The sequence below is a fragment of the Methylibium rhizosphaerae genome (genome assembly GCF_006386545.1).
Taxonomy (GTDB): Bacteria; Pseudomonadota; Gammaproteobacteria; order Burkholderiales; family Burkholderiaceae_C; genus Pseudorivibacter; species Pseudorivibacter rhizosphaerae.
Window position 1 is genome coordinate 1 of the sequence record NZ_SWAR01000042.1, and the last position, 47,206, is coordinate 47,206.

The 47,206-nt window shown below is 70.0% G+C and carries 45 protein-coding genes, 1 pseudogene and 2 riboswitches; of the genes and pseudogenes, 20 read left to right on the forward strand and 26 right to left on the reverse strand.

The features are described 5' to 3' along the window. Positions 1–168: 168 nt before the first annotated feature. The 7 genes from E8D38_RS22865 to E8D38_RS22895 all read right to left on the reverse strand — a co-directional run bounded on the left by E8D38_RS22865 (position 169) and on the right by E8D38_RS22895 (position 10,272). The gene (locus E8D38_RS22865) at positions 169–1,560 is read right to left on the reverse strand and encodes an L-serine ammonia-lyase (protein ID WP_140635989.1); all 1,392 of its coding nucleotides are present in this window, start codon (positions 1,558–1,560) and stop codon (positions 169–171) included. Between the two features lie 30 nt (positions 1,561–1,590). Beyond that, entirely contained in the window at positions 1,591–2,379 is a 789-nt protein-coding gene (locus tag E8D38_RS22870) for an alpha/beta hydrolase (protein ID WP_140635991.1), read from the reverse strand. A gap of 79 nt (positions 2,380–2,458) precedes the next feature. Then, a complete protein-coding gene (locus tag E8D38_RS22875; RefSeq protein ID WP_140635993.1) occupies positions 2,459–3,508 on the reverse strand; it encodes a threonine aldolase family protein in 1,050 nt (349 codons plus the stop codon). Between the two features lie 190 nt (positions 3,509–3,698). Continuing rightward, positions 3,699–6,593 (reverse strand): aminomethyl-transferring glycine dehydrogenase, encoded by a 2,895-nt coding sequence (gcvP, locus tag E8D38_RS22880; RefSeq protein ID WP_140635995.1) that lies wholly within the window; start codon positions 6,591–6,593, stop codon positions 3,699–3,701. A gap of 136 nt (positions 6,594–6,729) precedes the next feature. Then, complete coding sequence (gcvH, locus tag E8D38_RS22885) at positions 6,730–7,104, reverse strand: glycine cleavage system protein GcvH (protein WP_140635997.1); 375 nt, start codon at positions 7,102–7,104, stop codon at positions 6,730–6,732. Positions 7,105–7,158: 54 nt separating this feature from the next. Then, positions 7,159–8,274: a glycine cleavage system aminomethyltransferase GcvT gene (gcvT, locus tag E8D38_RS22890; protein WP_140635999.1), complete on the reverse strand. Its 1,116-nt coding sequence runs from the start codon at positions 8,272–8,274 to the stop codon at positions 7,159–7,161. A 48-nt stretch (positions 8,275–8,322) separates the two neighbouring features. Continuing rightward, positions 8,323–8,435: riboswitch (glycine riboswitch) on the reverse strand. A 17-nt stretch (positions 8,436–8,452) separates the two neighbouring features. After that, positions 8,453–8,528, reverse strand: a riboswitch (glycine riboswitch). Between the two features lie 70 nt (positions 8,529–8,598). Next, complete coding sequence (locus tag E8D38_RS22895; protein ID WP_140636001.1) at positions 8,599–10,272, reverse strand: electron transfer flavoprotein-ubiquinone oxidoreductase; 1,674 nt, start codon at positions 10,270–10,272, stop codon at positions 8,599–8,601. A gap of 194 nt (positions 10,273–10,466) precedes the next feature. Between E8D38_RS22895 and E8D38_RS22900 the strand changes: the two genes are divergently transcribed. After that, positions 10,467–11,249, forward strand: coding sequence for an SDR family oxidoreductase (locus E8D38_RS22900; RefSeq protein ID WP_140636002.1), 783 nt, complete (start codon positions 10,467–10,469; stop codon positions 11,247–11,249). A gap of 7 nt (positions 11,250–11,256) precedes the next feature. Here E8D38_RS22900 and E8D38_RS22905 read toward each other — a convergent pair whose 3' ends face one another. Both E8D38_RS22905 and E8D38_RS22910 read right to left on the reverse strand, forming a co-directional pair. Then, positions 11,257–12,348, reverse strand: a complete 1,092-nt coding sequence (locus tag E8D38_RS22905) for a S1 family peptidase (RefSeq protein WP_140636004.1) — start codon at positions 12,346–12,348, stop codon at positions 11,257–11,259. Beyond that, the gene (locus tag E8D38_RS22910) at positions 12,345–14,351 is read right to left on the reverse strand and encodes a bifunctional metallophosphatase/5'-nucleotidase (RefSeq protein ID WP_140636006.1); all 2,007 of its coding nucleotides are present in this window, start codon (positions 14,349–14,351) and stop codon (positions 12,345–12,347) included. The genes E8D38_RS22905 and E8D38_RS22910 overlap by 4 nt, the downstream gene beginning before the upstream one ends. Before the next feature lie 105 nt (positions 14,352–14,456). Between E8D38_RS22910 and E8D38_RS29385 the strand changes: the two genes are divergently transcribed. Genes E8D38_RS29385 through E8D38_RS22920 form a run of 3 tightly spaced genes read left to right on the forward strand, consistent with a single transcriptional unit; the run spans position 14,457 to position 16,407 of the window. After that, entirely contained in the window at positions 14,457–14,588 is a 132-nt protein-coding gene (locus E8D38_RS29385; protein WP_281286148.1) for a hypothetical protein, read from the forward strand. Continuing rightward, complete coding sequence (locus E8D38_RS22915) at positions 14,585–15,280, forward strand: YceH family protein (RefSeq protein WP_425462812.1); 696 nt, start codon at positions 14,585–14,587, stop codon at positions 15,278–15,280. Before E8D38_RS29385 ends, E8D38_RS22915 begins: the two co-directional genes overlap by 4 nt. Beyond that, complete coding sequence (locus E8D38_RS22920) at positions 15,277–16,407, forward strand: PLP-dependent cysteine synthase family protein (protein ID WP_140636010.1); 1,131 nt, start codon at positions 15,277–15,279, stop codon at positions 16,405–16,407. Before E8D38_RS22915 ends, E8D38_RS22920 begins: the two co-directional genes overlap by 4 nt. A gap of 52 nt (positions 16,408–16,459) precedes the next feature. On the opposite strand, the gene E8D38_RS22925 is transcribed toward E8D38_RS22920, so the two are convergent. The 3 genes from E8D38_RS22925 to E8D38_RS22935 all read right to left on the reverse strand — a co-directional run bounded on the left by E8D38_RS22925 (position 16,460) and on the right by E8D38_RS22935 (position 19,357). Continuing rightward, positions 16,460–17,467, reverse strand: coding sequence for a glycosyltransferase family 4 protein (locus tag E8D38_RS22925; protein WP_140636012.1), 1,008 nt, complete (start codon positions 17,465–17,467; stop codon positions 16,460–16,462). Further along, a complete protein-coding gene (gene lplT, locus E8D38_RS22930; protein WP_140636014.1) occupies positions 17,464–18,687 on the reverse strand; it encodes a lysophospholipid transporter LplT in 1,224 nt (407 codons plus the stop codon). The genes E8D38_RS22925 and lplT overlap by 4 nt, the downstream gene beginning before the upstream one ends. Before the next feature lie 103 nt (positions 18,688–18,790). Further along, entirely contained in the window at positions 18,791–19,357 is a 567-nt protein-coding gene (locus E8D38_RS22935) for a PAS and helix-turn-helix domain-containing protein (protein WP_140636016.1), read from the reverse strand. 90 nt (positions 19,358–19,447) lie between these two features. Between E8D38_RS22935 and E8D38_RS22940 the strand changes: the two genes are divergently transcribed. Further along, on the forward strand, positions 19,448–20,146 hold the full coding sequence (locus E8D38_RS22940; RefSeq protein ID WP_140636018.1) for a CoA transferase subunit A: 699 nt from the start codon (positions 19,448–19,450) through the stop codon (positions 20,144–20,146). Between the two features lie 10 nt (positions 20,147–20,156). After that, entirely contained in the window at positions 20,157–20,795 is a 639-nt protein-coding gene (locus E8D38_RS22945; protein ID WP_140636021.1) for a 3-oxoacid CoA-transferase subunit B, read from the forward strand. A 45-nt stretch (positions 20,796–20,840) separates the two neighbouring features. Here E8D38_RS22945 and E8D38_RS22950 read toward each other — a convergent pair whose 3' ends face one another. The 3 genes from E8D38_RS22950 to phaP form a co-directional block, all read right to left on the reverse strand. Further along, entirely contained in the window at positions 20,841–21,599 is a 759-nt protein-coding gene (locus E8D38_RS22950; protein ID WP_140636023.1) for an arginyltransferase, read from the reverse strand. Next, a complete protein-coding gene (gene aat, locus E8D38_RS22955) occupies positions 21,596–22,375 on the reverse strand; it encodes a leucyl/phenylalanyl-tRNA--protein transferase (protein WP_140636025.1) in 780 nt (259 codons plus the stop codon). Before aat ends, E8D38_RS22950 begins: the two co-directional genes overlap by 4 nt. Before the next feature lie 242 nt (positions 22,376–22,617). Beyond that, positions 22,618–23,175: a TIGR01841 family phasin gene (gene phaP, locus E8D38_RS22960; RefSeq protein WP_140636027.1), complete on the reverse strand. Its 558-nt coding sequence runs from the start codon at positions 23,173–23,175 to the stop codon at positions 22,618–22,620. A 234-nt stretch (positions 23,176–23,409) separates the two neighbouring features. On the opposite strand from phaP, the gene E8D38_RS22965 reads away from it, so the two are divergent. Genes E8D38_RS22965 through E8D38_RS22995 form a run of 7 tightly spaced genes read left to right on the forward strand, consistent with a single transcriptional unit; the run spans position 23,410 to position 30,548 of the window. Beyond that, the gene (locus tag E8D38_RS22965) at positions 23,410–24,354 is read left to right on the forward strand and encodes a histone deacetylase family protein (protein WP_140636029.1); all 945 of its coding nucleotides are present in this window, start codon (positions 23,410–23,412) and stop codon (positions 24,352–24,354) included. Then, positions 24,351–24,788, forward strand: coding sequence for an acyl-CoA thioesterase (locus E8D38_RS22970; RefSeq protein WP_140636031.1), 438 nt, complete (start codon positions 24,351–24,353; stop codon positions 24,786–24,788). Before E8D38_RS22965 ends, E8D38_RS22970 begins: the two co-directional genes overlap by 4 nt. Continuing rightward, the gene (locus E8D38_RS22975) at positions 24,785–25,489 is read left to right on the forward strand and encodes a nitroreductase (RefSeq protein ID WP_140636033.1); all 705 of its coding nucleotides are present in this window, start codon (positions 24,785–24,787) and stop codon (positions 25,487–25,489) included. The genes E8D38_RS22970 and E8D38_RS22975 overlap by 4 nt, the downstream gene beginning before the upstream one ends. A 12-nt stretch (positions 25,490–25,501) precedes the next feature. Further along, positions 25,502–26,854, forward strand: coding sequence for a sodium:proton antiporter (locus E8D38_RS22980; protein ID WP_140636035.1), 1,353 nt, complete (start codon positions 25,502–25,504; stop codon positions 26,852–26,854). Positions 26,855–26,865: 11 nt separating this feature from the next. Further along, positions 26,866–27,858 (forward strand): 2-hydroxyacid dehydrogenase, encoded by a 993-nt coding sequence (locus E8D38_RS22985; protein WP_140636037.1) that lies wholly within the window; start codon positions 26,866–26,868, stop codon positions 27,856–27,858. Between the two features lie 25 nt (positions 27,859–27,883). Beyond that, positions 27,884–29,341, forward strand: a complete 1,458-nt coding sequence (locus tag E8D38_RS22990) for a DNA recombination protein RmuC (protein ID WP_140636039.1) — start codon at positions 27,884–27,886, stop codon at positions 29,339–29,341. 16 nt (positions 29,342–29,357) lie between these two features. Then, positions 29,358–30,548 (forward strand): MFS transporter, encoded by a 1,191-nt coding sequence (locus tag E8D38_RS22995; protein ID WP_140636073.1) that lies wholly within the window; start codon positions 29,358–29,360, stop codon positions 30,546–30,548. On the opposite strand, the gene mnmC is transcribed toward E8D38_RS22995, so the two are convergent. The 3 genes from mnmC to E8D38_RS23010 all read right to left on the reverse strand — a co-directional run bounded on the left by mnmC (position 30,533) and on the right by E8D38_RS23010 (position 34,900). Beyond that, positions 30,533–32,524: a bifunctional tRNA (5-methylaminomethyl-2-thiouridine)(34)-methyltransferase MnmC2/FAD-dependent 5-carboxymethylaminomethyl-2-thiouridine(34) oxidoreductase MnmC1 gene (mnmC, locus tag E8D38_RS23000; RefSeq protein WP_140636041.1), complete on the reverse strand. Its 1,992-nt coding sequence runs from the start codon at positions 32,522–32,524 to the stop codon at positions 30,533–30,535. The genes E8D38_RS22995 and mnmC overlap by 16 nt on opposite strands. Then, positions 32,521–33,453 carry a heme-dependent oxidative N-demethylase subunit alpha family protein gene (locus tag E8D38_RS23005; protein WP_140636043.1) on the reverse strand — a complete coding sequence of 311 codons (933 nt, stop codon included), beginning with the start codon at positions 33,451–33,453 and terminating at the stop codon, positions 32,521–32,523. The genes mnmC and E8D38_RS23005 overlap by 4 nt, the downstream gene beginning before the upstream one ends. Before the next feature lie 223 nt (positions 33,454–33,676). Beyond that, a complete protein-coding gene (locus tag E8D38_RS23010; RefSeq protein ID WP_219851842.1) occupies positions 33,677–34,900 on the reverse strand; it encodes a lanthionine synthetase C family protein in 1,224 nt (407 codons plus the stop codon). 82 nt (positions 34,901–34,982) lie between these two features. Here E8D38_RS23010 and E8D38_RS23015 point away from each other — a divergent pair, with 82 nt between their 5' ends. The 3 genes from E8D38_RS23015 to E8D38_RS23025 are packed head-to-tail and all read left to right on the forward strand — an operon-like array spanning position 34,983 to position 36,189. Next, on the forward strand, positions 34,983–35,405 hold the full coding sequence (locus E8D38_RS23015; RefSeq protein WP_140636047.1) for a YciI family protein: 423 nt from the start codon (positions 34,983–34,985) through the stop codon (positions 35,403–35,405). Positions 35,406–35,414: 9 nt separating this feature from the next. Then, entirely contained in the window at positions 35,415–35,633 is a 219-nt protein-coding gene (locus E8D38_RS23020) for a helix-turn-helix domain-containing protein (RefSeq protein ID WP_140636049.1), read from the forward strand. A gap of 25 nt (positions 35,634–35,658) precedes the next feature. Further along, entirely contained in the window at positions 35,659–36,189 is a 531-nt protein-coding gene (locus tag E8D38_RS23025; protein WP_140636051.1) for a Clp protease N-terminal domain-containing protein, read from the forward strand. Here the strand turns inward: E8D38_RS23025 and E8D38_RS23030 are convergent. Continuing rightward, positions 36,170–36,997: a methyltransferase domain-containing protein gene (locus tag E8D38_RS23030; protein ID WP_140636053.1), complete on the reverse strand. Its 828-nt coding sequence runs from the start codon at positions 36,995–36,997 to the stop codon at positions 36,170–36,172. The genes E8D38_RS23025 and E8D38_RS23030 overlap by 20 nt on opposite strands. A gap of 41 nt (positions 36,998–37,038) precedes the next feature. Continuing rightward, positions 37,039–37,866 (reverse strand): AraC family transcriptional regulator, encoded by an 828-nt coding sequence (locus E8D38_RS23035; RefSeq protein ID WP_140636055.1) that lies wholly within the window; start codon positions 37,864–37,866, stop codon positions 37,039–37,041. A gap of 236 nt (positions 37,867–38,102) precedes the next feature. Between E8D38_RS23035 and E8D38_RS23040 the strand changes: the two genes are divergently transcribed. Continuing rightward, positions 38,103–38,909: a Crp/Fnr family transcriptional regulator gene (locus E8D38_RS23040; protein WP_140636057.1), complete on the forward strand. Its 807-nt coding sequence runs from the start codon at positions 38,103–38,105 to the stop codon at positions 38,907–38,909. A gap of 19 nt (positions 38,910–38,928) precedes the next feature. On the opposite strand, the gene E8D38_RS23045 is transcribed toward E8D38_RS23040, so the two are convergent. The 4 genes from E8D38_RS23045 to E8D38_RS23060 all read right to left on the reverse strand — a co-directional run bounded on the left by E8D38_RS23045 (position 38,929) and on the right by E8D38_RS23060 (position 42,452). After that, positions 38,929–40,977 (reverse strand): PAS domain S-box protein, encoded by a 2,049-nt coding sequence (locus E8D38_RS23045; protein ID WP_140636059.1) that lies wholly within the window; start codon positions 40,975–40,977, stop codon positions 38,929–38,931. Between the two features lie 3 nt (positions 40,978–40,980). Beyond that, positions 40,981–41,742 carry a response regulator gene (locus E8D38_RS23050; protein WP_140636061.1) on the reverse strand — a complete coding sequence of 254 codons (762 nt, stop codon included), beginning with the start codon at positions 41,740–41,742 and terminating at the stop codon, positions 40,981–40,983. Positions 41,743–41,855: 113 nt separating this feature from the next. Continuing rightward, the gene (locus tag E8D38_RS23055; RefSeq protein WP_140636063.1) at positions 41,856–42,203 is read right to left on the reverse strand and encodes a hypothetical protein; all 348 of its coding nucleotides are present in this window, start codon (positions 42,201–42,203) and stop codon (positions 41,856–41,858) included. A gap of 24 nt (positions 42,204–42,227) precedes the next feature. After that, entirely contained in the window at positions 42,228–42,452 is a 225-nt protein-coding gene (locus tag E8D38_RS23060) for a hypothetical protein (RefSeq protein WP_140636065.1), read from the reverse strand. A gap of 365 nt (positions 42,453–42,817) precedes the next feature. On the opposite strand from E8D38_RS23060, the gene E8D38_RS29390 reads away from it, so the two are divergent. Then, positions 42,818–43,585, forward strand: coding sequence for a Rossmann-fold NAD(P)-binding domain-containing protein (locus E8D38_RS29390; protein ID WP_140636067.1), 768 nt, complete (start codon positions 42,818–42,820; stop codon positions 43,583–43,585). A gap of 18 nt (positions 43,586–43,603) precedes the next feature. Here E8D38_RS29390 and cynS read toward each other — a convergent pair. Continuing rightward, a pseudogene (cynS, locus tag E8D38_RS23070) lies at positions 43,604–44,051 on the reverse strand (cyanase). Between the two features lie 137 nt (positions 44,052–44,188). Further along, complete coding sequence (locus E8D38_RS23075; protein ID WP_140636069.1) at positions 44,189–44,695, reverse strand: hypothetical protein; 507 nt, start codon at positions 44,693–44,695, stop codon at positions 44,189–44,191. A gap of 215 nt (positions 44,696–44,910) precedes the next feature. Between E8D38_RS23075 and E8D38_RS23080 the strand changes: the two genes are divergently transcribed. Together E8D38_RS23080 and E8D38_RS23085 are read left to right on the forward strand one after the other, a co-directional pair. Then, positions 44,911–46,074, forward strand: coding sequence for an AI-2E family transporter (locus E8D38_RS23080; RefSeq protein WP_246099619.1), 1,164 nt, complete (start codon positions 44,911–44,913; stop codon positions 46,072–46,074). A 151-nt stretch (positions 46,075–46,225) separates the two neighbouring features. Continuing rightward, positions 46,226–47,206, forward strand: a 981-nt coding sequence (locus tag E8D38_RS23085) for a HAMP domain-containing protein (RefSeq protein ID WP_181179373.1), incomplete at its 3' end; no start/stop codon positions are given.

Below are 47,206 nucleotides of genomic sequence, written 5' to 3' on the forward strand. Positions count from 1 at the left end.
GCCGCGCCGGGCCGCCCCAAGCAAGGCCCGACCCTCTCGGAGGGTCGATCGCCGTACTCGGCGAGCGGGGTGCGGACATCCCCCGGGCCGCCGCGCCGGGCCGCCCCAAGCAAGGCCCGACCCCTCCTGGAGGGGTGGCCGGCGTACCCGCCGGCCGGGGTGCCGACATCAGCATTCGATGATGTTGACGGCGAGACCGCCGCGGGCGGTTTCCTTGTACTTCGTCTTCATGTCGGCGCCGGTCTCCCACATGGTCTTGATGACCTTGTCGAGGCTCACATGGTGGGTGCCGTCGCCGCGCAGAGCCATGCGGGCGGCGTTGATGGCCTTCACCGACGCAATGGCGTTGCGCTCGATGCACGGGATCTGCACCAGCCCCCCGACCGGGTCGCAGGTGAGCCCCAGGTGGTGCTCCATGCCGATCTCTGCGGCGTTCTCGGCCTGGGCGGGGGAGCCGCCCATCACCGCGGCCAGCGCGCCGGCGGCCATGGAGCAGGCCACGCCGACCTCGCCCTGGCAGCCCACCTCCGCGCCGGAGATGGATGCGTTTTCCTTGTAGAGGATGCCGATCGCGCCGGCGGTGAGCAGGTAGTCGATGACACCCTGGTCGGTGGCGCCCGGCACGAAGCGGGCGTAGTAGTGCAGCACCGCCGGGATGATGCCGGCCGCGCCGTTGGTGGGCGCGGTGACCACCCGGCCGCCGGCGGCGTTTTCCTCGTTGACCGCCAGCGCGTAGAGATTCACCCAGTCCATCACCTGCAGCGGATCGCGCAGTGCCGCCTCGGGGTTGGCGGTGAGGTCCCGGTAGAGATTCGCCGCCCGACGCTTGACCTTGAAACCGCCGGGCAGCACACCTTCGGTGCGGCAGCCGCGAGCCACGCAGTCCTGCATCACACGCCAGATCTTCAGCAGGCCGGCGTCGATCTCGGCATCGCTGCGCCAGTGCCGCTCGTTGCGCCGCATGATCTCGGCGATGGAGCACTGCTCGCGCGCGGTGAGCGCCAGCAGCTCGGCACCGGTCTTGAAGGGAAAGGGCAGCACGGTGGCGTCGGGCGCGATCACCTTCTGCTTCTCGCCGTCGGCCGCCACCTCGTCGCTCACCACGAAGCCGCCGCCCACCGAGTAGTACACCCGCGACTGCAGCTCGTTGCCCTGCGCATCGAAGGCGGCGAAGCGCATGCCGTTGGCATGGAAGGGCAGGGTCTGGCGGCGCAGGAACAGCAGGTCGGCGGCTTCGTCGAAGGCCAGCTCATGGCGGCCGAGCAATGAGAGCCGATGCTGCTGCCGGATGGCATCGAGCGCCCCGGGAATGGCTTCGACATCCACCGTGTCGGGCTCATGGCCGGCCAACCCCAGCAGCACGGCCTTGTCGCTGCCGTGACCCTTGCCGGTGGCGCCGAGCGAGCCATACAGCTCGCACAGCACCCGCGCGGTACGGGGCAGCAGGCCTTCATGCTCGAGCCGCAGCGCGAAGAGGCGCGCGGCGCGCATCGGGCCCACGGTGTGCGAGCTGCTCGGCCCGATGCCGATCTTGAACAGGTCGAAGACGGAAACAGCCATGACGGGAAGACCTCGGTTCGGGGTGGGGGTTCAGCGCACGGCGGCGATCAGCGCCTCGCGCACCTGGTGCTGCACCTCCGGCCGCACCAGCGCATCGACGTGCTCGCCTTCGTCGACGCCGATCCAGCGCTTGGGCTCGGGGGCCGCCGCGAAGATGCGCTCCCCGTGGTGCTGCGGCACGACGATGTCGCGGCTGCCGTGCACCACCAGCAGCGGCACCTTGAGCCGCGCAGCCGCGGCGATGGGGTCGTCCTTGTCGCCCGGCAGCGTGGGAATGAGCAAGGGCCCCAGCACACCGATCGGGCCGATGTGCTCGAGCGCCTCGCGGGCGATGCCGCGATAGCTGCTGAAGGCCGAATCGATGACGAGCAGGCGGATGCCGGCGGCGTCCTGCGCCACGGCGCGCAGCGCGGTGGCCCCGCCCAGGCTCTGGCCGATGACGACCAGCCGCTGCGGGTCCACGCCCGGCAGCGTGCGCAGGTGCTTCAGTGCAGCCAGCGTGTCCGCCACCACGCCGGCCAGGCTGTGCGCGCCGTTCGACTGCCCATAGCCGCGGTAGTCGAAGGTCAGCAGGTTGAAGCCGGCATCCGGCAGCCAGGCCACCAGCGGCAGGTGGTTGCTGATGTTGGCCGCATTGCCGTGCACGTGCAGCACGGTGCCGACCGCGGGGCCGCGCGCCGGCATCCACCAGGCATGCAGCGTGGAGCCGTCCGGCCCCGGTATGTGCAGGTCCTGCGACTGCAGGCCATGGGCCTGCGGCGTGGTGTAGACCACCTTGTCGGGGTAGAAGAAATAGCGCTCGGTGAAGCTTGCGAACATGTCGCCTCCACAGGCCGTCAGAGCGCCCGCGGCGAGCGCGGCGGCAAGGAGCAGGAGGACCCGCCGCGGCGCATGCACCTCACGCCCCGCAAGCCTTCCGGATGTCGGCTGCGAACGCGTCCACCGCCTCTGGCGTGGTGTCCCAGGCGCACATCAGCCGGCAGCCGCCGCCTGCGATGAAGTCGTAGAACTTCCAGCCCTGCGCATGCAGCGTGTCGATGGCCGGCCGCGGCAGGAAGGCGAACACCGCATTGGCCTGCGGAGGGTGCATCACCCGCACGCCGGGCACGCCGGCGATGCGCTCGTGCAGGCGCTGCGCCATCGCGTTGGCATGGCGCGCGTTGCGCAGCCACACGTCGTTCTCGAGCATGCCGATCCAGGGCGCCGAGATGAAGCGCATCTTCGAAGCCAGCTGCCCGGCCTGCTTGACGCGGTAGGCGAAGTCTTCGCTGAGCGCGCGGTCGAAGAACACCACCGCCTCGCCCACCGGCAGGCCGTTCTTGGTGCCGCCGAAGCACAGCACGTCCACGCCGGCACGCCAGGTGATGTCGCTCGGGTGGCAGCCGAGCGCCGCCACTGCGTTCGCGAAGCGGGCGCCGTCCATGTGCACTCTGAGCTGGCGGCGCTTGGCGATGGCCGAGATGGCCCGCACCTCTTCGACGGTGTAGAGCGTGCCCAGCTCGGTGGCCTGGGTGAGGCTCACCACCTTGGGCTTGGGGTAGTGGATGTCGTCGCGCTTGGTGACCAGCTGCTCCACCGCGTCGGGCGTGAGCTTGCCGAGCCTGGCGGCGTCGCTGGCGCCTTCGGCCACCAGCAGCTTGGAGCCGTTGGAGAAGAACTCCGGGCCGCCGCACTCGTCGGTCTCGATGTGGGCGACGGTCGTGCAGATCACAGAGTGGTAGCTCTGGCACAGCGAGGCCAGCGCCAGCGAGTTCGCGGCCGTGCCGTTGAAGACGAAGTAGACGTCGCAGTCGGTCTGGAACAGCTCGCGCAGCCGGTCCGAGACGCGCTGGGTCCATTCGTCTTCACCGTAGCCCGGCTGGTGGCCGCTGGCGTTGGCCTCGAGGAACCAGTGCAGGGCCTCGGGGCAGATGCCCGCATAGTTGTCACTCGCGAAGTGCTCAGTCATGACGACCCCTCGACGGGTGGAATACACCCGCCGCTCCCCCGAGGGGAGGCGGGCCTTACTTGGGGCGGCCCGGCGCGGCGGCCCGCATGACGACCCCTCGGCGGGTGGAATACACCCGCCGCTCCCCCGAGGGGAGGCGGGCCTTGCTTGGGGCGGCCCGGCGCGGCGGCCCGCTTGGCTTCGAGCGACTTCACTGGTAGTCGGCCACGGGTACGCAGGCGCAGAACAGGTTGCGGTCCCCATACACGTTGTCCACCCGGCCCACCGGCGACCAGTACTTCTGCCGGCGCAGCGAGGCCACCGGGTAGGCCGCCGCCTCTCGCGAATACGCATGCGGCCATTCGGCCTTGAGCAGCGCCTCGGCGGTGTGCGGTGCGTTCTTCAGCGGGTTGTCGTCCTTCGGCCACGAGCCTTGCTCCACCAGCCGGATCTCCTCGCGGATGGCGATCATCGCGTCGCAGAAGCGGTCGAGCTCGAAGCGCGATTCGCTTTCGGTGGGCTCCACCATCAAGGTGCCGGGCACCGGGAAGCTCAGCGTGGGCGCATGGAAGCCGTAGTCGATCAGGCGCTTGGCCACGTCTTCGGCGGTGACGCCGCAGCTGTCCTTCAGCGGGCGCAGGTCGAGGATGCATTCGTGTGCCACGCCGCCGCCCTTGATGCCGGCCACGTTGCCGCTGAAGTGGATGTCGTAGTGGTCCGACAGCCGCGCGGCGACGTAGTTGGCCGACAGGATGGCGGTCTCGGTGGCAGCCTGCAGGCCGTCGGCGCCCATCATGCGCACGTACATCCAGCTGATCGGCAGCACCGCGGCATTGCCCAGCGGCGCCGCGCTCACCGCACCGATCTGCCGTTCGGCGCCGATGCCGGCCGCGCGGTGCGCCGGCAGGTAGGGCACCAGGTCGGCCACCACGCACACCGGGCCCACGCCCGGGCCGCCGCCGCCGTGCGGGATGCAGAAGGTCTTGTGCAGGTTGAGGTGGCTCACGTCGCCGCCGAACTCGCCCGGCGCCGCCACGCCCACCAGCGCGTTCATGTTGGCGCCGTCCACGTAGACGCGGCCGCCATGGCTGTGCACCAGCGCGCAGAGCTCCTTCACGTGCGTGTCGAACACGCCGTAGGTGGAGGGGTAGGTGATCATCACGCAGCTCAGCTTGTCGCCGTGCAGCTCGCACTTGGCCTTGAGGTCGGCCAGGTCGACGTTGCCTTCCTCGTCGCACTTGGTCACCACCACCTGCATGCCGGCCATTTGCGCACTGGCGGGGTTGGTGCCGTGCGCCGACTCGGGAATGAGGCAGATGTTGCGCTGGCCCTGGCCGCGGGCCTCGTGGTAGGCCTTGATGATCAGGAGGCCGGCGTATTCGCCCTGCGAGCCGGCGTTGGGCTGCAGGCTGATGCCGGCATAGCCGGTCGCCTGGCACAGCCAGGCCTGCAGCTGGCGGTCGAGCGCCTCGTAGCCGGCCAGCTGCTCGCGCGGCGCGAACGGGTGCACATGCGCGAACTCGGGCCAGGTGATCGGGATCATCTCGCTGGTCGCGTTGAGCTTCATCGTGCACGAGCCCAGCGGGATCATGCTGCGGTCGAGCGCGAGGTCCTTGTCCGACAGGCTGCGGATGTAGCGCAGCATCTCGGTCTCGGAATGGTGTGTGTTGAACACCGGGTGGGAGAGGTAGGCGCTGGTGCGCTTGAGCTCGGTGGGCAGCAGCGGCGTCACGCCCTTTTCGTAGGCCGCCCAGGCCGGCAGCGGCTTGCCGTCGGCGAACAGCGTCCACAGCGCTTCGAGGTCGGCGCGGGTGGTGGTCTCGTCGAGCGAGATGCCCACGCGGCCGTTGCCGGCGTCGCGCAGGTTGCGGCCGGTGTCGCGGGCGGCCTGCAGGCGCATGGCGGCCTGCGCGCCGCAATCGACCAGCACCGTGTCGAAGGCGGTTTCATTGGCGACCTTCGCGCCCAGCCGGGTGAGGCCGTCGGCCAGCACGGCCGCATAGCTCGCCACCCGCTGCGCAATGCGCTTGAGCCCCTGCGGGCCGTGGTAGACGGCATACATGCTGGCCACCACCGCCGGCAGCACCTGCGCCGTGCAGATGTTGGACGTGGCCTTCTCGCGGCGGATGTGCTGCTCGCGGGTCTGCAGCGCCAGGCGGTAGGCCGGGTTGCCATGCACGTCGACGCTCACGCCGACCAGGCGGCCGGGCAGCTGGCGCTTGAACTCGTCGCGGCAGGCCATGTAGGCGGCGTGCGGGCCGCCGTTGCCCATGGGCATGCCGAAGCGCTGGGTGGTGCCCACCGCGATGTCGGCGCCCAGTTCGCCGGGCGAGGTGAGCAGCGTGAGCGCGAGCAGGTCGGCTGCCACGATGGCCGCGCCGCCCCGGGCATGCACCGCCTCGATGACGGGCTTCAGGTTGCGCACCACGCCATCGACGCCCGGGTACTGCAGCAGCGCGCCGAAGTGGTCGCCGGAGCCGGCCTGTTCGGCGGGGCCGGTGACCACGCTGATGCCCAGCGGCAGGGCCCGGGTGCGCACCACCTCCAGGGTCTGCGGCAGCACGTCGTCGGCCACGAAGAAGCTCGTGCTCCTGCTCTTGCCCGCACGGGCGGCCAGCGTCATGGCTTCGGCGGCCGAGGTGGCCTCGTCGAGCATGGATGCGTTGGCGATGGCCAGGCCGGTGAGGTCGGCCACCATGGTCTGGAAGTTGACCAGCGCTTCCATGCGGCCCTGCGAGATCTCGGCCTGGTAGGGCGTGTACGCGGTGTACCAGGCGGGGTTCTCGAGGATGTTGCGCAGGATGACGCCCGGCGTCAGGGTGCCGAAGTAGCCCTGGCCGATGTGGCTCTTGAACACCTTGTTCTTCGACGCGATGGCGCGCAGCTCGGCCAGCGCCTCGGCTTCGCCGACGGCCGGCGGCAGCTGCATCGCCTGGCCGCGCGCGATGCTGCGCGGCACGATGGCTTCGATCATGGCGCGGCGGGAGGCCGCGCCGATCACGCTGAGCATGTGCTGCTCGTCGGCGGCATCGACGCCGATGTGGCGTGCCACGAATTCGGAAGGGTTCTCGAGCGCGCCCAGCGGCGCAGCGGAAGACATGAGCATGGCGTGTGTACTGCGAGGTGTTGAACGGGGGAGACTTCCTTCAGCAGCTGCGGGCCGCCGCGCCGGGTCGCCCCAAGCAAGGCCCGCCTCCCCTCGGGGGAGCGGCCGGCGTACCCGCCGGCCGAGGGGCTGTCATCTACCCCTTGGCGAGCAGCGCGTCGTAGGCCGGCGCGTCCATGAGCTCGTCGAATTCGGCCATGTTGCTGATCTTGATCTTGAAGAACCAGCCTTCGCCCAGCGGGTCGCTGTTGGCCAGGGCCGGATCGGAGCGCAGGGCCTCGTTCACCTCGACCACTTCGCCGCTCACCGGGCTGTAGATGTCGGCGGCGGCCTTCACCGATTCGACGACGCCGGCCACTTCGCCCTTCCTGTAGCTCTTGCCGACCTCGGGCAGGTCCACGAACACCACGTCACCGAGCGCGTCCTGCGCATGGTGGGTGATGCCGACGACAGCGGCGTCGTGGTCTTCGATGTTGATCCATTCGTGGTCGGCGGTGAATTTCGTGGTCATCGGTAGGCTCCTTGGTGATCGGTCGGTTCGGCGAGCGGAAAGCGGGCGGGGCGGTCAGCCGCGGTGGTAGCGGTGCGGCGCGAAGGGCAGGGGGGTCACGCGCATCGGCTGGCGCTTGTTGCGCACCTCGGCATAGACCTCATGGCTGGGCAGCGCGTGGTTGGCGGCCAGGTAGGCCATCGCGATCGGCTGGTTGACGGTGGGCGCCAGCGTGCCGCTGGTCACGTGGCCGAGCTTGCGGCCCTGCGCGTCGACCAGCGGGGCGCCTTCGCGCACCGGCACGCGCTCGAGGCCCAGCAAGCCCACCCGCTTCATGGTGGGGCCGGTGGCGAGCTGGCCTTCGATGGCCGCGGCGCCTGGGTAGTGGCCGGCCCGTGCGCCGCCGGGGCGACGCACCTTCTGGATGGCCCAGGTGAGGCCGGCCTCGACCGGCGTGGTGGTCTCGTTGATGTCGTGGCCGTACAGGCACAGGCCGGCTTCCAGGCGCAGCGTGTCGCGTGCGCCCAGCCCGGCGGGCTTGACCTCCGGCTGCGAGAGCAGCGCCTTGGCCAGCGCCACCGAAGCTTCGGCGGGCACCGAGATCTCGAAGCCGTCCTCGCCGGTGTAGCCCGAGCGGGTGACGAAACACTCGACGCCGTTGATGATGAAGCTGCCGCCGGTCATGAAGGTGAGCGCGGTCACTTCGGGGCTCAGCCGTGCCAGCGCGGTGACGGCCTTGGGGCCCTGCAGCGCCAGCAGGGCGCGGTCGGGCAGCGGCACGATGTTGCAGCGGTGGCCGATGTGCGTGACCAGGTGCCGGGTGTCGGCTTCCTTGCAGGCGGCGTTGACCACCACGAACAGGTCGTTCGAGCGGCGGGTGATCATCAGGTCGTCGAGGATGCCGCCGTTGGCATTGGTGAAGAAGGCATAGCGCTGCTTGCCCACGGCGAGGTCGATCACGTCCACCGGCACCAGCGTTTCGAGCGCCTTCGCGGCGTCGTCGCCCACCAGGCGCAGCTGGCCCATGTGCGACACGTCGAACAGGGCGGCCGACTCGCGGCAGTGCCGGTGCTCGGCGATGATCCCGCCGGGGTAGTTGACCGGCATGTCGTAGCCGCCGAACTCGACCATCTTGGCGCCGAGTTCGAGGTGCAATGCGTGCAGCGGTGTCTTGAGCAGTTCGGCGGACATGTGGGGCTCCGAGGGCAGGTTTCACAACACCAGTGGCTGGTGATCGATCTTGCCCTCTCTGTCCGCTTTACCTGAGAGATTGGCGGGCCTGGCTATGCCGGTGTCCGCTTGCCCCTTCGGTGGGTGGGCTCCAGGGCCGACCTCTCTCCAGCGAGGAACGCCCCTTCGAGGGGCGTGTGCCAGTCCTTTTGCCTGAGCGTTCGGGGCGGGGCCCCTGCGCCTTCGGCGGCTTCACGGGGAAGCTCTCTCCTGGCCTGGCGAGTGTACTTCAGGCTCCAGCGACAAAGGCAGCCGAAGCTGCCTTTGTGAGCGTCGCGGCCGCGGTCACATGCCGGAATAGTTCGGCCCGCCGCCGCCCTCGGGCGTGACCCAGACGATGTTCTGCATCGGGTCCTTGATGTCGCAGGTCTTGCAGTGCACGCAGTTCTGCGCGTTGATCTGCAGGCGCTCGGTGTTGTCGTCGTTCTTGACGAACTCGTACACGCCGGCCGGGCAGTAGCGGCTCTCGGGCCCGGCGAACTTGCCCAGGTTCACCTGCACCGGGATCGCCGCGTTCTTGAGCGTCAGGTGCGCGGGCTGGTTCTCTTCATGGTTGGTGTTGCTGATGAACACCGAAGACAGGCGGTCGAAGGTGATCTTGCCGTCCGGCTTGGGGTAGCTGATCGGCTGGCATTCGGCCGCCGGCCTGAGGCTTTCGTTGTCGCGCCTGGTGGTGTGCAGCGTCCACGGCGGGCTGGCGACGCCCAGCTTGGGCAGCAGCCATTGCTCGATGCCGGTCATCAGCTGGCCGGCGAGCTTGCCCTTCTTGAACCACAGCTTGAAGTTGCGCGACTGCTGCAGCTCCTCGTTGAGCCAGCTCTTCCCGAAGGCCTCGGGATAGGCTGAAAGCTCGTCGTGCGCGCGGCCTGCGGCCAGTGCGGGCGCCAGCGCCTCGGCACACAGCATGCCGCTCTTGATGGCCGCGTGGCTGCCCTTGATGCGCGCCGCGTTCAGGTAGCCGGCATCGCAGCCGATCAGCGCGCCGCCGGGGAACACCGTCCTGGGCAGTGCCTGGGGCGTGCCGTTGTTGATGGCCCGCGCGCCGTAGCCGATTCGCTTGCCGCCTTCGATGTGCGCCCGGATGGCGGGGTGCGCCTTCCAGCGCTGCATCTCCTCGAACGGGCTCATGTAGGGGTTCTGGTAGTCGAGCCCGACCACGAAGCCCAGCGTGACCTTGTTGCCCTCGAGGTGGTAGAGGAAGCCGCCGCCGAAGGTGTCGTCGGTCATCGGCCAGCCGGCGGTGTGCACCACGAGGCCGGGCCTGGCCTTGTCGGCCGGGATCTCCCACAGCTCCTTCACGCCGATGGCGAAGCTCTGCGGGTCCCTGCCTTCGGCGAGGTTGAACTTCGCGAGCAGCTGCTTGCCCAGGTGGCCGCGCGCGCCCTCGGCAAAGATCGTGTACTTGCCCAGCAGCTCCATGCCGAGCTGGAAGCTGTCGGTGGGCTCACCGTCCTTGCCGATGCCCATGTTGCCGGTGGCCACGCCCTTCACGCGGCCCTGCTCGTCGTACAGCACCTCGGCCGCGGCAAAGCCGGGGAAGATCTCGACGCCCAGTCCTTCGGCCTGCTGGGCCATCCACTTGACCACGTTGGACAGCGAGATGACGTAGCAGCCGTCGTTGTGGAAGTTGCGCGGCACCAGCCAGTCGGGCGTGCGCCGGCTGCCGGTCTCAGAGAGGAACAGCACGTCGTCGCCGGTGACCGGCTGGTTCAGCGGCGCGCCAAGTTCCTTCCAGTTCGGGAAGAGCTCGTTGATCGCGCGGGGGTCCATCACCGCACCCGACAGGATGTGCGCGCCCGGCTCCGAACCCTTCTCGAGCACCACCACGGAGATGTCGGCGTTGAGCTGCTTGAGGCGGATCGCGGTGGCGAGGCCGGCGGGTCCGGCGCCGACGATCACCACGTCGTATTCCATGGCCTCTCGCGGGCCGTACTGCTCCAGGATCTCCTGTGGCGTCATGTGTCTTCCTCGGGGGTTTTGGATTCAGGGCTGCGCGCGATTCTAAGCGTCGCCCGCGCAGAAAAGAACGGTCGTTCTATTTTGTCGCTAGTGTCGTATCACTAGCGCATCCGCGCTGTCCGAGCCGTGACATGGGAGGCGCAAACTCGCGTGCTATCGTCGCCGCGAACCAGAAGTGCCGCGAGGAGCATTCCATGAGTTACAGCATCGACCTTTCCGGCCGCGTGGCCCTGATCACCGGCGCATCGAGCGGCCTGGGCGCGCAGTTTGCCCGCACGCTGGCCAGGTCCGGCGCGGCTGTCGTGCTGGCCGGCCGCCGCGTGGAGCGCCTGAAGACGCTGCGTTCCGAGATCGAAGGCAACGGCGGCGATGCGCACGTCGTCGGCCTCGACGTGACCGACGTGACCAGCATCCGCTCGGCCGTGGCGCATGCAGAAACCGAAGTCGGCCCGCTCGACATCCTCATCAACAACTCGGGCGTGAGCACCACGCAGAAGCTGGTGGACGTGAGCGAGGAAGACTACGACTACGTGATGGACACCAACACCAAGGGTGCCTTCTTCGTGGCGCAGGAGGTGGGCAAGCGCATGCTGGCGCGTGCCAAGGGCGCTGCGCCCGGCACCTTCACCGGCGGGCGCATCGTCAACATCGCGTCGATGGCTGGCCTGCGCGTGCTCGGCCAGATCGGCGTGTACGCGATGAGCAAGGCCGCGGTGGTGCACATGACGCGCGCAATGGCGCTCGAGTGGGGCCGCTACGGCATCAACGTGAACGCCGTCTGCCCGGGCTACATCGACACCGAGATCAACCACCACCACTGGGAAACCGAACAGGGCCGCAAGCTGGTCGAGATGCTGCCGCGCCGCCGGCTCGGCCAGCCGAAGGACCTCGATGCGCTGATCGTGATGCTGTGCGCCAACGAGAGCCACTTCGTCAACGGCGCGGTGATCCAGGCCGACGACGGTTTCGGCGTGTGAGCGCAGCTCAGCGCAGCACGATGACCTGCAGCGTCGCCTTCATGGCGCGCTCGTAGAGTTCGTCGGTCGGCACACGGGCGGCCGGGCCTTCGGCGGGCGCCGCCGCGAAGAGGCCAGGCAGTTCGGCCTGAAGCGCCGACACCGGCAGCAGCCCGCCGCCGGCGGAACTCAGCCCGACCAGCCGGCCGGCGGTGTCGAACACCGGCCCGCCCGGCAGAGCATTCGACGGGAGCTCGATGCCCAGGCGCCGCTGTCCGCTGGCCGCGTCGAGGTTGCCCAGGAAGCCTGGGCGCAGCCAGGGCCAGGCCGGGGAGGCTTCGTCATGCCCGGTGTAGGCGACGGCATAGCCCGGTGAGCCGGGAAAGGCGTCACGAGCGACGGCCTTGAGCGCGGGTGCGTCTTCTGCAGCGCCTTGCAGCGTCACCAGCACCAGCGGCAGGCTTCCGAGGCGCTGCTGCAAGCGGGCCGGCCACGTGCGGCCCGAGCCGTTGCGCAGCCACACCTGCTGCACGCCTTCCATGGCCCAGGCCGGCACCACGGCGCGGCGGCCGTCGTCCACCAGCACGCCGCTGGCCACCAGCCGGGCCGCTCCGGGCACGGACTCGCCGGCGGGGTACGGCGCGAGCCGGGCCGGTGCGGCCAGCATCGTGCGGGTCACCTGAGGCGCCGACGAGCCGAGCTGGCTTTCCACTTCGGCGAGCAGGGCGTCCTGGGGCAGGCGTTCGCGGGCCTGCTGCAGCAGGCGCTGGCCGAACTCGCGCTGGCCGCTCATGTGCAGCAGCCACGCATACAGCGCGGTGCCGACCGACTTGTCGCGATGCGCGCCGGCGGTGTGCGAGGCGAAGGCCAGTGCGCGGCGGAACTCGCCGTTCTGCAGGTAGCTGCGCACCAGGCCGGCCTCGATGTCGGCCGCGTGTTCGGAATTCGCCGCACGGTCGAAGCCCTGCGCGGCCTCGACGGCGCGGCCCTGCGAGAGCTGCGTCTCGGCGGTGGCGATCCAGTCGCGCAGTGCCGCCGAGCGTTCGCCGAGCGGCAGGCCCTGGGAGGCCGCCGTGGCGGTCGCCGCGGCGGCGAGCAGTGTGGCGGCGGTTCGCTTCACGGCAGGCGCGTGATGCGCGGCTTGCCCAGCGCCGGCGCGTTGGGGTCGTAGGCCGGGAAGCCGGGCCGCTTGAAGCCGGCCAGGTAGGCGGTGAGCGCATCGATGTCCTGCGCGCCGCCCAGCGGGTTGGTGCCGCCTTGGAGCACCTTGAAGCCGTCGCCGCCGGTGGCAAGGAAGTTGTTCACCGTGACCCGGTAGGTCCTGGCCGGCTGCAGCACCGTGCCCAGCGTGTCGACGATCTGGTCGACCACCGCGCCGTTGGTGTTGACCAGGCGTACGTCGGTGATGCGCGCATCGCAGCCCTTGGTGGCGTCCCAGGTGTACTTGAATCCGGCCGAAGGGATCAGGATCCGCGTGTTGCCCTGTTCGCGGCAGCCGGCGAACTGCTGCTCGAGCAGGTGCTTGAGGTCCTGCGCGGTGAGGGTGAGCGTCACCAGGCTGTTGCCGAAGGGCTGGGCGGTGAAGGCCTCGCCGTAGGTGATGTTGCCGTCGCCTTCACCGGCCGGGCTGGACGGGAAGGTGAAGCCGGGGTTGCGGACACCGCCCGGGTTCATGAAGGCGATCACCGCCCCGCCGAAGCTCGAAGGCGCGGTGGCTGCCAGCTGCGCATCGGCGATCAGCTCGCCGGCAGGCATGTTGCCGGCGGCGTCGGCCGAGTTGGGCAGCGCCGTGGTGATGGAGCCGATCACCTGGTTGGCGATCGGCGACACCAGGGTGTTGTAGTTGTCGACCAGGTTGCGCACCGACGGGTCGGCGGCGATGGCGGTGTTGATCTCGGGGTCGGTGCGGTCGACCAGGCGGTTGGTGGCATTCACCGCCACGATGTCGCGGCGCTTCGGATCGATGGTCACGTCGATGTCGGTGAGCACGCGGCCGAAGGCGCTGGCGCTGGTCACCGGAATGAGACGGCCGCGGGCGTTGGGCAGGCCGGTGGGCCGCGGCGTGCTGGTCACCACGCCGTTCACCGACTTCACGTCCAGCGTGCCGGCCGAGCAGTTGTAGGCGGCATGGGTATGGCCGCTGACGACCAGGTCCACCTCGTCGTGCAGCCGCGAAACCATCTTGGCGATGTCGGAGTTGGCGAGGTTGCCGTCGCAGCCGTTGATGTCCGACAGCCCGGCGGACTGGAAGCCGCCCTGGTGCACCAGCACCACGATGGCTTCGACGCCCTGGCGCTTCAGCCGGGGCACCAGCGCATTCACCGTGTCGGCCTCGTCGCGGAACTCGAGGCCGGCCACGCCGGTGGGCGTGACGATGTTGGGCGTGGCCTTGAGCGTCATGCCGATGAAGGCGATCTTGACGCCCTTGAACGACTTGATGCCATAGGGCTTGAGCAGCGGCCGGCCGGTGGCGGTGGAAACGACGTTGGCCGACAGCCACTTGAACTTCGCGCCTTCGAACGGCACCGGGGTGCCGACCAATGCCCCCTTGCAGCTGTTGGGGTCCACCGCGCCGCTGGTGATCTTGCAGCCGCCGTTCTGCAGCCGCAGCAGCTCGGCCGAGCCTTTGTCGAACTCGTGGTTGCCCACCGCGTTGAAGTCGAGGCCGATGCGGTTGAGCGTCTCGACCGAGGGCTCGTCGAAGAACAGCGCCGAGACGAGCGGCGAGGCGCCGATGAAGTCGCCCGCGCCGACCACCACGTTGTGGCGGTTCTGGCGCTTGAGCCGCGCCACGTAGGCGGCCAGGTAGTCGGCGCCGCCGACTGCCGGGCGCTGGGCGGCCGCGATGGAAGTGTTCTGGCCGAAGGTGCCGGGAGACTGCAGGTTCCCGTGGTAGTCGTTGAAGCCGATGATCTTCACGGTGAAGGGCTTCTTGTGGGGATCCCACCAGCCCCAGCCATGGCCGTGGCGAGCATCGGCCGCGGCTTCGGCATCGGGCAGTTCCCATCCTTCAGGGTCGGCTTGCTGCCAGCGGCCGTTGTCGGCCGAGGGCGGCGTGGCGCAGGCCAGCGTGGTGAGCGACAGCGCCAGCACACCGGCCAGCAGCGAACGTTGTTGCTTCATCGTGTGTCTCCCGTGGGCGCTCGAACGAGCGCGAACGGCCGCGACGTTGGCACGCGGCCGCGACAGCCGTGTGACGGCCGGGGGCTGTGCTAGGGTGCGCCCCCGATGACAACGCCGCGCACGGACGTCCTCCATCAGCAATTCGCGGGCCAGAGCCTGCGCCGGGCGGCGCTCGGCGCCCTGGCCGCCGCCTGCTTCGTCGGTGGCATCCTCCTGTCCATGCGCGCCCATCGGTGACGCCCACACCCACCCCGACAACGACACACACCATGAGAAGCCTGACTCCGCTCGAAGCCCGCGTGGTTTCGGTGCTGTTCGAGAAGCAGCACACCGTGCCCGACTCCTATCCGCTGTCGCTCAATACGCTGGTGCTGGGCGTGAACCAGAAGACCGCCCGCGACCCGGTGATGAACGTGAGCGAGCCCGAAGTGCTGGGCGCGCTCGACGAGCTGCGGGCCTTGAGCCTGGTGGTCGAGGTGAGCGGCAGCCGGGTGGCGCGCTATGAGCACAACATGCAGCGGGTGGTGGGCGTGCCCAGCCAGTCGGCGGCGCTGCTGTCGGTGCTGATGCTGCGCGGCCCGCAGACGGCGGCCGAGCTGCGGCAGAACAGCGAGCGGCTGCACCGCTTTGCCGACATCTCGTCGGTGGAGGCCTTCCTGAACGAGCTGGCCGAGGACTCGCCGCCCAAGGTGGTGAAGCTGCCGCGTGCGCCGGGTGTGCGCGAGGCGCGCTGGGCGCACCTGCTGTGCGGTGAGGTGGACGTGCCTGCCGAGTCGGCAGCCGGTGCCGATGCGCCCGTGGCGCCGTCGGAGCTGGCGGCGCTGCGCCGCGAGCAGCAGCGACTGGGCGACGAGGTGGCGCGCCTGGCCGCGCTGGTGGATCGGCTGTATGCCGAACTCGGCGTGGCCAGGCCCGAGGGCGAAGCATGAAGCCGGACAAGCCGGCTCCCGCCAGCCACCGCGCCTGGGTGCGCGAGGCGGTGCGCCGCATCGACGCCGACTTCCAGCGCTCCAGCGACACGCACCTGATCCCGGTCGCGCTGCCCGGCTTTGCCGGCATCTCGCTGTACCTGAAGGACGAGTCCAGCCACCCCACTGGCAGCCTGAAGCACCGCCTGGCGCGGTCGCTCTTCCTGCATGCGCTGTGCAACGGCTGGCTGCACGAGCACAGCACGGTGGTCGAGGCGTCGAGCGGCTCCACCGCCATTTCGGAAGCGTATTTCTCGCGGCTGCTGGGGCTGGCCTTCGTGGCGGTGATGCCGCGTTCCACCTCGGCCGAGAAGATCGCCGCCATCGAATTCCAGGGCGGGCGCTGCCACCTGGTGGACGACCCGACGACGATCTATGCCGAATCGCAGCGGCTGGCCGACGAACTGGGCGGCCACTACATGGACCAGTTCACCTACGCCGAGCGGGCGACCGACTGGCGCGCCAACAACAACATCGCCGAATCCATCTTTGCGCAGATGCGGCTGGAGCCGTTTCCGGTGCCGGCCTGGCTGGTGTCGAGCGCGGGCACCGGGGGCACGCTCGCCACGCTCGGCCGCTACGTGCGCTACTGCCGGCACGAAACCCTGGTGTGCGGCGCCGACGCCGAGCGCTCGGTGTTCTTCGACCACTACCTGGCCCGCGACGCCGGGCTGCGCATCGAGCAGGGCTCGCGCATCGAAGGCATCGGTCGCCCGCGGGTCGAGGCGTCCTTCATTCCCGACGTGCTCGATGCGATGGTGAAGGTGCCCGACCTGTGGTCGCTGGGCGCCATGCATGCCCTGAGCCGGCGCCTCGGCCGCCCGGTCGGCGGCTCCACCGGCACCAACCTGGTGGCGGCGCTCGCCTGTGCACGGCAGATGCGCGAGCGCGCCGAGTCCGGCGCCATCGTGGCCCTGCTGTGCGACGGCGGGCAGCGATACAGCCGTACCTATCACGATGCCGCATGGCTGCAGGCGCAGGGCCTGGCCTGCGAGCATGAAGCTGCCGCGGTCGATGCGTGGCTCTCCCACGGCCAGGTGCCGGCAGCCCTGCTGGCCGCCTGGCGGCTGGCGGGCGACCTTTCCTAGGGCCTGTTAACGCTATTTGGAGCCTCACGCTTGGATCCCTGGGGGCGCAGGCCTAGTCCGCCTGCACCGGCCGCAGGGCCTCGAAGAACTGCCGCGTCGCGGCACTCCAGGAAAACTGCTCGGCATGCCGCCGCACCGCGTCGCGCGGCAGCTGCAGCGCCCGCATGCAGGCTGCGCCCAGGTCGCGGTCCAGCACGCCACCGCCCGACCGGCCCACCACGTCGATCGGCCCCGGCACCGGAAAGGCCGCCACCGGCGTGCCGCAGGCCATGGACTCGACCATCACCAGGCCGAAGGTGTCGGTGACGCTGGGGAAGACCATCACGTCGGCCGAGCGGTACAGGCGCGCGAGCTCGGCGCCGTCGAGCACGCCGAACCAGCGCACCCCGGGGTAGCGGGCTTCGAGCCGCACGCGCTCGGGGCCTTCGCCGGCCACCCACTTCTCGCCGGGCAGGTCGAGCTTCAGGAAGGCGTCGACCTGCTTTTCGACCGCCAGCCGGCCGACGTACAGGAACACCGGTTCGCCGTTCCGGCGCGGCAGGCGTTCGCCATCGGCGCGGAACATCGCCAGGTCGACGCCGCGCGACCACAGCCGAGCGCGTTCGAAGCCGCGGGCCTTCAGGTCGTCGACGATGGCCGGCGTGGGTGCCAGCGTCGCGGCGGCCGCATTGTGAAAGCGGCGCAGCAGTGCATAGCTCCAGCTCACCGGCAGGCGGAAACGGGCATGCACGTACTCGGGAAAGCGGCTGTGGTAGGCGGTGGTGAATTGCCAGCCGCGGCGCATCGCGATGCGCCGCACGCCCCAGCCGAGCGGGCCTTCGGTGGCGATGTGCAGGCGGTCCGGTGCAATGGCATCGATGCGGCGCTCCAGCTCGCGGCGGGTGGTGAGCGCGAGGTGGATCTCCGGGTAGGTGGGGCAGGGCATCGAGCGAAAGCCCTGCGGCGAGAGCACCTCCACCGCATGGCCGGCGGCTTCGAGCTCGCGGCGCGTCATCTTCAGTGTTCGCACGACACCGTTGACCTGCGGCTCCCAGGCGTCGGTCACGATGAGGATCTTCATGCATTCTCCTGCTGCGCCTTGGCGGCTTCGAAACGATGGGGGCGCCGGGTCCGGTGGTGGGCCGACGCGATGACGGCCATGGCCGCGGCCACGGCGAGGCCGAAGCTCCACACCAGCAGCACCAACGGCACATCGGCCGCCAGCAGCGCTGCATACAGGCCGAGCATCAGCAGCACGCTCAGGTTCTCGTTGAAGTTCTGCACCGCGATCGAGCGGCCGGCGCTCAGCAGCGCATGGCCGCGGTGCTGCAGCAGCGCGTTCATCGGCACCACGAAGAAGCCGGCGCAGCCGCCCACCAGGACCAGCAGCGGCCAGGTGCTGTGCACGCTGCTGAGCGCGGTGATGCCGGGCACCAGCAGCCCCATCGCCACGCCCAGCGGCAGCACGGCGGGCGCCTGGCGCAGCGGCACCGTGCGGCCGGCCAGCCAGGCGCCCGCGGTGATGCCTACCGCGGTGACGCCCTGCAGGTAGGCCGCCTCCTCGAGCGGCAGCGCCAGCTCTTCGGTGGCCCAGCGCAGCACCACGAACTGCAGGGTCGCCCCCACGCCCCAGAAGAGCGTGGTGACGGCCAGCGAGGTGCGGCCGGGCGCATCGCGCCACAGCGCGAGGTTGTCGCGCCAGAAGTGGCGCAGCAGCGGCCCGACGGCATAGCTTGCGCGGGCGTAACGCGCGCCGCTATCGGGAATGCGGGTGTTGAGTCCGGCGGCCAGTGCATACAGCGCGAGCACGCCCAGCAGGGCCGGCAGCAGGCCGGCGGTGCTGCCGGCCACCGGACCGACGAGCACACCGCCCAGCACGATGCCCAGCACGATGGAGCACACCGTGCTCACCTCGATCCAGCCGTTGGCGGCCACCAGCTGGCGCGGTGTCACCAGCTCGGTGACCAGCCCGTACTTGGCAGGCGAGTAGATGGCCGCGCCGGTGCCGACGATCGCGAACGCCGCCAGCGGCTGCAGTCCTGCGATCAGCAGCAGCGCCCCGCCGGCCTTGATGCCGTTGGCCACCAGCATGACGCGTCCCTTGCGCCAGCCGTCGGCCAGCGGTCCGGCCAGCGGTGCCAGCACCACGTAGGCGATGGTGAAGAAGAGCTTGAGCAGCGGCACCCACCACGCGGGGGCGGCCAGTTCATGCAGGCGGGCGATGGTGACGATGAGCAGCGCGTTGTCGGCGAGGCCCGAGACGAACTGCGCAGCGATGAGGAAGTAGAAGCCGCGGGTCAAGTGGCATGCCTCGCATGCGGCCGGGGAGTCGGCGCCCGCGATTCAATGACACGCAGGTTGAAGGCTTGTGACAGGACGTGGCGGTCGTCGCGAAAATCGCGCTTCAGCCGGCCACGAGCTTCTGTACCAGCTCCGGCGTGGTGGCCGCGCCGTACTTGCGCAGCAGCCGGGCCCGGTAGATGTCCACCGTGCGGTGGCTCACGCCCAGCACCTGGCCGATCTGCTTGCTGGTGCGCCCCTCGATGAGCAGGGCGGCCACCTCGCGCTCGCGGCCGGTGAGCCCGGCGCGGGCAGGCGTGGTGAGCGGCCTGCGGGAGGAGAGGTCCTCGAAGCTCCAGATGCCGGCGTCGTGTGGCGACTCCGGGTTGAGCGCGCGGCCGGTCACATGGCACCAGAACAGCTCGCCGGTGGGGTCGAAGGGCGAGCGCTTCATGATGCGGTCGTCGGCATACCGGCCGTCGCGGTTGAGCTGCAGCACGATACGCTTGCCGGTGCGCTCGAACTCGTCGGCGCTCGGGTAGAGCACCTGGAACGACTGGCCCACGAGCAGCTCGCGGTGGGTGCGGAACATGTCGGCCACGGCCAGGTTGCAGTCCACGATGGCACGCTGCCGCGAGATCACCAGGCCCACTGGGGCGAGCTCGAAGGCGATCCGGTAGTCGGTTTCCATGCAGGGGTTTCCTTAGGCGATTCTACGTATCGGCATACGTAGTACGCTGCGGCCCCAGGTTCCACCATCGACATCGAAGGAGACGTCGCCATGAACAAGGTCTACCCGAGCGCCGCAGAGGCGCTGGCGGGCATCGTGAAGGACGGGCAGCTGATGGCCGTGGGCGGCTTCGGGCTGTGCGGCATTCCCGAGGCTCTGATCGACGCGCTCAAGGACTCGGGCGTCAAGAACCTCACCGTGATCTCCAACAACGCCGGCGTCGACGGCTTCGGCCTCGGCAAGCTGCTGGAGACGCGTCAGATCAAGAAGATGATCTCCAGCTACGTGGGCGAGAACAAGGAGTTCGAGCGCCAGTACCTCGCCGGTGAGCTGGAACTCGAATTCACGCCGCAGGGCACGCTGGCCGAGAAGCTGCGCGCCGGCGGCGCCGGCATCCCGGCCTTCTTCACCCGCACCGGCGTGGGCACCATCGTGGCCGAAGGCAAGGAAACCCGCGAGTTCGACGGCCACGCCTACGTGATGGAGCGCTCGCTGGTGCCCGAGGTGTCGCTGGTCAAGGCGCACACGGCCGACAAGAGCGGCAACCTCGTGTTCCGCCGCACCGCGCGCAACTTCAACCCGGCGGTGGCCATGGCCGGCAAGATCACCGTCGTCGAGGTGGAGCACCTGGTTGAAACCGGCGAACTCGACCCCGACGCGGTCCACCTGCCCGGGATCTACGTGCACCGCATCGTGGTGAATGCCCATCCCGAGAAGCGCATCGAGAAGCGCACGACCCGCCCGGCCTAAGGAGACACACATGCCCTGGACCCAAGATCAGATGGCCGCCAAGGCGGCTTCCGAGCTGAAAGACGGCTACTACGTCAACCTCGGCATCGGCATTCCCACCCTGGTGGCCAACTTCGTGCCGCCCGACGTCGAGGTGTGGCTGCAAAGCGAAAACGGCATGCTGGGCATCGGCCCGTTCCCGACCGAGGACGAAGTCGACGCCGACCTCATCAACGCCGGCAAGCAGACCGTCACCACCATCGCCGGCACCAGCATCTTCGGCTCGCACGACAGCTTCGCCATGATCCGCGGCGGCAAGATCAACCTGGCCATCCTGGGCGCCATGCAGGTGAGCGAGAAGGGCGACCTCGCCAACTGGATGATCCCCGGCAAGATGGTCAAGGGCATGGGCGGCGCCATGGACCTGGTGGGCGGCGTGCCCCGCGTGCTGGTCGTGATGGAACACGTGGCCAGGAAGAAGGACGGCACCACCGACCTGAAGATCCTGCCCAAGTGCACGCTGCCGCTCACCGGCGTGGGGGTGGTGAACCGCATCATCACCGACCTCGCAGTGATGGACGTCACGCCGCAGGGCCTGAAACTGGCGGAGCTGGCGCCCGAGGTGACCCGCGAGGAAGTGCAGTCCAAGACCGGGGTGACGCTGATCTGAGCGCCTGACCTCCTGAACGAAGCGGCCCGCGGATCGCGGGCCGTTTCATTTGCGGTGGGCGTCGGCAGGCGCCGTCTGCCAGCGGCCGTCGAGCAGCAGCTCGTGCGGCTGGAACTGGGCCTTGTAGGCCATCTTGTGGCTCTGCTCGATCCAGTAGCCGAGGTACACGTGCGGCAGCTTCAGCGCCCGCGTCTGCTCGATCTGCCAGAGGATGTTGTAGGTGCCGTAGCTGCAGCCCGGATCCGGCTCGTAGAAGGTGTACACCGCCGACAGCCCGTCGTTCAGGATGTCGAGGATGGACACCATCTTCAGCGTGCCGAGCCCGCCGCCGGGCGGCGCCGGCTCGCGGAATTCGATGAGGCGCGAGTTGACGCGGCTTTGCAGCAGGAACTGGGTGTACTGGTCGATCGAGTCGTGGTCCATGCCGCCGCCCGCATGGCGGCCGGCCTGGTAGCGCAGGTAGAGCTGGTAGTGCTCGGGCACGAAACACAGCCGCAGCACCCGGGCCTGCAGCTGGCGATGCGCCTTCCAGGCGCGCCGCTGGCTGCGGCTGGGCTGGAAGCGGTCGACCGGCACGCGCAGCGGCACGCAGGCGCCGCAGCCGTCGCAATACGGCCGGTAGGTGAACATGCCGCTGCGGCGAAAGCCGTTGGACACGAGGCCCGAATAGGCGTCGGCGTGGATGAGGTGGCTGGGCGTGGCGACCTGCGAGCGCGCCATCCGGCCCGGCAGGTAGCTGCACGGGTAGGGCGCCGTTGCATAGAACTGCAGCGACGCGAGCGGAAGCTCCTTCGGATGAGTCACGTGTGCCGGCCCTTCACCGGGCTGGGGGCAGCGGCGAGGCGCGCGTCCAGCCCGGTCCATAGCGACGGATGATAGGTCCAATCATGCACCGGCTCGGCGGGCACGGCAGTCCCCAGGTGTTGTTCGAACGCCGCGCGTGAGATTTCCCGCGCGCCCAGCGACGCGAGGTGGCCGGTGTTCTGCTGGCAGTCGACGAGGGAAATGCCATGGGCCCGGCAGAAAGCCACCAGCGCGGCCAGCGCGATCTTGGAGGCGTCGGTGCGCAGCGAGAACATCGACTCGCCGAAGAACATGCGCCCCAGCGCCACCCCGTACAGCCCGCCGACCAGTTCGCCGCCGATCCAGGTCTCGAAGGAATGCGGGATGCCGCTGGTGGCATGCCAGGCCGAGTAGGCGTCGATCATCGCCGGCACGATCCAGGTGCCGTCCTGGCCGGCCCGGGGCACCCGGGCGCAGTGCTCCATCACCCGGCGGAAGTTGCCGTCGATGCGGACCTCGCTGCCCGGCGTGGCGATGAACCGCTGCAGCGTCTTGCGCAGCGAATGGCTGAGCTTGAAGTCGGCCACCGGCAGCACCATGCGCGGGTCGGGGCTCCACCACAGCACCGGCTGGCCCTCGCTGAACCACGGGAAGATGCCGCGCGAATACGCCATTTGCAGGCGCCGGGGCGTGAGCTCGCCCCCCGCAGCCAGCAGGCCGGGTGCCTCGCTGCGTGCGGGCAGGGCCCGGCGCGTGTCGGGGAAGGGGGTGTTGGCGTCGTGCAGCCAGGTGATCACGGAAGGCGGTGCGTCCGAAACGGTCCTGGCTGCATTTTGAGGGCGGCGCCCAAGAAAAAAGCCCGGTGCGAACACCGGGCTTGAAGGTACCTTGAAAGGGGGTTTCGAGAGGTACCGAGGAGACAACCTTTCAGGGAGGCCGCCGGACGAACCGGCGACGCTACTCAGATGTGGTGCAGGGCCAAAAGTTCAACCCTTCCTGTTTTCACACCGCCGGCAAGGTCTGGTACCTCGCTCGGCCGTCAGGCAGTGGCGCGGCGGGTCTTGGCGGCGGCTTGCGTCGCGGCCTTGGTCGCCGAGGTGGTGATGGCCTGGAAGTTGGCTTCGGCCACGTCGGCAGCCTGCTTGGCAGCCTTGTGCACGCTTTCGAAGGCGTTGTTGGCGGCCGACACGGCCGACTTCACCAGGGCCACGGCGTTCTCGGTGCCGGCAGGAGCGTTCTTGACGGCGGTGTCCACCACGGCCAGGAATTTCTTCTGGGCTTCGGCGATCTGGGTCTCGGCGACCTTGTTCACTTCGGCGTTGGTGGCGGCCGCGATGTCATAGACATGGCGGCTGTAGGCGGCGGCCTTCTCGGCGGCGGGCTGCAGCAGCGAAGCCTGCAGGGCCAGCAGTTCCTGGGCGTCCTTCACAGACAGCACGGCCTTGGTGTGGTCTGAAGCCTCGCCCAGCGAGGCCTTGGCGACCTGGAGGTTCAGCTCGACCAGCTTCTCGACGCCTTCGAAGGCCTTGTTGGTGAGGCCGAAAAGGGTTTCGACGTTGGCTTTGTGGGCGGCGATCAGTTGTTCAGCAGTCAGCATGTGCAGGGCTCCAGAGGTTTGGTTGGGATCTACTACCTAGGTGCTGCATTTTGTGCGCTGCAGCATGACCGGAAGTATAGGGACCGTTCGACGGCTTGCAAGTGGTTTTTGCTGCGTTGCAGCAAATTTAGACGGCTGTTTCTAGCAGGCGGCGCGCAGCTTGGCCGGCGGCCGTGACCAGGCGATGAAAGCCGGCAGCGGTCCAGAATCGCAGGCCCCGTCTCATCCCCTCCGATGCAAGCCTTCTACAGCGATCACTTCGTGCTGCCTCTCCCGCCGGGTCACCGCTTCCCGATGGGCAAGTACGCCTTGCTGCGGGCGCGGGTGGAGGCGGAATTGCCCGGCCTGCGGCTGCACGAGGCCCAGCCGGCCACCGACGGCGAACTGGCGCTGGCCCACGAGCCGGCCTATGTGAACGCGGTGGCCGAAGGCTGGCTCACGCCGGCGCAGCAGCGCGAGATCGGCTTTCCCTGGTCGCCGGCCATGGCGGAGCGGGCCCGCCGTTCGGTGGGAGCCACCATCGGCGCAGCACGTGCCGCGCTGGCCGAGGGCGTGGCGGCCAACCTGGCCGGCGGCACCCACCACGCGTATGCCGGCAAGGGCAGCGGCTACTGCGTCTTCAACGACGTGGCGGTGGCTGCCCGCCTGATGCAGGCCGAATGGCACCGGCATCGCCGTGAGCTGCTGCGGGTGGCGGTGATCGACCTCGACGTGCACCAGGGCAACGGCACGGCAGCGATCTTCCGCGACGATCCGACGGTGTTCACCTTCTCGATGCACTGCGAGAAGAACTTCCCGTTCCGCAAGGAGCCGAGCGACCTGGACGTGGACCTGCCGGAAGGCTGTCGCGACGAGGCCTACCTCGCAGCGCTCGATGACGGGCTGCACCAGTTCTGGCGGCGCCAGGCGCAGCGCCCACCCGGGCTGGTGTTCTACGTGGCCGGCGCCGACCCGCATGAAGGCGACCGGCTCGGGCGCCTGAAGCTCACCACCGAAGGGCTGGCCGAACGCGACCGGCGCGTGCTGGCGGCCCTGCGTGCACGGCGCGTCCCGGCGGCGCTTTCCATGGCCGGCGGCTACGGGCGTCGCATCGAAGACACGGTCGGGGTGCAACTGGGCACGCTGTCGCAGGCGTGGCAGAGCTGGCAGGCGTGGGCCTCCGATAATCGCCGCCCATGACCAGCGCCCGCCCCGAGCCCCAGGACCGCAGCCGCTACCGCCATTTCTCCAGCCTGCCCACCCGCTGGATGGACAACGACGTCTACGGCCACGTCAACAACGTCGTCTACTACAGCTTCTTCGACACGGCGGTGAACCGCTACCTGATCGAAGCCGGCGCGCTGGACATCCACCGCGGCGAGGTCATCGGGCTGGTGGTCGAGACGCGCTGCAACTACTTCGCCCCGATCGAATTCCCGCAGGCCGTCGATGCCGGCCTGCGCGTGGCCGAGCTGGGGCGCTCCAGCGTGCGCTACGAGGTGGGGCTGTTTGCCGAAGGCGCCCCCGCCACCGCCGCCCACGGTCACTTCATCCATGTGTACGTGGACCGTGCCACGCGGCGGCCGGTGCCGCTGCCCGAACCGTTGAAACAAGCCTTGCAGGTGCTGCTGTGAAGACCAACGACCTCCCGCTCGACCCGGCCGCCGTCGACGCCGCCATCACCTCGCGCCGTTCCGTGCGCGCCTTCCTGCCCACGCCGGTGGCGCGATCGGTCATCGAGGACATCCTGAAGGTCGCAGCCCGCGCGCCCTCGGGCACCAACGTGCAGCCCTGGAAGGTCCACGTGCTCACCGGCACGGCACGGGAGTCGCTGTCCGAGAGGATCATGGCGGCCTATTCCGACCCCGAGGTGGCCAAGGACCACGTGCAGGAATACGACTACTACCCGACCAGGTGGGTGTCGCCCTACATCGACCGGCGCCGCAAGATCGGCTGGGACCTCTACGGCCTGCTCGGCATCGGCAAGACCGACAAGGCGCGCATGCATGCGCAGCACGGGCGCAACTACACCTTCTTCGACGCGCCGGTCGGGATGATCTTCACCATCGATCGCATCCTGGGGCAGGGCAGCTGGCTCGACTACGGCATGTTCCTGCAGAACATCATGATCGCGGCTCGCGGCCGGGGGCTCGACACCTGCCCGCAGGCGGCCTTCACGCAGTTCCACCGGGTCATCGCCGAAGCGCTCCAGCTGCCGGGGTCCGAGATGGTGGTGTGCGGCATGGCGCTCGGCTTCGAAGACCGCAGCGCGGTCGAGAACCAGCTCGTCACCGAACGAGAGCCGCTCGAGAACTTCGTGCGTTTCCACGACTGAGGCCCGGCGCAGATGGCTGCTTCCGAACTGAGTGGCGCCGGCCTGTCGGCGCTGTGGGGCGTGCCGTTCGCCGGCATGCTGCTGTCCATCGCGGTGATGCCGCTGCTGGCGCCGGCCGTGTGGCACCACCACTACGGCAAGATCACCGCCGGCTGGGCGCTGGCCTTCCTGCTGCCGTTCGCCGCGCAGTTCGGCGCGGGCGTCGCGCTGCACGGCTTCGCGCATGCGCTGCTGGCCGAATACCTGCCGTTCATCATCCTGCTCACGGCGCTGTTCACCGTGGCCGGCGGCATCTACATCCGCGGCAACTTTCACGGCAGCCCGGGTTTCAACTGCGGCCTCATGGCGCTGGGTGCCGTGCTGGCGAGCTTCATGGGCACCACCGGCGCGTCGATGCTGCTCATCCGGCCGCTGATCCGTGCCAACGACAACCGGCGCCACAGCGCGCACGTGGTCGTGTTCTTCATCTTCATCGTGTCCAACGCGGGCGGCTCGCTCACGCCGCTGGGCGATCCGCCGCTGTTCCTCGGCTTCCTGAAGGGCGTGGACTTCTTCTGGACGGCCGCGCACATCTTTCCGCAGACGCTGGCGCTGGTGGGTGCGCTGCTGGCGATCTTCTACCTGATCGACAGGCGCTACTACGCCAGGGAAGGCGTCACGCGCACCGACCCGACGCCCGACACGCCGAGCTTCGGCATCGAGGGTGGGGCCAATGCGTTGCTGCTGCTGGCCATCATGGGCCTGGTGCTGCTGAGCGGCACCTGGAAGCCGGCACTCTCGTTCCACCTGCTCGGCACCGAGGTCGGCCTGGCGCAGCTGGTGCGCGATGCGGCCCTGGTGGCCATCACCTTCATATCGCTCGCCATCACGCCCGGGTCGGTGCGCGCCTCCAATCAGTTCTCGTGGGCGCCGATGGCCGAAGTGGCCAAGCTGTTCGCGGGCATCTTCCTCACCATCATCCCGGTGCTCGCCATGCTGAAGGCCGGCATGGACGGCGCCTTCGCGCCCATCGTGGCGCTGGTCACCTCGGCCGACGGGCAGCCGATCCCGTCGATGTACTTCTGGGCCTCAGGGGCGCTGTCGTCCTTCCTGGACAACGCGCCGACCTACCTGGTGTTCTTCAACCTCGCCGGCGGCGATCCGCAGGTGCTCATGACGTCGCTGGCCACGGTGCTGGCCGCGGTCTCGGCCGGCTCGGTGTTCATGGGGGCCAACACCTACATCGGCAATGCGCCCAACCTCATGGTCAAGGCCATTGCCGAGGAACGCGGCTTGCGCATGCCGAGCTTCTTCGGCTACATGGCCTGGTCGGGCGCCGTGCTGGTGCCCTTGTTCATACTCATGACCTTCATCTGGTTCCGCTGAGGGAGCGTCGAATGCCTGACCGAGTGCTGGTGGCCCGCGCGGCCTTTCCCGACATCGTCGATCGCCTGCGCGCTCACTTCGAGGTCGAGGACAACCCCGGCGACACGGTGTGGACGCCGGCGCAGCTCATCGAGCGCCTGCAGGGCAAGCGCGGCGCGGTGACGACCGGCAGCGAACGCATCGACGCTGCCGTGCTGGCTGCCTGCCCCGAGCTCGAAGCGGTGTGCAACATGGCGGTGGGCTACAACAACATCGACGTGGAGGCCTGCACCGCGCGCGGCGTGATCGTCACCAACACGCCCGACGTGCTGACCGAAACCACTGCCGACTTCGGCTTCGCGCTGATGATGGCCGCGTCCCGCCGCATCGCCGAATCCGAGCACTACCTGCGCCGCGGCGAGTGGACCCAATGGCGCTACGACATGTTCACCGGCACCGACGTGCACGGCGCCACGCTCGGCATCCTGGGCATGGGCCGCATCGGCCAGGCCATCGCCCGGCGCGGCGCGCTGGGCTTCGGCATGCGGGTGATCTATCACAACCGGTCGAAGCTCGGCAGCGACGTCGAGGCCGCCTGCCGCGCCAGCTGGGTCGACAAGCACACGCTGCTGCGCGAGGCCGACCACCTGGTGATCGTGGTGCCGTACTCGGCCGCGTCGCACCATGCGGTCGGTGCGGCCGAGCTGGCGCTGATGAAGCCGACCGCCACGCTCACCAACATCGCGCGCGGCGGCGTGGTGGACGACGCGGCGCTCGCCCGGGCGCTGCGCGAGCGGCGCATCGCGGCCGCGGGGCTCGACGTCTTCGAAGGCGAGCCCCGTGTGCACCCGGACCTGCTCACGGTGCCCAACGTCGTGCTCACGCCGCACATCGCGAGCGCCTCGGTGACCACGCGGCGCGCCATGGCTTCGCTGGCGGTGGACAACCTGATCGCGGCGCTGGGCCAGGGGCCGTCTGCCGGCAAGCCGCCCACGCCGGTGAATCCCGAAGTCCTGCGGACGTAAGCGCGCCCCTGACACAATCGCCGGCATGACTGAATGGATCGTGCTGGCCCTTGCGGCCCTGAACCTGGTGCTGCTCGTCTGGATCGCGGCGCAATTCAAGAAATCTTCCGCCGACGCTGCGGACGCCCAGCGCGACGAGCAGCTCAAGAACGAGTTCCGCGGCGGCACGCAGACGCTCGAGCGCAACCTGCGCGACGAGCTCACCCGCAGCGGCGCCACCACGCGCCAGGAGCTCAACGCGCAGCTCGCCAACTTCCAGCAGACCCTGCTCACCCAGCAGGGCGACGTGGCCCGCACGCAGAACGAGCAGATCGACAGCTTCCGCACCCAGCTGGCCACCACCCAGCAGATGCTGACCGACACGCTGCGCGCCACCACCGGCAGCCTCACCCAGCAATCGCAGGCCGCCCGCGAAGCGCAGGACGCCGCCCTGAAGCGCTTTGCCGACACGCTCAACGATCAGCTGCGCATCCTGGGCGAAGGCAATGAGCGCCGCCTGGCCGAGGTGCGCGCCACCGTCGAGCAGAAGCTCACCGCGCTCGCGGCCGACAACGAGAAGAAGCTCGAGCAGATGCGCCAGACGGTGGACGAGAAGCTGCATGCGACGCTGGAGCAGCGCCTGGGCGAAAGTTTCAAGCAGGTGGCCGAGCGGCTGGAGCAGGTGCACCGCGGCCTGGGCGAGATGCAGTCGCTGGCGCAGGGCGTGGGCGACCTCAAGCGCGTGCTGACCAACGTGAAGACGCGCGGCGTGTTCGGCGAAGTGCAGCTCGCCGCGCTGCTGGAACAGGTGTTCACCCCCGAGCAGTACGCCACCAACGTGGCCACCGTGCCGGGCAGCAACGAGCGGGTGGAGTTCGCCATCCGCCTGCCGGGCCGCAACGACGACGGCGCGCCGGTGTGGCTGCCGCTGGATGCCAAGTTCCCCCGCGAGGACTACGAGCGCCTGATCGACGCGCAGGAGCGCGCCGACCGCGACGAGGCCGAGGCCGCGGCTTCGGCCCTGGAGCTGCGCATCCGCAACGAAGCGAAGAGCATCGCCGCCAAGTACCTGTCGCCGCCGCACACCACCGACTTCGCGGTGCTGTTCGTGCCGACAGAAGGCCTGTATGCCGAGCTGCTGCGCCGCCCGGGGCTGGTGGACGTGCTGCAGCGCCACCGCGTCACGCTGGCAGGCCCGACCACGCTGCTGGCCATGCTCAACAGCCTGCAGATGGGCTTTCGCACGCTGGCGCTGGAGCGCCGGTCTTCCGAAGTGTGGAAGGTGCTGGGCGCGGTCAAGACCGAGTTCGGCAAGTTCGGCGACGTGCTGGCCAAGACGAAGAAGAAGCTCGACGAGGCGGCGCGCACCATCGACGACGCCGAGGTGCGCACTCGCGTGATGTCGCGCCAGCTGCGCAGCGTGGAGGCCCTGCCCGAGGCCGAGGCGCAGAAGGTGCTGCCGCTCGATCCGCAGGCCGAGATCTTCGACACCCCGCAGGCCTGACGCCCGGCCGATGTCGCTGCGCCGCGCCCTGGTCCCGCTGATCGCCGCCCAGGTCTGCCTGCATGCCTGCATGTCCGGCACGCGCCTGGCGGCGCCCCTCACCGCGCTGAAGGAAGGCAGGGGCGCTGCCGCGGTCGGCCTGCTGCTGGCGCTGTTCGCGGTGGCGCCCATCGTGCTGTCGCTGCGCGCCGGGCGGTATGCAGACCGGCATGGCTACCACCTGCCGGTGCGGGTGGGCGTGGCGATGAGCCTCGCCGGCGCACTCACTGCAGTGGTCTCGCAGCACTACCTCGCGTTGTGCGCGGCCGCCGTGCTGACCGGCGGCGGCACCTGTTTCGCGCTGGTGGCCATCCAGCGCTATGCGGGGCGGCTGACCCATGACGCCACCGAGCTCAAGCAGGTGTTCTCGTGGCTCGCCATCGGCCCCGCGGCGAGCAACTTCATCGGCCCGTTCGTGGCCGGCCTGCTGATCGACACTGCAGGCGTGCGCTGGGCCTTCGCCTTCATGGCCGGCCTGCCGCTGCTCACCGCATGGTGCGCGCGCTACGTGCCGCCGCAGCCGCTCGACCCCGGCGCCTCCACGCTGCTGGGGCCGGGTGCCTCGAAGCGGCGCAGCGTGTGGGACCTGATGCACATCGTGCCGCTGCGCCGCCTGCTGGTGGTCAACTGGGTGCTGTCGGCCTGCTGGGACCTGCACACCTTCGTCGTGCCGGTGCTGGGGCATGAGCGCGGCCTGAGCGCCACCGCCATCGGCTCCATCCTGGGCGCGTTTTCCATTGCCGCGGTGGTGGTGCGGGTGCTCATCCCGGTGCTCGCGCATCGGCTGAAGGAGTGGCAGGTGCTCATGGGCGCCATGCTCGGCACTGCCTCCATGTTCGCGCTGTATCCGCTGGCGCCCAGCGCGCTGCTGATGGGCGTGTGTTCGGTGGGCCTGGGCCTTGCACTCGGCTCGGTGCAGCCGATGGTGATGTCGGCGCTGCACCAGGTCACCCCGCCCGAGCGGCAGGGCGAGGCGCTGGGTCTGCGCATGATGGTGATCAATGCCTCCAGCAGCGTGATGCCGCTCCTGTTCGGCGGCGTCGGCGCGCTGGCCGGGGCGGCTTCGTTGTTCTGGGCTGCGTCGGCCTTCGCCGGCGGCGGCAGTGCCCTGGCGCGGCGGCTGGAGCGCGACCTCGGCGAGCCGCCGCAGCGTCAGTCGTCGGCCTGACCGCCGGGCCTGGCGCCGCGCCGGCGCTCCCGCACCACGAAGCGGGCCGCGTCGAGCGCATCGCGCAGGTCGGCACCCACCGGGCACGGCGCGCCGGTGACCCAGGAGGCGAGCACCTCGGCCGCCAGCGCGGCGGTGGTGATGCCGCGAGAGCCGAGCGCGGCCAGCACGAACAGGCCGCCGTGTTCGTCGGCCAGGCGCGGCACGAAACGAGGCTGGTCGAGCCGGCTCATGCTGGCGGCGGCAGCCAGGTCGGGCACGGCCCCCACCAGCGGCAGGCGGTCGGGCGCCACCATCCGCCAGCCCACGCGGCCGCGAAGCGATGTGGCGTCGACCTCCGGTGCGCTGCCGCAAAGGGCCGCGAGACGCTGCAGGTTGTGACTGTGGTCGCTCTCGCGCAGGTGGGCGTCCGGGTCGTGGTGCTGGGAGGTCGCGCCGCACAGCACCCAGCCGTCCCGCGGCGGCAGCACGTAGCCCGCCCCGGACACCGGCAGCCGTGCGGACCTCAGGCCGGGCGCGTGTTCAGGCAGCAGCGTGGTTTGGCCCCGCACCGCCGACACCGGCCACACCGGCGCAGCAGGCTCGCCGGCTTGTGCGCCGAGTGCCAGGTCGGCCGCGTTCAGTGCGTTGGCCAGCACGACCACCGGTGCCTCGGCCAGCACGCTGCCTGCCGCATCGAGCAGCTGCCAGAGCCGGCCCTGCCGGAGAACCGCCGACACGTCGCGGCCGCCATCGAATGACGCACCGGCCTGCGCGAGCCATGTCGCGGCCAGCGTGCGTGGCGCCAGCCAGCCGCCGCCCGGGTAGAACCACCCGCCGTGCGGCAGCGCCAGGCCGCTGGCTTCTCTTGCGGCGGCCGCGTCCAGCCACTGCAGGTAGCCGGCCGGCAGGCCGGAGGCGGCCAGCTGTTCGAGCGCCTCGGTGTCGGCAAGCCGCCCCTCCAGGCGGATGAAGCCGTCGATGCTGCCGGCGACCCGCCCCTCGGCGATCCAGGGCCGCACCAGCGCTTCGGTGCGCAGGGCGGCGGCGCGGTGCCATCGGGCATGCAGCCCGTCGTCGCCCTGGAAGGTGCCATGGAACAGGCCGCCTTCGTTGCCGGAGGTGGCCATGGCAGGCGCGGGCTCGCGGTCGAATACGCGGCAGGACCAGCCCTGTCGCGCCAGCGCCCAGGCGGCGGCACAACCGGCGAGGCCGGCCCCCACGACGAGGGCTTCGCGCGGCCCCTTGGGCGTGCGCAGGGCGGCGGGTGCGCGCTGCGGCGTGAAGCGGGGTGCGAAGCGCGCGACGGTCATGTCGCGCTTGCCGGCAAAGCCGGGCGCCTTGCTCACCTCGAAGCCGGCGCCGGACAAGGCATCTCGCACGCCGCGGGCCACGCTCCAGGTGGCGGCGGTGGCCCCGGGCGCCGCCAGGCGGCCCAGCCGCTGCAGCTCGTGCGGCTGCCACATGTCCGGGTTGCGCGCCGGAGAAAAGCCGTCGAGGAAGAAGGCGTCCGCCTCGAGCACGAGCTCCGGCAGCCAGCCGGCGATATCGCCGAAGGCCAGCAGCAGCTGCACCCGGCCGGCGTCGAATTCCAGCCGGTGCAGGTCGGGCGTGAGCAGCGGCCAGGCCTGCACCAGCGCCTCCGCGAGGGCCGGCTGCGGCGAACCGGCCAGGGCGCGGGCCAGGTCTTCGCGCTCCGGCGGGTGCTTCTCGATCGACACGAAGACCAGCCGGTCGCAGCGCGCGTGCGAGGGCGCGCCGCGCCAGGCCTGCCAGGTGGCGAGGAAGTTGTTGCCCAGGCCGAAGCCGGTCTCGAGGATCACGAACCGCTCGCGGCCGGCCCAGCGTTGCGGCAGGCCGTTGCGGGCCAGGAACACGTGCCGCGCCTGGTCCCAGGCGCCGGCTTGCGAGTGGTACACGTCGCCGAACTGCGGCGAGTACGGCGTGCCTTCGGCGGTGAAGGCGACCTCGGCGGGGCGGATCGGCGCGGTTCTCATGAGCGCTGCGCCAGCCATGCCAGCAGGCGAGTCCGGGCGGCCGTGAGGTGCCGGTAGGCGAGCACCGCCTCGCTCATGCTGGCCAGCGCGTCATGCAGGCGCTGCGCCTGCTCCGGTGTGGTCACCGCCTGGGCCAGCGGCTGCACGTCCACCCGGATGGTGAAGACGGCCTGCTCATGCGCGGGCAGCGGCACGAAGGTCTGCCGTTCGCTGCGCAGCCAGGCCAGCGCGGCCAGCTCGTCGGCGCTCCCATCGGCCGGCCATTCCTGCGACGGATGGCGCGCCGGGTGCTGGTCGTGTTGCCCATGCGGCGTCACGGTCCAGACATGGCGTTCCCAGCGCTGCGGCGCACACACCAGCTTCATCAGGTGCGGGCCGGCCGCCAGCAGGGTGGCGTTTTCGGCCACCGGCGCATGCACGGCTTCGAAGCGGCGGCCTGCCTTGTCGGCCGGGGCCCAATGCGATGGCAGGCACACGGCAAGCCACGGGATGGTGGCGCTGCGTCCGTCGACGATGGCGAAGTCCTCGTGCAGGGCGAGGCACAGCAGCGCCGCAAGGCGCAGGCGCGCGGGCAGGGCGAGAAGGCAGTCGCCGACACCCGCATGAGCACCGGCGAGCGGCGTGACGGCACCGCGTGCCTCGACCCGCCAGCCCAGCCGGAGCGCGGCCAGGCCGGTGCCGTCTTGGACGAAGACCTGCGGGTGCTCGGCGGCCGCCTGTTCGCACAACGCGTGCAGCGCATGAGACGCGTCGAAGGGCTCGACCGACACGAGTGCCTGCCCGGGGTGCCGGCTCAGCACGCCGAGCTTTTCGGCGAACACCGGTGAATCGGGCGACAGCGGCGTCAGTTGCGCCTGCCCGGCTTCGAGCCGGCGCAGGCCGGGCTGCATGCGAAACGGGGCGGTGACGGCGGAAAAGTCCAGGCTCATGTGCGGCCGTAGTGTCGCCGCTTCGGCCGGGCACGCCTGCCGTCATCGAACTGCCACAAATGGCGGCAATGCAACCGGAGACGAGCATTGGCGCAGGCTGCGTGGCGCTGTGCACTGCTGATTCACATCGTTGTCCACAGGAAGTGTTGATAGTGCTTCTCAGTTTGGCTGCCTCGGCCAGCCGCAACGTGAACCGGAAGGTCGCGCCGCGCGGAAGCCGCGTTCAGAAGAAGCGGTCCAGCGTCGGGAAGTCGGCCGTCGCCTGCACGCAGTGCCAGAGGTAGATCGCGAAGCCCGGGTCGCCGGTCCACAGCGAATAGCGCATGCGCCCGTGCAGCTGCGCCTCCCGTTCGGTCTGCTCGATGCCATGCATCGCGAAGGCCCGGGCGCGGGCCAGCCATGAAGCGTCCTGCGTGCGGCGATACAGCTTCAGGAAGGCGTAGCCGTTGCCGCCGGTGCCGTGGCAGAGGTTGGAGCCCTTGGCCAGCGGGCCGGCGCGCCAAGTGGCTTCGCCGGCGGCCAGCAGCAGCTCATCGAGCGCGGTGCCGGGCATGTCGGCCAGGCAGATCACGAAGCCGGGCGCGCCGTGGCAGAACTGCATGAGCATGCGCGGTGCGCTGCCGGGCGGCGTGTCCAGGCAGACGCGCCAGCTGGCCAGGCCGCCTTCGCGGGTGGCGGTGCGCTGCACCGTGGTTTCAATGATGGATTGCCAGGCAGGCCACTCGTCGTCGCCCAGCAGGTCGCGACCCTGGATCAGCACCGCCGCGGTGGCCGCGAAACCATGCACCGCATCGAGATACGTGCTCAGGCGGCCGTACAGGTCCTGCGTCCAGTAGTGGCAGCCGTGCTCCTCGGACCACAGCAGCTGCGACCGCAGCCTGTGTGCCGACTGCCGGTACAGGGCCGCCCAGCGGGCATCGCCGCTGCCGAAGCGCCGGTGCATGAACAAGGCCGCCAGCATGGTGCCGGGCGATCCCCACATCAGCTCGCGCGCCGGGTGGTCGAGGTTGCCGCCGATCAGGGTGGCCAGCCGGTCGGCCGTGGCCGCCGACGGCTCGAGCGCCTGGTCGAGCAGCAGGATGCCGGTGTCGCCCATGAGGTAGGAGCCTTGCTGCTGCAGAGCCTCTTCACCCAGCCAGGCGCGATTGAGCGGCAGCAGCGGCCGCACCCGTGGCGCATATGAACGCGCCAGGCGCACCGCACCCAGGCTCTGCAGGTGGTGCAGCGCCCAGATCACGCCGCAGGTGCCGAAGTACAGCGGGTGATAGGGCGGCAGGGCATCGGGCTCGCCGTCGCCGTCTGCATCGCGCGGGTGCACGGGCCAGTGCCGCTCGGGCGAGAAATTCGCCTCGGTGTCGCGCACGATGCGTTCGATCATGGCCAGCGCGCGCGCTTCGTTCCAGGGCGTCGTGCCGAGCGGCTCGTGGCGTGCGGGGTCGTGGAGCATGGCGCGGGAGTTTGCTCCACCTGGGCGGCGCCTGCAGCAGAATCGCCGGGCCTTGATCGACCTACACCACAGGAGCCAGCCCATGAGCGATGACACCCCCGTTTCCGACTACCTCGTGCTGTCGCGCGGCCGCTGGGACGACGACAAGACGCCCGAGCAGATCCAGGCGGCCATCGACCAGTTCTATGCCTGGCACGACCGCCTCGTGGCCGAGGGCCGGATGCGATCGGGGCGGCGCCTGGCGCGCGAGGGCAAGCTCGTCGGCCGCAGCGGCGTCATCGATGGCCCGTTTGCCGAGGCCAAGGAGGTGGTGGGTGGCTACTGGTTCTTCGTTGCGGCCAGCCTCGACGAGGCGGTGGCGCTGGCGGCCCAGAACCCCTGCATCGCCTGCGGGCTGAGCTTCGAAGTGCGGCCGATCGAGCCCGAACGGGCAAGTGCCTACAGGCTTGCGAACGAGACGCCGCTCTCGTCAACCTTGATTGACGGCAGCCGCGCCGTCAACTAGAGTTGACGAATGTCTGCAACAAACCCGGGCGGCATGCCCAGCGACCCGGCCGAAGCGCTGGCCGCCGTCGTCGCGCTGCGCCGCACGGCCGACCGGATGGAGCGTGCCGCGGTGGCGAAGGCGCTCGCACAAGGCTGGTCCTGGTCGCAGATCGCCGAGGCGCTGGGCGTCACGAAGCAGGCGGCGCACAAGCGGCTGGCCGGCCTCGTGGCACCTGCGCGCAAATGAACCGGCATCGCAGGGAAAGGACAGCATGTTCGAGCGACTCAAGCAACGCGTACGCGACATGGGCACGATCAAGGCCTTGTGCGAGGCGGCCGAGCGGCATGCGCTCGCCGCAGGTGAGCGGGAGGCCGGGGCGGAGCATTTCCTGCTTGCGGCCCTGGAGTTGCCCGACGGCTCGGCGCACCGGGCCTTCGAGCGGGTCGGGGCGGATGCGGCCCGGCTCGGCGCGGCCGTCGAACAGCAGTACCGCGACGCGCTGCATGGCGTTGGCGTGGACCCCGAACCCCTGGAGGCTGCGGCGGGTGCGCCCGAGCCGCTGGCCCCGGCCGCCGGGCTGTACCGCGCGGCGCCGTCCGGGCAGGCGGTGATGCAGCGGCTGGCCGCCTTGCGCGCCGAGGACAAGGGCGCTGCGTTGCTGGGCTGCCATGTGGTGGCGGTGGTGGCTGGCATGCCGCAGGGCGTGGCGGCGCGGGCACTTCGCGCCATGGGGGTCGAGCCGCAAGCGCTGGCCCGGGCGGCCGGCGACGAAGCGGCCGCGCTCAGCCGGCGCGCGGCCTGAGCCCCACGCCCTTGAAGAAGGTGTAGCAGAACACGCCGCCGGGCTCGGCGGTGCGGTGCAGGTCGCGCAGCCCGGCGTCGAAGCGCTCCGCGCTGGCGAGTCCTGCGGCCACTGCGTCGCGTCGCACGCCTTCGATCATCGCGGTGAAGGTCCTGCGAGTGAAGCCGTCGGCCAGCGCCGGCCGGGTGGTGTCGGCATACACGAAGCGCGGCGACACATGCACCGCCTCGAAGCCCGCCGAGGCGAGCAGGGGCTGCAGCTGCCGCCCGATCAGCGCATTGCCGCCTGCGCGGCGCTGCAGCTCGACCTGGCATGCGATGGCCGCGCGGGCCTCGGCGCTGTCCGGGTGGAAGCACGCCGTGCCGTGGTCGCCTTCGATCACCGTCAGGCTGCCGCCGGGCTTGAGCTGCGCGGCCAGCGCCGCGAGTGCGCGGGCCGGTTGCGCCAGGTGCTCGAGCACGAAGCACACGAACACATGGTCGAACGACGGGCAGGCGAAGGGCAGGGCGAGCAGGTCGGCCTGCAGCAGTTCTACGCGGTCTTGCACGCCGGCTGCCTCGACGCGGCGCCGTGCGGCGGCCAGCGAGGCCGGCGAGATGTCGATCGACGTGAAATGCGCCTGCGGGCTGCGGCGCGCCAGCGTCACCGTCTGCGCGCCGACGCCGCAGCCCGCTTCGAGCACGCGACTGCCGGGCGGATAGCGGGTGTCGGCATGCAGCAGGTCCTCGAGCGTGCCGGCCTGGTCGAGCAGGCGGTCGGTTTCGCGAGGCTGGTAGCCGTGAACGTAGGAGGTGTGGTCGCTGTGCATGCGGCGCAGTCTGGCCTGCGCGGCACCTGCGGTCTTGAACGTTATTGCGGCGAGGCTGCCGCACGGCGCCAGGCCCCCGGCGTGAAGCCGAAGTGGCGCACGAACAGCCGCGTCATGTGGCTCTGGTCGGCAAACCCGGCGTCGGCGGCGGCCTGGACCAGCGGTACGCCGCGGCGGATCAGGGACCGTGCGCGTTCCGCCCGCTGCTGCAGCAGCCATGCATGCGGCGGCAGGCCATGGACCTGCGTGAAGCGCCGCAGCAGCTGGTACTTGCCGAGGCCCTCGAGCGCGGCCAGCTCCTCGAGGCCGGGGGGCTGCAGCAGGTCGGCGGCCAGGCGGTCGCGGACGCGCCGCATGTCGGCAGGCGCTTCGGGCGCCACGGTTGCCGTCGTGGCGAGGCGGCCCGGCAGCGCCGCGCCCAGCAGCGCCAGCGCCTCGTCGCAGGCCAGCCTGCCGAGGTCGGTGCGGCTGGCCTGCCAGACGTCGAGGCGGCCGAACAGCCGCAGCAGATGCCGTGCGAGCACCGGATCCCGTGCGGCCGGCCGGGTGAGCTCGAGTTCGCCCTGGATGCCGGCCCAGCGGGCCAGCACGCCGGGCTCGAAGTACAGCATGCGCCAGCGGCGCGAGGTCGCATCCAGCGGCCGGCCGTCGTGCACCTCGCCCGGGTTGGTGGCGATCGTGTCGCCGGCCATCGCATCGACCTGGCCGCGGCCGCTGGCGGAGCGATGGCCGCCCCGCTCGACGAGCCCGATGCCGTGGGTGGCATGCCAGTGGCGGCCGTAGTGGCGCGCGCTTTCGATGCGGGTGCCGAAGATGCCGGCCCATGGGCTGGCGTCGACGATGGCGCGGTGGGCGGGAGCTTGTGCCATGCAAGAAAAGGAGGCGTTGCGATTTCGGTCCATCGTTGCACACCAGCGTGCCGCGACCGTGACTTTTTCCATCGGCTGGCGAGGGAAGAGGGGGTTCGCGACACCCCGTGCTTGCCCTCCGTTTACCAACGGTTTACCGAGCGTTACCCAACGACATGGGCGATTGGCAGGCGGTTGTCCCCGGCTTTCTAAGCTTCCTGCATCGAACAGGCGCGAGCCACGCAAGGACCCAGAACATGTTGAACACCGAAACCACGGCCGCCTTCCGCCCTCTGCCGAGCGGCACCGCGACGCATGCCGCCTGGACTGCGCAGCCGGCCGAGCCGCGTGACGCGGCGCCCGCGCCGCGCACCGCGAGCCGCATCGCCGAGACGCTGCGCACGCTGCAGGACGTGGTGCCCATCACGCGCCGGGTGGTGCACGTGGGCGACACGATCTATCACTCGGGCGAGCAGTTCAGGAGCCTGCACGTCATCAACTCGGGCTTCTTCAAGACCATCAATTTGGCGGCCGACGGGCGCGAGCAGGTGGTGGGTCTGCACTTCAAGGGCGACTGGCTGGGTTTCGACGGCATTGCCGGCGGCCAGTACGGCTGCGATGCGGTGGCCATGGACACCGGCGAGGTGTGGATCATCCGCTACGACGCGCTGATCGCCGCCTGCGCCAAGCACCCGCCGCTGCTGGGCATGCTGCACACCGCCATGAGCCTCGAGATGACGCGCGACCGCAACTCGCTGCTGTCGCTGTGCACGCTGTCGGCCGATGCACGGGTGGCCGACTTCCTGCGCTATTGGGCAGAGTCCCTGGCGCAGCGCGGCCTGCGCACCGACCAGATCACGCTGCGCATGACGCGTGCCGAGATCGGCAACTACCTGGGCATGACGCTCGAGACGGTGAGCCGCGCGCTGTCGAAGCTGTCGCGCGACAAGCTCATCGCCTTCAACCAGAAGGGCCGCCGCGAGGTGCAGATCCCGGACGTGCGAGCCTTGTGCGCCTACATCCAGCGCAGCCTGGCGCCGGCTGGCAGCGCGGTGCTGCAGTAGGTCTTCGCAACCCGCGCATTCAGCGCGGCGCCGCCAGCACCCGGGCCATCGCCCGGGTGAGCTCCTGGCGGGTGAAGGGCTTGCGCAGCAGCTCCGGCGACGAAGCCTCGCCGGGGTCGAGCAGCTCGGACGAAAAGCCCGACATCAGCAGCACCGCGAGTTGCGGCATGCGCCGGCGCGCCAGTTCGGCGAGTTCGGTGCCGCGCATGCCGGCTCCGAGCGCGATGTCGGACATGAGGAGATCGAAGCGCTCGTCGCCCGCCAGCTTGGTGAGCGCCATTTCGGCCGTGGTGGCCGGCGTGACCTTGCAGCCCAGAGCGTTGAGGAAGTTCGTGACGACGTTGCGGACTTCCGGCTCGTCTTCCACCAGCAGCACACGCAGGCCGCGGGGCACTTCGTTGGCGTGCAGGGCCGACTGGCCGCTTTCGTCGCCGGGCTCGCGCTGGCGCGGGAGGAACAGCGAAACCCGGGTGCCCTGGCCGATGGTGCTGTCCAGCAGCACCGCGCCCTGCGACTGCTTGGCGAAGCCGTACACCGTGCTGAGGCCGAGGCCCGTGCCGCGCCCCGCCTCCTTGGTGGTGAAGAAAGGCTCGAAGGCCCGTTCCTTCACCGCTTCGGACATGCCGGTGCCGGTGTCCCCGATCGAGACTTCGACATAGGCGCCCGGGCTGTGGTCGGGCAGCTCCGCCAGCAGCGCCGCGGGAAGGCGGATGCATGGTTGCGCACGAAACAGCAGTTCGCCGCCTTCGCGCATGGCGTCGCGCGCATTGATGGCCACGTTCAGCAGCGCCGACTCGAGCTGGCCGGGGTCGGCCATGCAGGGTGGGCAGTCCGGGGCGATCTCGACCGCGATGCGAATGCGCTGGTCGAGCGTGCGGCGCAGCATGTCGGCCAGTGACTCCATCAGCGCCTGTACGTTGACGCGGGTGGGCTGCAGCACCTGCCGCCGTGAAAACGCGAGCAGCTTGCCGGTGAGCTCGGCGGCGCGCCTGCTGGCGCGGGTGGCGGCCCCCACCAGCTGCGGCGCGAAGCTGTCGCCCGCCACTGCCGGATGGTCCTCGAGCACCTGCAGGTTGCCCTGGATGATGGTGAGGAGGTTGTTGAAGTCGTGCGCAATGCCGCCAGTCAGCTGCCCGACGCTTTCGAGCCGCTGCGCATGGTTGAGCGCTTCCTCGTTGCGCACGCGCTGCAGGCTGGCTGCCAGCAGGTTCGACAGCGATTGCAGGAAGCGCACCTCGTCGTCACCGAACCGTTGCGGCTGCTTCGAGCGCACCGTCAGCACGCCCACGGTCTCGCCGCGGTCGGACAAGGGCGCCGCCAGGGCACTGGCGAGGCCGGCGTCCAGGTAGCTTTGCGGCACCTTGAAGCGGCGCTCGCTCGAGTAGTCGGACACCAGCAGCGGCCCGTCGGTGGCCACCACGATGCCCGGCGGCGTGTCGGGCCGGTTCGGCACGCGCGCGCCTTCGTGCTCGCCAAGGACGAGGCCCACGCCGCTGGCCACGCGGAACTCCAGCCGGCTGGGTTCGAGCAGGAACACGACCGAGGCATCGGCGTGCAGCGCCTCGACCGCGATTTGCGGGATCTGCTGCAGCAGCTGCTGCGGATCCCGGGTGTCCACCGCCATGCGGCCGACCTTGGCGACGTAGTCGCTGTAGCGGGCCCGCTTGAGGGCTTCCTTGACACGCGGGTACTCGCCGATGTCGCGCACCGCCGCCACCACGTAGGGCAGGCCCTCACCCTGCAGCGGGCTCAGTGCGATCTCGACCATGACCTCGCTGCCGTCCTTGCGGCGCGCCACCAGCTCCATCTGCGTGCCCATCGGCCTGACGCGCGGATTGCGGGAATAGCCCTCGCGGTAGGCGGCATGCCGCGGGCGGATGCTGTCGGGCACCAGCGCATCGACCGGCAGGCCGGTGAGTTCGTCCACGGCGTAGCCCAGCAGTTGCGCCGCGGCCGGATTGGCCAGCACGATGGTGCCGGCCTCGTTGACCAGCAGCACCGCATCGGGTGACGCGGTGAACAGCGAGCGGTAGACCGAACCTTCGTTGAGTGCCAGCACGTCAGGCATGGATCACACCACGACCGTGACGCTCGGCACGAACAGGTAGCCGGCCCCGCGCACCGCCTTGATGATCTGCGGCTCGTCGGCGTTGTCGTCGAGCTTCCTGCGCAGGCGCCCGACCTGCACGTCGATGGTCCGGTCGAATGGGCCGGCTTCGCGCCCGCGCGTCTGCTCCAGCAGGAAGTCGCGCGAGAGCACGCGGCCGGCGTGGCGCGCGAACACGTGCAGCAGGTCGAACTCGCCGGTCGTGAGCGTGACCTCGGTGCCGTTCGCGTCGAGCAGCCGGCGCGCGGCTGGGTCGAGCTCCCAGCCGGCGAAGCGTAGCCGGGCGTCCTTGCTGCCGGCCGGGGTGGCCGGTGCCGCAGCGGTGGGTGCGGAGGTCGCGGGCGCCTGGACTGGTGCCGGCGCGAGGCGGCGCAGCACTGCCTTGATGCGAGCCAGCAGCTCCCGCAGGTCGAAGGGCTTGGTCACGTAGTCGTCGGCGCCGATCTCCAGGCCGACCACCTTGTCGATCGAGTCGCCGCGGCCGGTCACGATGACCAGCCCGCAATGCCAGTGTTCGCGCAGCTGGCGCGCGATCGCGAAGCCGTCCTCGCCGGGCAGCCCGAGGTCGAGCAGCACCAGCTGCGGCGGGTCGGCGGGCATGAGGTCGAGCAGTGTGCGGCCGGTGCTCAGCTGGGTCACCCGGAAGCCCTGGCTCTGCAGGTAGTTGGCCAGCAGCTGCGTGATGTCGGGTTCGTCATCGAGGACGGCGATGTGAGGCAGGCTCATCGGCGAGGGCGTCCCGGCACGGACTGCGAATGCGTTGGAGCCTGCACTTTACCTTCGGGTCAGCGAGCGTGGGTACGGATGCCCTGCCGCATGGCCGGGCCCCGGCAATGCGGTCAGTTGTCGCCGGGCGGCCGCTGCGCCACGCGGCGGCGGCGCACTGTCACCACCACAGGGGCGGCGGGCGCAGCCGCGCGGCGCGGCAGGGGCGCGGGCCGGCGCGCCGCCATCGCTTCGGCCTTGGCAATGGCCTTGCGGACGTGGCGGGCGTTGAGCGGAGTCTCGTGGTCGCCGTTGAGCTGCACGTAGTCACCGCTGGGCAGCACCGCCAGGGCACCAATGCTGGCGCCACGCTGCACGCTGCCCAGCAGCCTGGGCATTTCGGGGCCGCCGTCGCGCTCGTAGGTGAAGCGGGCCCACTCGTGGGGGCCCAGGCGCACGATCCAGTCCTTGCTCGTGCTCATGGATGAACGGCCATCGGGTGGAGGTCAGGCATCGATCGGTGCACCGCCCGCCCAGCGGCAGGCCCACAGGTCCCACAGTTCGCGCTGGAAGGCCGCCGCGCTTTCCTGCCAGCTGACCAGGGCCTGCAACTGCAGTTGCTGCGTCTGCAGGAGGTACTCGGCGAAGCGCGCAGGCCATTCGGTGCTCCAGGCGAGGGCCTCTTCCAGGCCCGGCGGGGCGCCGCTGGCGCTGGGGGATGCAAGGGGCATGGCAGTTCTCCAGGAATGAGGCGTGGGGACGGCACTGAATCGCATCATCTGCCGGCATGCAGAGGGCGGCTTGATATCACACAACATGAAGCCGGCGCGAGTCTTACAGGCCATCGATTCGCGGGGGGCAACAGTTTGCAGCCTGTGGCGCACTCGCACCGGCATGTTGACTCGTTCGATTGTTCGTGCGCAAGTGCCGGGAGCTATCGCACGCGCACTTCGAATCGATGAAAGGGGCACGGATCGCCGTCTTGACGCAGCTCAAGACGGCCGGCCGTCCGCTCGTGGTGTGAACGGCGCCGGCGAAAGCACGGGTCTTGATCTGCATCAGGCGGGCACGGCAGGGGGACGCTTAGCCTCGGGCCATGCTCAACCACCACAGTCTCTGGTCCCTTGACGGACTGACACGCGAAGACGTGCGGTCGGTGATCGACAGCGCCCAGGCACTCAAGCGGGCGGCGCAGCGCGAGGGCGTGCCCGGCCTGTTGCGGGGCAAGCACCTGGCCTTGCTCAGCGACGACCATTCCGCCCCGGCGGCGACGGCCTTCCAGCGTGCGGCCACCGAACTCGGCGCCCAGGTGGCCCACGTGCGTGCCACCGACCCGGGCCAGCCCGATCGCCGCGACCCCCGCGACACCGCCGGGCTCCTGGGCCAGCTGTACGACGCCATCGAATGCGAAGGACTTTCCGACCAGCAGGTGCTGCAGCTCGACCTGAATGCCGGCATCCCGGTTTACAACGGCATCGGCGGCCTGGACCATCCGACCCGGGTGCTCGCCGACCTGATGACGCTGGAGGAATTCACCGGCCAGCCGCTGGAGCAGCTGGCCCTGCACTTCGCCGGTGAGCTGCACAGCCCGGCAGGCCGGGCGCTGGCGAAAGTGGCGGCCGAGGTCGGGTTCGAGCTGGAGCCGGCGACCACCGAGCATCCCCCGTCCATCGCCGGCGCGGGGCAGCAGGCGGCCGTGGCCGAGGTGGCTCATGCGGTGGCGGTCTGCAGCCCGGGCGAGGGCGGGCGCCTGCCGCTTCGGCTGCTGATGGCCGGTGGGGGCAGCGCGCAGGCGATGTCTCATGCGCAACTCGCCAACCAGCGCCGCGTGCTGCAGGCGCTGCTGGTGGCCACCGTGGCCTGAGCCGGGTCAGCAGGTCGGTCAGTACGTCTTGTAGGGCAGGAACTTGCCCGACATTCAGGATGCTCACCCGGTCACCGTTCGGGTCGGGTTGCCGCTGCAGGTCCATCTTGAAGTCGATGGCGCTCATGATGCCGTCGCCGAATTCCTCGTGGATCAGCTCCTTGAACGTGGTGCCGTAGACGCTCACGAGCTCGTGGAAACGGTAGATCAGCGGATCGGTCGGCACGGTGGTCGGCAGCGAGCCCTTGTAGGGCACCACCGTCAGCCAGCGCTTCTCTTCGGCGGTGAGCCCGAAGATCTCGGCCACCACAGCGGCCTGCTCGGCCGAGAAGGTCATCTGCCCCAGGCAGGCGGCCGTCACCCATTCCTTGCTCTGGCCCACCCGGGATGCCACGTCGGCCCACCTGAGGCCCTTGGCCACCTTGGTGGCAATGATCTTTTCGGTGACTTCGAGACGGCTGCCCATGCGTGATTCCTCAAGGTGGTGCGCGGTTTGCACACGGCGCCCCGGCTCGCAAGGGCTATGCCATCGGCACGACCGAGGGCAGAAGAAAAGGCGAGCCGCTTTCGCGGCTCGCCCCTGCCTGGGTGCCGGTGCGGCGCCTACGGCATGCGCACCACCGGGAAGGCCGGCTGGACCAGCCCGTGCGGCTGCAGCTTGTTGAGCAGCATCACCTCGATGCGCCATTCGTTGTCGGTGAACATGCCCGCCACCACCGATGTGCGCGGCGTGCTGCTGCCGGTGGGTACCAGCGTGATGGCCGCCCAGCCCATGGCCGGGTTGTTGGGCACGCTGTAGAACACACCGCTCTCCACGGTGCTGCCCATGCGGCTCAGCTGATAGGCGCCCTGGTACCCCTCGTGGCCGGGGGCGAAGGTGAAGGTGGCCTGCGCTGCCTCCAGCGGGTTCTCCGACCACAGGAAGCGGCCTTCGAGGCCCACCATGCTCTGGATGTCGTCGCTGCCGTGCCAGCCGGCCGCCCCGGCCAGGGCGAGCGCCTTGCGGCTCTCGAATTCGTCGCCGATGCGCTTGATCAGCGACGGGTCCCAGACCTTCTTCTGCATGAGCTGGTCGATGTACGGACGCACGATGCTCTGGTTCTGTGCCATGTCGATTTCCTTTCTTCCCTGAACTGGATGACGTGATGACAGCGCTCGCGACCGCCGCCCGGCATGGGCCGGTGAGAGTCGCCGGGGGACCTTAGCGGCCAGGCACTCCTAGGGTCTACCCCTAGAAGGGTGTGCTTCCGCGCGGCCTTCGGGCACGCCGGTTGCCTTTGGGCGCACGCAGGGCGGCGCGCCAACGAGCGATGTGGAGACGATGGATGGATGAAGCGCCCGCCCCCCCGGCAGCCAGCGAAGCGGTGCCAGAGTCGCCAGCGGTGCGCCTGCACATGCCGGTGGACGTGCGCAGCGCCGCCCTGGTGGTGCTGGCCGTGATCGCGCTGGTGGTGGTGCTGCGCTGGGCCAGCCCGGTGTTCATTCCGTTGATGCTGGGCGTGATGATCAGCTATGCGCTCACGCCGGTGGTCGATCGCCTGGCGGCCTGGCGGGTGCCGCGCGCCCTGGGCGCCGGTGTGCTGCTGCTGGCGCTGGTGGGTGCCGGCGGCACCACCGTCTATGCGCTCAGCGACGAGACGGCGGAGGTGATCGACTCCCTGCCCGATGCGGCGCTGAAACTGCGGCGTGCCGTGCGCCCGCAGCGCGGCGAACCGGAAGGCGCGATCGACAAGTTGCAGCAGGCCGCCGCCCAGATCGAGCAGGCGGCCGCGCAGGCCACGTCGCCTGCCAAGCCGGCGGCCGAACGCGGCGTGCTGCGCGTGCAGGTGGAGCGGCCGAAGTTCAGCGTGAAGGACTACCTCTGGACCGGCGCCCTGGGCCTGGTGAGTCTCATGGGACAGGCGGTGATCGTCGTCTTCCTCGTGTACTTCCTGCTGGCCTCGGGCAACACCTTTCGGCGCAAGATCGTGCGCATCGCCGGCTCCACCTTCACCAAGAAGAAGCTCACCCTGCAGGCGCTCGACGAGGTCAGCGCCCAGATGCAGCGCTACCTGCTGGTGCAGCTGCTGCTGAGCCTGCTGGTGGGCGTGGCGACCTGGGCCGCCTTCGCCGCCATCGGGCTGGAGCATGCGGCGGTGTGGGGGCTGGCGGCCGCGGTGCTGAACCTCGTGCCCTACGTCGGCTCGATCGCGGTGACCGCGGCGGCGGCCCTGGTGGCCTTCGTGCAGTTCGGCAGCGCCGAGATGGCGGCGCTGGTGGGCGGGGCCTCGCTGGTGATCAACCTCGTCGAGGGCTACCTGCTCATGCCCTGGCTCACCAGCCGCACCAGCCGCATGAACCCGGTGGCGGTGTTCATCGGCGTGCTGGCATGGGGTTGGCTATGGGGCGTGTGGGGCCTGCTGCTGGGCGTTCCCATCCTGATGGTCGTGAAAGCCGCGTGCGAACGCGTCGACGACCTTCGTGCCGTGGGAGAACTGCTCGGAGAGTGAGGCCGGTGAGGCCCGTGCAGCGAACTGGGGACTGGTTGGAGCGCCAGTGCGGAGGTAGTTTTTGCCGCAAGCCGGCGGCCGCCTGGCAACCCTTACTCGCGGCAGACGCATCAGACAGATCACGCGCGCGTGAGGCGCGCTGGGGGAAACCATGAGAGTGCTCGAAGACCCGACCGTCGCTGCCGCGCCGTCGCCGCAGGACCAGCAACTCGCCGTGCTGCTGGCCGCCCTGACCCGGTTGCGCAAGGGCGACGCCGAGGTGCGCATGCCGCTGCACTGGCCGGGGCTGGCCGGCAAGGTGGCCGAGGTGTTCAACGAGGTGGTCGAGCTCAATGCCGGCATGGCGCTCGAGCTGGCCCGGCTGCAGCAGGTGGTGGGCAAGGAAGGCAAGTTGAAGCAGCGCGGGGCGCTGCTGCAGGCGCCGGGCTTCTGGGGCGAGGCCATCGAGTGCGTCAACTCGCTGATCGACGACCTGGTGCACCCCACCAGCGAAGTGGCACGGGTGATCGGCGCGGTGGCCCAGGGCGACCTGTCCAAGAGCATGGCGCTCGAGGTGGAAGGGCGGCCCCTTGAGGGCGAGTTCCTGCGCACGGCCAAGACCATCAACAAGATGGTCGAGCAGCTGGGCAACTTCTCGGCCGAGGTGACCCGCGTCGCTCGCGAGGTGGGCACCGAAGGCAAGCTCGGCGGCCAGGCCAAGGTGAAGGGCGTGGCCGGCACCTGGAAGGACCTGACCGACTCGGTGAACTCGATGGCCGGCAACCTGACCGACCAGGTGCGCAACATCGCCGACGTGACCACCGCAGTGGCCAAGGGCGACCTGTCCAAGAAGATCGACGTCGACGTGAAGGGCGAGTTCCTCACGCTGAAGAACACCATCAACACCATGGTGGACCAGCTGCGCTCGTTTGCTTCCGAAGTGACGCGCGTGGCGCGCGAAGTGGGCACCGAGGGCAGCCTGGGCGGCCAGGCACGGGTGGAGGGTGTGTCGGGTACCTGGAAGGACCTCACCGACTCGGTGAACTCGATGGCCGGCAACCTGACCTCGCAGGTGCGCAACATCGCCGACGTGACCAAGGCGGTGGCGGCGGGCGACCTGTCCAAGAAGATCACGGTGGACGTGAAGGGCGAG

What these genes read in the sequence shown, in the direction of transcription:
- E8D38_RS22895 (WP_140636001.1), bottom strand. Translation starts at nt 10,272, where the DNA reads ATGACGCCACAGGAGATCCTGGAGCAGTACGGCCCGCGAGAGGCCATG.
- E8D38_RS23015 (WP_140636047.1), top strand. Translation starts at nt 34,983, where the DNA reads ATGAGCGATGACACCCCCGTTTCCGACTACCTCGTGCTGTCGCGCGGC.
- E8D38_RS29385 (WP_281286148.1), top strand. Translation starts at nt 14,457, where the DNA reads ATGACAACGCCGCGCACGGACGTCCTCCATCAGCAATTCGCGGGCCAG.
- E8D38_RS23030 (WP_140636053.1), bottom strand. Translation starts at nt 36,997, where the DNA reads ATGCACAGCGACCACACCTCCTACGTTCACGGCTACCAGCCTCGCGAA.
- E8D38_RS23060 (WP_140636065.1), bottom strand. Translation starts at nt 42,452, where the DNA reads ATGCCCCTTGCATCCCCCAGCGCCAGCGGCGCCCCGCCGGGCCTGGAA.
- E8D38_RS23050 (WP_140636061.1), bottom strand. Translation starts at nt 41,742, where the DNA reads ATGAGCCTGCCTCACATCGCCGTCCTCGATGACGAACCCGACATCACG.
- E8D38_RS22875 (WP_140635993.1), bottom strand. Translation starts at nt 3,508, where the DNA reads ATGACTGAGCACTTCGCGAGTGACAACTATGCGGGCATCTGCCCCGAG.
- E8D38_RS22980 (WP_140636035.1), top strand. Translation starts at nt 25,502, where the DNA reads ATGGCTGCTTCCGAACTGAGTGGCGCCGGCCTGTCGGCGCTGTGGGGC.
- E8D38_RS23020 (WP_140636049.1), top strand. Translation starts at nt 35,415, where the DNA reads ATGTCTGCAACAAACCCGGGCGGCATGCCCAGCGACCCGGCCGAAGCG.
- E8D38_RS29390 (WP_140636067.1), top strand. Translation starts at nt 42,818, where the DNA reads ATGCTCAACCACCACAGTCTCTGGTCCCTTGACGGACTGACACGCGAA.
- E8D38_RS23045 (WP_140636059.1), bottom strand. Translation starts at nt 40,977, where the DNA reads ATGCCTGACGTGCTGGCACTCAACGAAGGTTCGGTCTACCGCTCGCTG.
- E8D38_RS23005 (WP_140636043.1), bottom strand. Translation starts at nt 33,453, where the DNA reads ATGAGCCTGGACTTTTCCGCCGTCACCGCCCCGTTTCGCATGCAGCCC.
- E8D38_RS23075 (WP_140636069.1), bottom strand. Translation starts at nt 44,695, where the DNA reads ATGGCACAGAACCAGAGCATCGTGCGTCCGTACATCGACCAGCTCATG.
- E8D38_RS22900 (WP_140636002.1), top strand. Translation starts at nt 10,467, where the DNA reads ATGAGTTACAGCATCGACCTTTCCGGCCGCGTGGCCCTGATCACCGGC.
- gcvT (WP_140635999.1), bottom strand. Translation starts at nt 8,274, where the DNA reads ATGTCCGCCGAACTGCTCAAGACACCGCTGCACGCATTGCACCTCGAA.
- E8D38_RS22870 (WP_140635991.1), bottom strand. Translation starts at nt 2,379, where the DNA reads ATGTTCGCAAGCTTCACCGAGCGCTATTTCTTCTACCCCGACAAGGTG.
- E8D38_RS23055 (WP_140636063.1), bottom strand. Translation starts at nt 42,203, where the DNA reads ATGAGCACGAGCAAGGACTGGATCGTGCGCCTGGGCCCCCACGAGTGG.
- E8D38_RS22990 (WP_140636039.1), top strand. Translation starts at nt 27,884, where the DNA reads ATGACTGAATGGATCGTGCTGGCCCTTGCGGCCCTGAACCTGGTGCTG.
- gcvP (WP_140635995.1), bottom strand. Translation starts at nt 6,593, where the DNA reads ATGCTCATGTCTTCCGCTGCGCCGCTGGGCGCGCTCGAGAACCCTTCC.
- E8D38_RS22865 (WP_140635989.1), bottom strand. Translation starts at nt 1,560, where the DNA reads ATGGCTGTTTCCGTCTTCGACCTGTTCAAGATCGGCATCGGGCCGAGC.
- E8D38_RS22910 (WP_140636006.1), bottom strand. Translation starts at nt 14,351, where the DNA reads ATGAAGCAACAACGTTCGCTGCTGGCCGGTGTGCTGGCGCTGTCGCTC.
- E8D38_RS23010 (WP_219851842.1), bottom strand. Translation starts at nt 34,900, where the DNA reads ATGCTCCACGACCCCGCACGCCACGAGCCGCTCGGCACGACGCCCTGG.
- E8D38_RS23035 (WP_140636055.1), bottom strand. Translation starts at nt 37,866, where the DNA reads ATGGCACAAGCTCCCGCCCACCGCGCCATCGTCGACGCCAGCCCATGG.
- E8D38_RS22940 (WP_140636018.1), top strand. Translation starts at nt 19,448, where the DNA reads ATGAACAAGGTCTACCCGAGCGCCGCAGAGGCGCTGGCGGGCATCGTG.
- gcvH (WP_140635997.1), bottom strand. Translation starts at nt 7,104, where the DNA reads ATGACCACGAAATTCACCGCCGACCACGAATGGATCAACATCGAAGAC.
- E8D38_RS23080 (WP_246099619.1), top strand. Translation starts at nt 44,911, where the DNA reads ATGGATGAAGCGCCCGCCCCCCCGGCAGCCAGCGAAGCGGTGCCAGAG.
- phaP (WP_140636027.1), bottom strand. Translation starts at nt 23,175, where the DNA reads ATGCTGACTGCTGAACAACTGATCGCCGCCCACAAAGCCAACGTCGAA.
- E8D38_RS23025 (WP_140636051.1), top strand. Translation starts at nt 35,659, where the DNA reads ATGTTCGAGCGACTCAAGCAACGCGTACGCGACATGGGCACGATCAAG.
- E8D38_RS22920 (WP_140636010.1), top strand. Translation starts at nt 15,277, where the DNA reads ATGAAGCCGGACAAGCCGGCTCCCGCCAGCCACCGCGCCTGGGTGCGC.
- E8D38_RS22985 (WP_140636037.1), top strand. Translation starts at nt 26,866, where the DNA reads ATGCCTGACCGAGTGCTGGTGGCCCGCGCGGCCTTTCCCGACATCGTC.
- E8D38_RS22965 (WP_140636029.1), top strand. Translation starts at nt 23,410, where the DNA reads ATGCAAGCCTTCTACAGCGATCACTTCGTGCTGCCTCTCCCGCCGGGT.
- E8D38_RS22970 (WP_140636031.1), top strand. Translation starts at nt 24,351, where the DNA reads ATGACCAGCGCCCGCCCCGAGCCCCAGGACCGCAGCCGCTACCGCCAT.
- E8D38_RS22925 (WP_140636012.1), bottom strand. Translation starts at nt 17,467, where the DNA reads ATGAAGATCCTCATCGTGACCGACGCCTGGGAGCCGCAGGTCAACGGT.
- E8D38_RS22935 (WP_140636016.1), bottom strand. Translation starts at nt 19,357, where the DNA reads ATGGAAACCGACTACCGGATCGCCTTCGAGCTCGCCCCAGTGGGCCTG.
- mnmC (WP_140636041.1), bottom strand. Translation starts at nt 32,524, where the DNA reads ATGAGAACCGCGCCGATCCGCCCCGCCGAGGTCGCCTTCACCGCCGAA.
- E8D38_RS22945 (WP_140636021.1), top strand. Translation starts at nt 20,157, where the DNA reads ATGCCCTGGACCCAAGATCAGATGGCCGCCAAGGCGGCTTCCGAGCTG.
- E8D38_RS23040 (WP_140636057.1), top strand. Translation starts at nt 38,103, where the DNA reads ATGTTGAACACCGAAACCACGGCCGCCTTCCGCCCTCTGCCGAGCGGC.